51 protein-coding genes are annotated in these 54,375 nt (G+C 59.7%); 31 read left to right on the top strand and 20 right to left on the bottom strand.

The window, feature by feature from the left end; all coding sequences use genetic code 11:
* Window positions 1–154: 154 nt before the first annotated feature.
* Window positions 155–646 (top strand): cell division inhibitor SulA, encoded by a 492-nt coding sequence (locus H3Z84_RS00315; protein ID WP_094625566.1) that lies wholly within the window; start codon window positions 155–157, stop codon window positions 644–646.
* Between the two features lie 18 nt (window positions 647–664).
* On the opposite strand, the gene H3Z84_RS00310 is transcribed toward H3Z84_RS00315, so the two are convergent.
* Together H3Z84_RS00310 and H3Z84_RS00305 are read right to left on the bottom strand one after the other, a co-directional pair.
* Window positions 665–937 (bottom strand): hypothetical protein, encoded by a 273-nt coding sequence (locus tag H3Z84_RS00310; RefSeq protein WP_199455841.1) that lies wholly within the window; start codon window positions 935–937, stop codon window positions 665–667.
* Window positions 938–992: 55 nt separating this feature from the next.
* Window positions 993–1,499, bottom strand: coding sequence for a DUF6586 family protein (locus tag H3Z84_RS00305; RefSeq protein ID WP_199455840.1), 507 nt, complete (start codon window positions 1,497–1,499; stop codon window positions 993–995).
* A 258-nt stretch (window positions 1,500–1,757) separates the two neighbouring features.
* Here H3Z84_RS00305 and H3Z84_RS00300 point away from each other — a divergent pair, with 258 nt between their 5' ends.
* The 3 genes from H3Z84_RS00300 to H3Z84_RS00290 all read left to right on the top strand — a co-directional run bounded on the left by H3Z84_RS00300 (window position 1,758) and on the right by H3Z84_RS00290 (window position 5,021).
* Window positions 1,758–3,116, top strand: a complete 1,359-nt coding sequence (locus tag H3Z84_RS00300; RefSeq protein WP_199455839.1) for a DUF1329 domain-containing protein — start codon at window positions 1,758–1,760, stop codon at window positions 3,114–3,116.
* A gap of 22 nt (window positions 3,117–3,138) precedes the next feature.
* Complete coding sequence (locus tag H3Z84_RS00295; protein ID WP_199455838.1) at window positions 3,139–4,587, top strand: sigma-54 dependent transcriptional regulator; 1,449 nt, start codon at window positions 3,139–3,141, stop codon at window positions 4,585–4,587.
* A 92-nt stretch (window positions 4,588–4,679) separates the two neighbouring features.
* Window positions 4,680–5,021, top strand: coding sequence for an Hpt domain-containing protein (locus H3Z84_RS00290; protein ID WP_058340165.1), 342 nt, complete (start codon window positions 4,680–4,682; stop codon window positions 5,019–5,021).
* Here H3Z84_RS00290 and H3Z84_RS00285 read toward each other — a convergent pair.
* Together H3Z84_RS00285 and upp are read right to left on the bottom strand one after the other, a co-directional pair.
* Window positions 5,018–6,274 (bottom strand): uracil-xanthine permease family protein, encoded by a 1,257-nt coding sequence (locus H3Z84_RS00285; protein WP_199455837.1) that lies wholly within the window; start codon window positions 6,272–6,274, stop codon window positions 5,018–5,020. The genes H3Z84_RS00290 and H3Z84_RS00285 overlap by 4 nt on opposite strands.
* Before the next feature lie 2 nt (window positions 6,275–6,276).
* Window positions 6,277–6,915, bottom strand: coding sequence for a uracil phosphoribosyltransferase (gene upp, locus H3Z84_RS00280; protein ID WP_058340163.1), 639 nt, complete (start codon window positions 6,913–6,915; stop codon window positions 6,277–6,279).
* Window positions 6,916–7,061: 146 nt separating this feature from the next.
* On the opposite strand from upp, the gene H3Z84_RS00275 reads away from it, so the two are divergent.
* From H3Z84_RS00275 to ccmI, 10 genes are all read left to right on the top strand, one after another.
* The gene (locus H3Z84_RS00275; RefSeq protein ID WP_058340162.1) at window positions 7,062–7,880 is read left to right on the top strand and encodes a MinD/ParA family protein; all 819 of its coding nucleotides are present in this window, start codon (window positions 7,062–7,064) and stop codon (window positions 7,878–7,880) included.
* A gap of 226 nt (window positions 7,881–8,106) precedes the next feature.
* The gene (gene ccmA / locus H3Z84_RS00270; RefSeq protein ID WP_058340159.1) at window positions 8,107–8,745 is read left to right on the top strand and encodes a cytochrome c biogenesis heme-transporting ATPase CcmA; all 639 of its coding nucleotides are present in this window, start codon (window positions 8,107–8,109) and stop codon (window positions 8,743–8,745) included.
* Window positions 8,735–9,460 (top strand): heme exporter protein CcmB, encoded by a 726-nt coding sequence (ccmB, locus tag H3Z84_RS00265; protein ID WP_058340158.1) that lies wholly within the window; start codon window positions 8,735–8,737, stop codon window positions 9,458–9,460. The genes ccmA and ccmB overlap by 11 nt, the downstream gene beginning before the upstream one ends.
* Before the next feature lie 21 nt (window positions 9,461–9,481).
* Window positions 9,482–10,225 carry a heme ABC transporter permease CcmC gene (ccmC, locus tag H3Z84_RS00260; protein ID WP_022988752.1) on the top strand — a complete coding sequence of 248 codons (744 nt, stop codon included), beginning with the start codon at window positions 9,482–9,484 and terminating at the stop codon, window positions 10,223–10,225.
* A gap of 3 nt (window positions 10,226–10,228) precedes the next feature.
* The gene (gene ccmD / locus H3Z84_RS00255) at window positions 10,229–10,465 is read left to right on the top strand and encodes a heme exporter protein CcmD (RefSeq protein ID WP_199455836.1); all 237 of its coding nucleotides are present in this window, start codon (window positions 10,229–10,231) and stop codon (window positions 10,463–10,465) included.
* A gap of 14 nt (window positions 10,466–10,479) precedes the next feature.
* Window positions 10,480–10,956: a cytochrome c maturation protein CcmE gene (gene ccmE / locus H3Z84_RS00250; RefSeq protein ID WP_199455835.1), complete on the top strand. Its 477-nt coding sequence runs from the start codon at window positions 10,480–10,482 to the stop codon at window positions 10,954–10,956.
* 33 nt (window positions 10,957–10,989) lie between these two features.
* Window positions 10,990–12,990, top strand: a complete 2,001-nt coding sequence (locus H3Z84_RS00245; protein ID WP_199455834.1) for a heme lyase CcmF/NrfE family subunit — start codon at window positions 10,990–10,992, stop codon at window positions 12,988–12,990.
* Complete coding sequence (locus H3Z84_RS00240) at window positions 12,987–13,523, top strand: DsbE family thiol:disulfide interchange protein (RefSeq protein ID WP_199455833.1); 537 nt, start codon at window positions 12,987–12,989, stop codon at window positions 13,521–13,523. Before H3Z84_RS00245 ends, H3Z84_RS00240 begins: the two co-directional genes overlap by 4 nt.
* Window positions 13,523–14,002, top strand: a complete 480-nt coding sequence (locus tag H3Z84_RS00235) for a cytochrome c-type biogenesis protein (protein WP_199455832.1) — start codon at window positions 13,523–13,525, stop codon at window positions 14,000–14,002. The genes H3Z84_RS00240 and H3Z84_RS00235 overlap by 1 nt, the downstream gene beginning before the upstream one ends.
* 36 nt (window positions 14,003–14,038) lie before the next feature.
* Window positions 14,039–15,313, top strand: a complete 1,275-nt coding sequence (ccmI, locus tag H3Z84_RS00230; protein ID WP_199455831.1) for a c-type cytochrome biogenesis protein CcmI — start codon at window positions 14,039–14,041, stop codon at window positions 15,311–15,313.
* On the opposite strand, the gene H3Z84_RS00225 is transcribed toward ccmI, so the two are convergent.
* From H3Z84_RS00225 to H3Z84_RS00200, 6 genes are read right to left on the bottom strand one after another with little or no spacing between them, the layout of a single operon-like run.
* A complete protein-coding gene (locus H3Z84_RS00225) occupies window positions 15,303–17,033 on the bottom strand; it encodes a BatD family protein (RefSeq protein ID WP_199455830.1) in 1,731 nt (576 codons plus the stop codon). The two genes, ccmI and H3Z84_RS00225, sit on opposite strands and share 11 nt — an antisense overlap.
* Window positions 17,027–18,871: a VWA domain-containing protein gene (locus H3Z84_RS00220; RefSeq protein ID WP_199455829.1), complete on the bottom strand. Its 1,845-nt coding sequence runs from the start codon at window positions 18,869–18,871 to the stop codon at window positions 17,027–17,029. Before H3Z84_RS00220 ends, H3Z84_RS00225 begins: the two co-directional genes overlap by 7 nt.
* Window positions 18,864–19,889 carry a vWA domain-containing protein gene (locus H3Z84_RS00215; protein ID WP_199455828.1) on the bottom strand — a complete coding sequence of 342 codons (1,026 nt, stop codon included), beginning with the start codon at window positions 19,887–19,889 and terminating at the stop codon, window positions 18,864–18,866. Before H3Z84_RS00215 ends, H3Z84_RS00220 begins: the two co-directional genes overlap by 8 nt.
* Window positions 19,886–20,353, bottom strand: a complete 468-nt coding sequence (locus H3Z84_RS00210) for a DUF4381 domain-containing protein (RefSeq protein WP_199455827.1) — start codon at window positions 20,351–20,353, stop codon at window positions 19,886–19,888. Before H3Z84_RS00210 ends, H3Z84_RS00215 begins: the two co-directional genes overlap by 4 nt.
* The gene (locus H3Z84_RS00205) at window positions 20,350–21,285 is read right to left on the bottom strand and encodes a DUF58 domain-containing protein (protein ID WP_199455826.1); all 936 of its coding nucleotides are present in this window, start codon (window positions 21,283–21,285) and stop codon (window positions 20,350–20,352) included. Before H3Z84_RS00205 ends, H3Z84_RS00210 begins: the two co-directional genes overlap by 4 nt.
* A 5-nt stretch (window positions 21,286–21,290) precedes the next feature.
* Window positions 21,291–22,253 carry an AAA family ATPase gene (locus H3Z84_RS00200; RefSeq protein WP_036219357.1) on the bottom strand — a complete coding sequence of 321 codons (963 nt, stop codon included), beginning with the start codon at window positions 22,251–22,253 and terminating at the stop codon, window positions 21,291–21,293.
* A 163-nt stretch (window positions 22,254–22,416) separates the two neighbouring features.
* Between H3Z84_RS00200 and H3Z84_RS00195 the strand changes: the two genes are divergently transcribed.
* The 3 genes from H3Z84_RS00195 (at window position 22,417) to H3Z84_RS00185 (ending at window position 29,538) form a co-directional block, all read left to right on the top strand.
* Window positions 22,417–27,291, top strand: coding sequence for an NAD-glutamate dehydrogenase (locus H3Z84_RS00195; RefSeq protein WP_199455825.1), 4,875 nt, complete (start codon window positions 22,417–22,419; stop codon window positions 27,289–27,291).
* Between the two features lie 65 nt (window positions 27,292–27,356).
* Window positions 27,357–28,415, top strand: a complete 1,059-nt coding sequence (locus H3Z84_RS00190; protein ID WP_199455824.1) for a class I SAM-dependent methyltransferase — start codon at window positions 27,357–27,359, stop codon at window positions 28,413–28,415.
* Complete coding sequence (locus H3Z84_RS00185) at window positions 28,402–29,538, top strand: class I SAM-dependent methyltransferase (RefSeq protein WP_323126956.1); 1,137 nt, start codon at window positions 28,402–28,404, stop codon at window positions 29,536–29,538. Before H3Z84_RS00190 ends, H3Z84_RS00185 begins: the two co-directional genes overlap by 14 nt.
* 33 nt (window positions 29,539–29,571) lie before the next feature.
* On the opposite strand, the gene H3Z84_RS00180 is transcribed toward H3Z84_RS00185, so the two are convergent.
* Window positions 29,572–30,192, bottom strand: a complete 621-nt coding sequence (locus tag H3Z84_RS00180) for a riboflavin synthase subunit alpha (protein ID WP_199455822.1) — start codon at window positions 30,190–30,192, stop codon at window positions 29,572–29,574.
* Between the two features lie 104 nt (window positions 30,193–30,296).
* On the opposite strand from H3Z84_RS00180, the gene H3Z84_RS00175 reads away from it, so the two are divergent.
* The 4 genes from H3Z84_RS00175 to H3Z84_RS00160 all read left to right on the top strand — a co-directional run bounded on the left by H3Z84_RS00175 (window position 30,297) and on the right by H3Z84_RS00160 (window position 33,539).
* Window positions 30,297–30,974 (top strand): TetR/AcrR family transcriptional regulator, encoded by a 678-nt coding sequence (locus H3Z84_RS00175; protein ID WP_058340439.1) that lies wholly within the window; start codon window positions 30,297–30,299, stop codon window positions 30,972–30,974.
* 68 nt (window positions 30,975–31,042) lie between these two features.
* Entirely contained in the window at window positions 31,043–31,531 is a 489-nt protein-coding gene (locus H3Z84_RS00170; RefSeq protein WP_199455843.1) for a L,D-transpeptidase, read from the top strand.
* A gap of 23 nt (window positions 31,532–31,554) precedes the next feature.
* Window positions 31,555–32,766, top strand: a complete 1,212-nt coding sequence (locus H3Z84_RS00165; protein WP_199455821.1) for a mechanosensitive ion channel family protein — start codon at window positions 31,555–31,557, stop codon at window positions 32,764–32,766.
* On the top strand, window positions 32,763–33,539 hold the full coding sequence (locus H3Z84_RS00160; protein ID WP_199455820.1) for an S-methyl-5'-thioinosine phosphorylase: 777 nt from the start codon (window positions 32,763–32,765) through the stop codon (window positions 33,537–33,539). The genes H3Z84_RS00165 and H3Z84_RS00160 overlap by 4 nt, the downstream gene beginning before the upstream one ends.
* On the opposite strand, the gene H3Z84_RS00155 is transcribed toward H3Z84_RS00160, so the two are convergent.
* Together H3Z84_RS00155 and mfd are read right to left on the bottom strand one after the other, a co-directional pair.
* Complete coding sequence (locus H3Z84_RS00155; protein WP_323126955.1) at window positions 33,520–34,281, bottom strand: CsiV family protein; 762 nt, start codon at window positions 34,279–34,281, stop codon at window positions 33,520–33,522. The two genes, H3Z84_RS00160 and H3Z84_RS00155, sit on opposite strands and share 20 nt — an antisense overlap.
* A gap of 20 nt (window positions 34,282–34,301) precedes the next feature.
* Window positions 34,302–37,844 carry a transcription-repair coupling factor gene (gene mfd / locus H3Z84_RS00150; RefSeq protein WP_199455818.1) on the bottom strand — a complete coding sequence of 1,181 codons (3,543 nt, stop codon included), beginning with the start codon at window positions 37,842–37,844 and terminating at the stop codon, window positions 34,302–34,304.
* 181 nt (window positions 37,845–38,025) lie between these two features.
* Here mfd and H3Z84_RS00145 point away from each other — a divergent pair, with 181 nt between their 5' ends.
* The 10 genes from H3Z84_RS00145 (at window position 38,026) to sthA (ending at window position 48,412) form a co-directional block, all read left to right on the top strand.
* Entirely contained in the window at window positions 38,026–39,495 is a 1,470-nt protein-coding gene (locus tag H3Z84_RS00145) for a glyceraldehyde-3-phosphate dehydrogenase (RefSeq protein WP_199455817.1), read from the top strand.
* Window positions 39,496–39,737: 242 nt separating this feature from the next.
* Window positions 39,738–41,084, top strand: a complete 1,347-nt coding sequence (locus tag H3Z84_RS00140) for a Na(+)-translocating NADH-quinone reductase subunit A (protein ID WP_199455816.1) — start codon at window positions 39,738–39,740, stop codon at window positions 41,082–41,084.
* Window positions 41,085–41,088: 4 nt separating this feature from the next.
* Window positions 41,089–42,297, top strand: coding sequence for an NADH:ubiquinone reductase (Na(+)-transporting) subunit B (locus H3Z84_RS00135; RefSeq protein ID WP_199455815.1), 1,209 nt, complete (start codon window positions 41,089–41,091; stop codon window positions 42,295–42,297).
* On the top strand, window positions 42,290–43,093 hold the full coding sequence (locus tag H3Z84_RS00130) for a Na(+)-translocating NADH-quinone reductase subunit C (RefSeq protein WP_053112423.1): 804 nt from the start codon (window positions 42,290–42,292) through the stop codon (window positions 43,091–43,093). The genes H3Z84_RS00135 and H3Z84_RS00130 overlap by 8 nt, the downstream gene beginning before the upstream one ends.
* A 2-nt stretch (window positions 43,094–43,095) precedes the next feature.
* Window positions 43,096–43,761: an NADH:ubiquinone reductase (Na(+)-transporting) subunit D gene (locus H3Z84_RS00125; RefSeq protein ID WP_008175066.1), complete on the top strand. Its 666-nt coding sequence runs from the start codon at window positions 43,096–43,098 to the stop codon at window positions 43,759–43,761.
* On the top strand, window positions 43,761–44,369 hold the full coding sequence (nqrE, locus tag H3Z84_RS00120) for an NADH:ubiquinone reductase (Na(+)-transporting) subunit E (RefSeq protein WP_199455814.1): 609 nt from the start codon (window positions 43,761–43,763) through the stop codon (window positions 44,367–44,369). The genes H3Z84_RS00125 and nqrE overlap by 1 nt, the downstream gene beginning before the upstream one ends.
* 37 nt (window positions 44,370–44,406) lie before the next feature.
* Entirely contained in the window at window positions 44,407–45,633 is a 1,227-nt protein-coding gene (gene nqrF, locus H3Z84_RS00115; protein WP_199455813.1) for an NADH:ubiquinone reductase (Na(+)-transporting) subunit F, read from the top strand.
* Between the two features lie 9 nt (window positions 45,634–45,642).
* On the top strand, window positions 45,643–46,692 hold the full coding sequence (locus tag H3Z84_RS00110; RefSeq protein ID WP_199455812.1) for an FAD:protein FMN transferase: 1,050 nt from the start codon (window positions 45,643–45,645) through the stop codon (window positions 46,690–46,692).
* A 12-nt stretch (window positions 46,693–46,704) separates the two neighbouring features.
* Window positions 46,705–46,947 carry a (Na+)-NQR maturation NqrM gene (gene nqrM, locus H3Z84_RS00105; protein ID WP_199455811.1) on the top strand — a complete coding sequence of 81 codons (243 nt, stop codon included), beginning with the start codon at window positions 46,705–46,707 and terminating at the stop codon, window positions 46,945–46,947.
* Between the two features lie 73 nt (window positions 46,948–47,020).
* The gene (sthA, locus tag H3Z84_RS00100) at window positions 47,021–48,412 is read left to right on the top strand and encodes a Si-specific NAD(P)(+) transhydrogenase (RefSeq protein WP_199455810.1); all 1,392 of its coding nucleotides are present in this window, start codon (window positions 47,021–47,023) and stop codon (window positions 48,410–48,412) included.
* Window positions 48,413–48,437: 25 nt separating this feature from the next.
* Here sthA and H3Z84_RS00095 read toward each other — a convergent pair whose 3' ends face one another.
* From H3Z84_RS00095 to H3Z84_RS00065, 7 genes are all read right to left on the bottom strand, one after another.
* On the bottom strand, window positions 48,438–49,211 hold the full coding sequence (locus H3Z84_RS00095; RefSeq protein WP_199455809.1) for a glycerophosphodiester phosphodiesterase: 774 nt from the start codon (window positions 49,209–49,211) through the stop codon (window positions 48,438–48,440).
* Window positions 49,208–50,335: a 3-deoxy-7-phosphoheptulonate synthase gene (locus H3Z84_RS00090; protein ID WP_199455808.1), complete on the bottom strand. Its 1,128-nt coding sequence runs from the start codon at window positions 50,333–50,335 to the stop codon at window positions 49,208–49,210. Before H3Z84_RS00090 ends, H3Z84_RS00095 begins: the two co-directional genes overlap by 4 nt.
* 21 nt (window positions 50,336–50,356) lie before the next feature.
* A complete protein-coding gene (gene tal / locus H3Z84_RS00085; protein ID WP_199455807.1) occupies window positions 50,357–51,325 on the bottom strand; it encodes a transaldolase in 969 nt (322 codons plus the stop codon).
* Between the two features lie 119 nt (window positions 51,326–51,444).
* Window positions 51,445–52,461 carry a tRNA dihydrouridine(20/20a) synthase DusA gene (dusA, locus tag H3Z84_RS00080; RefSeq protein ID WP_416225940.1) on the bottom strand — a complete coding sequence of 339 codons (1,017 nt, stop codon included), beginning with the start codon at window positions 52,459–52,461 and terminating at the stop codon, window positions 51,445–51,447.
* Window positions 52,462–52,745: 284 nt separating this feature from the next.
* Complete coding sequence (gene nadS, locus H3Z84_RS00075; RefSeq protein ID WP_058340132.1) at window positions 52,746–53,030, bottom strand: NadS family protein; 285 nt, start codon at window positions 53,028–53,030, stop codon at window positions 52,746–52,748.
* Window positions 53,017–53,352 (bottom strand): type II toxin-antitoxin system RelE/ParE family toxin, encoded by a 336-nt coding sequence (locus H3Z84_RS00070; RefSeq protein ID WP_199455842.1) that lies wholly within the window; start codon window positions 53,350–53,352, stop codon window positions 53,017–53,019. Before H3Z84_RS00070 ends, nadS begins: the two co-directional genes overlap by 14 nt.
* A 75-nt stretch (window positions 53,353–53,427) precedes the next feature.
* Window positions 53,428–54,060: an HPP family protein gene (locus H3Z84_RS00065; RefSeq protein ID WP_199455805.1), complete on the bottom strand. Its 633-nt coding sequence runs from the start codon at window positions 54,058–54,060 to the stop codon at window positions 53,428–53,430.
* Between the last annotated feature and the right edge of the window lie 315 nt (window positions 54,061–54,375).

Raw genomic sequence — 54,375 nt, 5'->3', positions numbered from 1 at the left:
GTCACCCTTGAGGGCGGCTAGGGCAACTTTGGACTTGAACGATGGGCTGTATTGCTTGCGTTTCTTGCTCATGATTCTCCTCCTTGTGGAGATGATGAATCAGAGCTTAGGCACCTGTCCAAATTTCGGGGTCCACTTCACAGGCAGGTGAGTTATGGAACAGTTGAGCTTCAATCAGAACATGGCGTTTCATCCGGCCACAGTGGCACCGGCGCAAGCGATCTCTGCGGGTCAGCGCCCGGCAAGCATGCGTCGGCCTGCAGGTGGTTCGGCAGCGGGTCATTCAGGCCTGGGCGGCAATGTGACGGAGATTATCCTGCCGGAAGGACAGGTAGAGAACTTTCAGCTGTTACTGCCCATGCTCACCCAGCTGAACCAGGAAAAGCGCTGGCTGGCGTGGATTGATCCGCCCCAGGCGCTGGTGGCCAAGTGGCAGAAGATGCATGGCATTGTGGCGAACGAGATCCTGGTGCTGCGTTCAACCGCGGAATACCCGGCCCAGCAACTGGCAGAGCGCGCCCTGGGCGCAGGTACCTGTCATGCGGTAGTGCTCTGGACCAACAAGCTGGGGCGCGCCGCCTTTGATTCACTGCAAAAGGCTTCTGCGAAAGGCAACAGTCACGGGGTGATTTTGCGCCAGCGCTGAGGGCTGGCGCAGTATCGGTCAGTGCAGGGTATAGCTGGGCTGGGGGTCGATCGCGTCGCCGTCTTCGTCATCCCATTCCATGTCATGGCCCATGTCGTAGTCGATATTGCCGGCGGCTTCAATGCCTGCAGCAATCATGGCCTTTGCCACGTTCATATCCCGGTTCTCCATCATTTCCCGGGCTTCTTCGGAAAAAGAAATGCGCACCAGTGGGGCGGCATCATCGTCTATCCGGCGCAACGCGTAGTCGCCGTCAGAGAGTTGTACAATTTCAAAAAACGATGGTGACATTCGTTAAACCTTTGTCGTCATTCGGGTTGTTTCGGTGCAGCCGTGGTCAGGGCTGCTACCACTCGCCGTGCCGCTCTTCGAGTTCCCTTGCAAAAATGGCCATGGCTGCCCTGGTCTGTTCCAGTGCCTGCAGGGAGCGGTCCGGGCCTTCTTCTGCGGCTACCGCAATAATGTTGTCGGCAGAGACCGTCTTTTTCTGCGCCGGTGGTTGGCCCAGGGCCTTGTCCAGCTGAACCAGGTGGTTCCACCAGCTGTCCCGCTGCTGCGCGAGGCTATCGAGAGTTTCGACTTCCGCCACGTCGTAGTCGAACAGCGCCTTTAACTCGGCCAGGCTGTGCGGCGTTTCCGTCTTTTTCTGGTGCAGCCTTGCGATCATGGTCAGTAGTACGTCGCGGGCTCTCAGCAGGACTTCTGCCACTGCCTGGGACCGGGCTTCTCCGATCACGGCTGCCGGCAGTCCGGTGCTGGCAGCATTGCTGGTTGTTGGCTGGTCAAATTCCCGGATCAGTATCTGGGCCAGGTACAGTTTTTGTGAAACCAGTGAATACCACGTTGAAGCCATGCAATACCTGCCCACATGCAGTGCCGGATGATCAGTTGCCCGCCTGAAGACCACACCCTTGTATATCCATCAGGCCAAGCGGCTAATAGTATCATTTTTGTCCACCCATTTCCTCCCCTTTGATGGTTGCTGTTGATACAGGTGCCTGTTCACAAGAAACTACAAACCTTCACTTGAAACGGTCGTTTGAAACTGGCAAAAAGGGCCGCAATTCGGGCGAAGGTCGATCGCCCGACCATTCAGAATGGAGGTTGAGGGATGCGAAACCAGTTGGTTGCGGCGGTTACCGCAGCAGTAATGGGGTTGTCCGGATCCGCTGTGGCAAAGGTTTCACCTGCCGAAGCAGAGCGGTTGAACAACGAGCTCACACCGGTCGGTGCCGAACGCGCCGGTAATGCCGAAGGCACCATTCCGGCCTGGAACGGCGGCCTGGCAACACCACCGGCAAACTGGCGCGAGGGAACCAAGGAGATTGATCCGTTCCCGGAAGACAAGCCGCTTTACACCATTACCCGCGACAACATGGACCAATACCGTGATGTGCTGTCGGACGGCCATATCCGGATGCTGGAACAGTACGGGCCGGAATTCTTTATGCCGGTTTACCAGACGCGCAGGACTGCAGCCTTCCCCGAGCATGTCTACGAAAAGTCTTTCGAGAATGCCTTGAGCGCAGAGCTGCTGGATAACGGCAACGGCGTGCGCAATACCATCATGACCAGTCCGTTTCCCATTCCCCAGAGCGGGCTTGAGGCGATCTGGAACCACATTCTCCGTTATCGGGGTGAAGAGGTCTCGTTCCGCAGTGCTTCCGCCACGCCCCAGCGGGATGGCGCCTACAACGAAGTGGTTAACCAGTACGATTACTACTTTGCCTACAGCCGGATTGGCGCCGAACTGGCAGATATCGACAACAAGATCTTCTACCTGAAAACCGAGACCATCGCGCCCAGCACCCTGGCCGGCACCATCACACTGGTGCACGAAACTTTGGACCAGGTCCGTTCACCGAGGCTGGCATGGCGGTATGATTCCGGTTCACGGCGTTTGCGCCGGTCACCGAACCTGGCCTACGAGACAGATCTGCCCAACTCCTCGTCGCTGCGTTCCGTTGACCAGAAAGACATGTACAACGGTGCCCCCAACCAGTACGACTGGGAGCTGAAAGGCAAGCGGGAACTGCTGGTGCCGTACAATGCGTACAAGCTACATGACGACAACATTCGCCCCTCAGATGTGATTCGCCCGAACCACATCAACCAGGAGCTGACCCGCTACGAGTTGCACCGGGTCTGGGTAGTGGAAGCCAAGCGGCGCATTGGTATTGGCCATATCTACGATCGCCGGGTGTTCTACATTGATGAAGACAGCTGGCAGATCATGGCCTCTGAAGAGTACAACGAAGAGGGTGAGCTGTGGCGCGTGTCTGAAGCCCACAACATCAGTTACTACAGTGTGCCGGTGTTCTGGACCACCATGGAAATGACCTACGACCTCAAGGCGCAGCGTTATTACATTGATGGCCTGGATAACGGTTACCCGGCCTACGATTTCGATCCGGGCTTCCGGGGTAATGAGTTTACCGCCTCGGCGGCACGGCGGGCAGCACGACGCTGATACCTGACAGAGACACCGGTTAATGCCCAACAACAATAAAGTACTGGTAGTGAGTGAAGATCCCGGCCTGCGCCGGGATCTTGTTACTATCCTGGAGTTTCTGGGTGAAGGCCCGGTGGCTGCTGACGACCTGTCAGTGGCAGCGCAAGTGGGGGATGGGGAGGATCAGCCGGAGAGTTTCTCCGTGGCCGTGCTGGCAGGTGACGGCCAGGCCTTACAGAATAGCCTTCAGGAGCTTGCCCGCATCGCCCCGGCTTTGCCGGTGTTGCTGGCCGGCGGGCCCGAGGCTGCCGACCTGCCCAGAGATCTCGCCAGCCGCATTATCGCCCGCCTTGAATGGCCCCTGAATTACGCCAAGTTTGTCGATTCCCTGCACCGGGCCCAGGTGTACCGTTCCCAGTTCGATCAGGGCAATGGCCGCGGGCACCAGCGGGGTGTCCAGCTGTTTCGCAGCTTGGTGGGCACCAGCCGTCGCATACAACAGGTGCGGGATCTGATGGAGCAGGTCGCCGACCGGGACGTCAGCGTGCTGATCACCGGAGAATCCGGAACCGGCAAGGAGGTGGTTGCCCGCAACCTGCACTACCATTCCGATCGTCGCGACCAGCCGTTCGTGCCGGTAAACTGCAGCGCCATACCGGCGGAGCTGCTTGAAGGCGAGCTGTTTGGCTATGAACAGGGAGCCTTTCCCGGTGCCATCACCGAGCGGGCCGGGCGCTGTGAACTGGCCAACGGCGGAACCTTGTTCCTGGATGATGTCAGCGAGCTGCCCCTGAACACCCAGGTGAAGGTGCTTAGGCTGGTGCAGGATGGCAACTTCGAACGCATCGGTAGTAATCGCTCCCGGCCCACCAACGTGCGGATTATTGCGGCGGCAGACAAGAATCTCGAACAGCTGATCGAAGCCGGCCGCTTCCGTGAAGACCTGTACTACCGGTTGAATGTTTTTCCCATCGATATGCCCGCCCTGCGGGATCGGGTCGAAGATATTCCCCTGCTGATCAACGAACTGATTTCCCGTATGGAAAAGGAAAAACGCGGCTCCCTGCGGCTGAACTCGGCTGCCATCATGAGCCTGTGCCGCCATGACTGGCCGGGCAACGTGCGGGAGCTGGCCAACCTGGTGGAGCGGCTGGCCATTATGTACCCCTACGGCGTGATTGGTGTTCAGGAGCTGCCCCGGAAGTTCCGCTACCTGGATGACCACGACGAACACCGGGCGCCGGAAGATCAGGGCTTGCCGTCTGCCATTCCCGGCCTGGTGGGGCTGGACGGGCCGGTACTGCTGCCGGTTAACGGCATTGACCTCAAGGACTACCTGGCCAATCTCGAGAAGCAACTGATCGAGCAGGCCCTCAATGAAACCGGGGGCGTGGTGGCACGGGCTGCAGAGAAACTGCGTATCCGCCGTACCACATTGGTAGAGAAGGTGCGCAAGTACGGCCTGCGGGAAGAAACCCCGTCCTCCTGACGCTGAAGCGCCCCGAGTTTGCCTGCGGGGCTTTGATTCCGGCGGCCTTTCTGAGAAAGTATCGGGATATGCGCACGACAGGGAGTTGACCGATGAACGACAAACCGCATCTTGATGAAGAGGCGCTGGCTGAACTGAAGGATGTCATGGAAGAAGAGTTTGATGTCCTGATCCAGACCTATCTGGCCGACTCCAGGAGCCGCATCGAAAGCCTTGAGCAGGCGCTGTCAGAGAATAATCCGGACGTTTTTGCCAAGACCGCCCACAGTTTCAAGGGCAGCAGCATCAATATTGGTGCGCCCCGGCTGGGGCAGGTGTGCTTTGAAGCGGAGAAACTCGGTAAGGCCGGAGCACTGGAACAGGCTCCGGCCGTACTGGAGCAGATTTACACGGAGTTCCGGGAGGTACAGCAGCGCCTCGAGAACTTCGGTTAATCGTTTTTGCTTTCGTAGATCTTGCGGCCCCAGGCTTCTTTCTCGCCCGGCAGGACCAGGTTCAGGATAATCGCCACCACAGCACACAGGGCGATCCCTTCCAGCTGCCCCAGCACCATGTTGCCAATGCCGAACACCAGGGTAACACCCACGATCACCAGGTTACGGGACTGAGACAGGTCCACCTGGTGGCGGATCAGGGTGTTCAGGCCCACCACGGCGATTGACCCGAACAGCAGGCACAGAATGCCGCCCATGACCGGCACAGGAATAGTCTGCAGCGCGGCGCCGAATTTGCCCACAAAGGCCAGTACAATGGCGACAACGGCCGCCCACCACATTACCTTCGGATTGAAGTTGCGGGTCAGCATGACTGCGCCGGTGACTTCCGAGTAGGTGGTGTTGGGCGGCCCGCCCAGCATAGACGCAGCACTGGTGGCCAGGCCGTCGCCCAGCAGGGTGCGGTGCAGGCCGGGCTTTTCCAGGTAGTTCTTGCGGGTGACGTTGCCGATCGCCAGTACATCGCCAATGTGCTCAATGGCCGGGGCAATGGCCACCGGAATCATGAACAGGATGGCGCCCCAGCTGAACGCGGGTGCGACGAAATTCGGCACCGAGAACCAGGCTGCCTGCTCGATGGCGGTGGTGTCGACAATGCCGGCAAACCAGGACAGCACATAGCCCACAATTACGCCGAACATGATCGGCACCAGCCGGAAGATGCCCTTGGCCCAGACCGACATCACAATGGTCACGGTCAGGGAAATCATGGCAATCCAGATGGCTGTGTTGTAGGGCACCAGCTCTGCGGCGCCGTCACCGGTGCGGCCAGAGGCCATGTGCACGGCCAGCGGGGCCAGGCCCAGGCCGATGGTCATGATCACCGGGGCGATCACCACCGGCGGCAGCAGGCGGGTGACAAACCCGGTGCCGCGCAGGCGAACCGCGCCGGACAGGATGATGTACAGGATACCTGCCGCCATCAGGCCGCCGAGGGTTTCTTCCAGCCCGAACCGGCCCTTGGCGGCAATGATCGGGGCGATAAACGCAAAGGAAGATGCCAGGAAGATCGGGATCTGGCCTCCGGTCACCACGTGGAAGATCAGGGTGCCGATACCCGCCGTGAACAGGGCCACGTTCGGATCCAGCCCGGTAATCAGCGGCATCAGCACCAGGGCGCCGAAGGCCACCAGCAGCATCTGGGAGCCGGCCAGCGCCTGCTTCCAGACCGGGTCTTTGTTGTGGTCCTGCATATTCAGACGTCCTTCTGCTTGGTGCCGAAGATCTTGTCACCGGCATCGCCCAGGCCTGGCAGGATGTAGCCTTTCTCGTTCAGGCGTTCGTCAACCGAAGCGGTGTAGATGGAAACGTCCGGGTGTTTCTCCAGGACTTTTTCCACGCCTTCCGGGGCGGCTACCAGCACCAGGGCGCGGATTTCAGTGCTGCCGGCCTTCTTGAGCAGGTCGATGGTGGAAATCATCGAGCCACCGGTAGCCAGCATCGGGTCGATAATCAGGGCCATGCGCTGGTCCAGCTCGCCCACCAGTTTTTCCAGGTAGGTTTCCGCTTCCAGGGTGGTTTCGTTACGGATCTGGCCAACCACGCTTACCCTTGCGACCGGAATCAGGCTCAGCACGCCGTCCAGCATGCCCAGGCCTGCCCGCAGAATGGGCACGATGGTAATTTTCTTGCCGTGAATCTGCTCAACGGTGACCGGGCCTGCCCAGCCATCAATGGTCTTCTCCTGCAGGCTGAAATCCTTGGTTGCCTCGTAGGTCAACAGGGCGCCAACTTCCTGGGCCAGTTCACGAAAATTCTTGGTGCTGATGTCTGCCCGGCGCATCAGGCCAAGTTTGTGCTGGATCAGGGGGTGCTTTACTTCGTGGATTGGCATTTGTGGTCACCTGTGTGTTCGGATAATCTGGCGTGGATTTGCTTGAAATAAATGGCGCAAGGATACCGTATCTTTAGCTCCGAGTCAGGCACTCAGAGGGCCATGAACAGGCCGCGCAGCAAGTTTTTCAGAGAACCATAACAATCATGAATAAACCCCGTCCGGTTCAGGTAATTGCCGTGTCCAGCGGCAAGGGTGGAGTAGGGAAAAGCAATATAGCCGTTAACCTTGGTATCGCACTGGCCGAACGGGGCCGCCGTGTGCTGGTGCTCGACGCTGGCCTGGGGTTGGGTAACCTGGATGTGCTACTGGGCCTGACGGTCCACCATAACCTTCAGCACGTGCTGGACGGCCAGTGCTCTCTGGAAGACATTCTGGTAGACGGCCCCGGTGGTATCCGGGTGGCACCGTCTGCGTCCGGCAGCCTGGCCATGACCCGCCTGACTGCGGCCCAGCACGCGGGGCTCATCCACGCCTTCAGTGATCTGGGCGACCAGACCGACGTATTGATCATCGATACCTCGGCCGGCGTATCCGACTCGGTATTGGCGTTTTTGCGGGCCGCCCAGGAGATTCTGCTGGTATTGTGCGACGAGCCGACTTCTATTGCCGATGCCTACGCCCTGATCCGCATGATGCACCGCGATTACGGCACCAGCCGTTTCCGGGTGCTGGCCAACCAGGTGCGCAACGACAGGGAAGGCACCCAACTGTTTGAAAAACTGACCAGAGTCACCGGTCGTTTCCTGGATGCGGGGCTACACTACAGTGGAGCCATTCCCAGTGACGACGCCGTGCGCAAGGCCGTGCAACGGCAAAAGGCGTTTATGGAAGCCTACCCCAAGGCAAGGGCGTCCCTCGCCATGCGGGCACTGGCAGAAAAAGTGGAAAGCTGGCCTTTACCCTCTGCTCCCGGGGGGCATCTTGAATTCTTTGTGGAGCGTCTGGTTGGAGCCGTTGAATGAAACAACTGTATTCCCGTGCCCGTGAGGCCTTGCTGGCAGTGATTGCTCAGCGACTGACCAAGCGCATCTGCAAGCATTGTCGCAAACCGGGATTCAATAAGTTAGGCTTGCCGAGTGCATCGGTATTTGACGTCACGCATGGGTAATCCGGTGTCGCATTCGTTATAATGCGCACTCATTCACCGGATGCCTGCGTGGCGTCCTTCGCTCTGCAGACGGGGCCCCGATGTCCGAGCCGTTATTACAGGCTGTAAATCTCGAATGTGAGCGCGACGAGCGCCTGTTGTTCCAGAATCTCAGTTTCTCGGTAATGCCGGGTACCGTTACCCGTATTGAAGGCCCCAACGGCACCGGCAAAACCACCCTGCTCAGAATCCTTGCCGGTTTGAACGACGCCTGGTCAGGTGAATTGCTCTGGTGTGGCGAACCCCGGGCCTGGCACCGTGAATCCTTCCTGCGCAACATGCTGTACCTTGGGCACCGCCCCGGCATCAAACCCCTGCTCACTCCCATGGAAAACCTTCGGGCCCTGATGGCTGGCCGCCGCACCGTCAGCGACGACATATTGTCGCAGGCACTGGCGGGAACAGGACTGGCGGGCTTCGAGAATGTACCCTGTCGCAACCTGTCCGCCGGCCAGCAGCGCCGGGTGGCACTGGCGCGCCTGTTGATTGCAGACGAACCCTTGTGGCTGCTGGATGAAGTGTTCACGGCGATTGATGCGGATGGCGTCAAAGCCATTGAAGAATTATTGCAGCAGCGGGCTGCAGAAGGCGGTGCGGTGCTGGTGACGACCCACCACGACCTGCAGTTGCCCGGAATGAAGCGCATTACACTGGGGGGAGGGCAGAGTGATGAATGCTGAATCCCGGCCGGCGTTGAAACCGGTAGAGAGTGCCATCGGCCCGGTGCAGGCCATGGCGGCGGTCTTCATGCGGGATGTCCGGGTGGCCTTCCGGCAGCGCCAGGATCTGCTCAACCCGCTGCTGTTCTTTATTATGGTGGTAACCCTCTTTCCGTTAGGGGTTAGCCCTGAAGTGGCATTTCTCAAGCAGTCCGGTGCCGGTATTCTCTGGGTAGCGGCCCTGTTGTCGGTGCTGCTGTCGCTGGACCACCTGTTCCGGCACGACTTTGATGATGGCACCCTGGAGCAATTGATATTACAGCCACAGCCCCTGTTCCTGCTGATCCTGGCCAAGACACTGGCCCACTGGATACTCACCGGCCTGCCGCTGGTACTGCTTACGCCAGTGTTGGGAATAATGGTGCACCTGGACGGGAACTCTGTGGCAATTCTGTGTCTAACGCTGCTGATCGGTACCCCGGTACTGAGCCTGATTGGTGCCATCGGCGCGGCGTTGACACTGGGGTTACGGTCTGCCGGTGTGCTCTTGTCACTGCTGATCATTCCGCTGTACATTCCCGTGCTTATTTTCGGTACCGGGACCGTGGCGGCAGCAGCCGAGGGCGCGCCCGTGGCCGGTTATCTCGCATTGATGGGGGCATTCCTGGTACTGGCGCTGACTCTGGCGCCATTTGCAGCCGCCGCCGCGCTGCGAATCAGCATGTCTAACAGTTAAAAGAAAGACGGTGACCAACTGATGTGGCAATGGTTTCACAAATTGGGTTCCCCCAAGTGGTTTTACGGCATCGCTAACCGCTTGATGCCCTGGTTGCTGGCCGGCGGGCTGATCGTGCTGCTGGCCGGACTGGTGTGGGGGCTGGCGTTTGCGCCGAAAGATTACCTGCAGGGCAACAGCTACCGGATTATCTTCATCCATGTGCCGGCGGCGTTCCTGGCCCAGTCAATCTACATAATGATGGCAGTTGCTGCCGTGGTTACCCTGGTCTGGCGCATGAAACTGGCGGACGTGTTTGTCAAAGCCATCGCGCCGGTGGGGCTGGTGCTCACCTTTCTGTCGCTGTTCACCGGAGCCGTGTGGGGTAAGCCCACCTGGGGCACCTGGTGGGTGTGGGATGCCCGTCTCACCTCCATGCTCATTCTCCTGTTCCTGTACGGGGGCGCCATCGCGCTGGACCGTGCCATCAACGACGAGAAATCTGCCGCCCGCGCCGTGGCTGTGCTGGTACTGGTGGGGGTAGTAAATATCCCTATCATCAAATATTCGGTGGACTGGTGGAATACACTGCATCAGCCGGCCACCTTCAAGTTGACTGAGAAGCCCTCCATGCCGATGGAAATGTGGGTGCCGTTGCTGCTTTCAGTGCTTGGCCTGTACCTGTTGTTTGGCTGGCTGGCCTGTCTGCGAATGAAAACCGAGATCCTGTTGCGGGAGCAGCGTACCCGCTGGGTCAGAGAACTTGTTCTGGCGGGAAGGAAATAACCAATGGCATTCGATTCGTTCTCCGCATTTATTGCCATGGAAGGGCACGGCCCCTATGTGTGGGCGTGCTACGCCGTATTTGTTGTGTTGCTGGGCGGGCTGATGATCTGGTCTGCTCGCCGCAACCGTGCCGTATACGATTCCTGCAGACGCAGGCTAGAACAGCAGCAGGGAAGCAAAGACAGCGTCCGCCCGAAAGCGGCGGCCACTTTCACCCGAGTTGAAGTTTCCCAGGACTGAACAGCAGGTAACCCATGCATCCGATCCGCAAAAAAAGACTGACCATTCTTGCCTTCCTGGTTGCCGGCATTGCGCTGGCGGTGGGCCTGACGACCTATGCACTGCGCCAGAACATCAACCTGTTCTACGACCCGACAGAAATCTCTGCCGGTAATGCCCCGGTTGATGTACGCATCCGTGCCGGCGGCATGGTGGAAGCAGGCAGTGTGATACGTGATACCGAAAGCCTGAAGGTGAACTTCCGGGTGACGGATTATGCCGCGTCTGTGCCGGTGCAGTACGTAGGCATCCTGCCGGACCTGTTCGCAGAAGGGCAGGGCGTGGTGGCCATGGGCCGACTGAACGAAGAAGGCCTGTTTGTGGCAGACCAGGTTCTGGCCAAGCACGATGAAAACTATATGCCGCCGGAAGTAGCCGATGCCCTGGAGAAATCATCCAAGGGCCTGAACAAGGCGAACGCAGAGAAAGCTGCAGAAAGCGCGGCTTACTGAGCCCCGAATCATGACTGACCTTGGAGATTTCTGATGTATCCGGAACTCGGACAGCTTGCACTGATACTCGCACTGTTGCTCTCGGTGCTTCTTGCCGTCGTCCCGTTGGCCGGTGCGCTCACCGGGCGTGACAGTCTGCAGGCGTTTGCCCGGCCCCTGGCGTCGGGCATGTTTGTGTTTACCGGCCTGGCCTTTGCCATCCTGACCCACGCCTTCCTGGTAGACGATTTCTCCGTGGCCTACGTGGCCAACAACAGCAACAGCATGCTGCCCTGGTACTACAAGTTCAGTGCCGTGTGGGGTGGCCATGAAGGCTCACTGCTGTTGTGGATCCTGATGCTCACCGGCTGGACCCTGGCCGTGGCCATCTTCAGCCGCAAGCTGCCGTCGACCATGGTGTCCCAGGTACTAGCGGTTATGGGCATGGTCTGTGTCGGCTTCTTCCTGTTTATCATCGTTACCTCAAACCCCTTTGACCGTTTGCTGCCGAACGTGCCGGCGGATGGTCAGGATCTGAACCCCCTGCTGCAGGATATCGGGCTGATCATGCACCCGCCCATGCTGTACATGGGCTATGTGGGCTTCTCGGTTGCCTTTGCCTTTGCTATTGCCGCCCTGATCAACGGTCGCCTGGATGCGGCCTGGGCCCGCTGGTCCCGGCCCTGGACCAGCATTGCCTGGTCGTTCCTGACCATCGGCATCGCCCTGGGCAGCTGGTGGGCTTATTACGAGCTTGGCTGGGGCGGCTGGTGGTTCTGGGACCCGGTTGAAAACGCCTCCTTTCTGCCGTGGCTGTCCGGTACGGCCCTGATGCACTCGCTGGCAGTGACGGAAAAGCGTGGCGTGTTCAAGAGCTGGACGGTACTGCTGGCCATCGTCACCTTCGCACTGAGCCTGCTGGGCACCTTCCTGGTGCGCTCCGGTGTTCTCACCTCGGTACATGCCTTCGCTTCTGACCCCGAGCGGGGCAGCTTCCTGCTCATGCTGCTGGGTATCACTGTAGTAGGCAGCCTGCTGCTCTACGCGTTCAGGGCACCGGTGGTGCACGTGCGTTCCCGTTACGGTTCCCTGTCCCGTGAGATCTTTCTGCTGCTGAACAATGTGCTGCTGGTATCCGCCACGCTACTGGTGGCCATCGGTACCCTGTATCCGCTGGTCCTGGACTACCTGGATGCCGGCAAGCTGTCCATCGGCGCGCCGTTCTTTAATACCACCTTCAGCCCGCTGGCCGTGGCCACCGGCCTGTTGCTGGGTGCCGGTATCTTCTCCCGCTGGAAGAAAACCGACGGCGGAATGCTGGCCCGTAAACTGTTGTGGCCGCTGGCGATCAGCCTGGTGGCGACAGCTGCGGTGATGGTCAACTACGGCAGCTTTGCGCCCTGGGCCTTTGCCGGTGTGTTCACTGCCATCTGGATTGCCGTGGCTACCCTGTGGGACCTGTGGGATAAATCTGCTTCCCGCCAGGGCCGATTGCATGGCCTCAAACGCCAGTCCCGCAGTTACTGGGGCATGGTGCTGGGACATCTTGGTGTGGCCATGGTGATGGCCGGTGCCACTGTGGTGTCCAATTACGGTGTCGAGCGGGATGTCCGCATGACTCCGGGTGATTCCGCCATGGTGGGCGATTACGAAATCGTGTTCACCGAAATCGGTGAGCGGCAGGGCGCCAACTTCACCGCCCAGTACGGCAGCTTCAATGTGTTCCTGGATGGCAAGCTGGTTACCGACCTGCACCCGGAGAAGCGTAACTACCCGGTGGGTATGAGCGTGATGACCGAGGCGGATATCGATGCCGGCCTGTTCCGGGATGTATTTGTGGCCATTGGCGAGCGGATTTCAGACGACGCCTGGGCTATCCGCCTGCAGTACAAGCCGCTGGTACGCTGGTTATGGCTGGGTTCCCTGGTGATGGCCATCGGCGGCTTCCTGGCCATTGCCGACAAGCGTTACCGCATTCGTGTGAAAGCTGAGGAAAGACAGAAAGCCCAGGCAGGCAACATGGCTCCCGGCAAGCCGGCGGAGGCATCGTCATGAGGCGCCTGCTGCTGTTCATTCCGTTGCTGATCACGGTTGGTATCGGGATCTTCCTGTTTGCCGGTATCGGCAAGGATCCCACCAAGCTGGAATCGGCCCGTATCGGCAAACCGGTACCGGAATTCCAGCTGCAGGACCTGCACGATCCGGAACATATGCTGGACACTTCGGTTTTTCAGGGGCAGGTATCGCTGCTGAATGTCTGGGCCGAGTGGTGTCCCTCCTGCTGGGACGAGCATGAATACCTGATGCACCTGGCCAGCAACGAGGGCGTGCGCATTGTCGGCTTGAACTACAAGGATCAGCGGGAAACCGCGTTCAGTTTTCTGGGCCGCCTCGGCAATCCCTACGAAACCATTATCTTCGATCCCCGTGGATCCCTCGGCTTTGACCTGGGTGTGTACGGCGCACCGGAAACCTACGTGATCGACGCCGATGGCGTGGTGCTTTACCGCCACGTGGGTGTGGTGAACGAGCGGGTCTGGCAGGAAGTCCTGCTGCCCGTGTTCAATCAGGCAAAGGGAAATAGCTGATGCGTTTTTATCCGCTACTGTTGGCCATACTGTTTGTGGTTTCACCGCTCCGGGCCGAGGTGATGGAGGTCTACGACTTCGATACCCGGGCTGAAGAGCAGCGTTACCAGAACCTGATTGCCGAGCTGCGCTGCCCCAAGTGCCAGAACCAGAATATCGCTGATTCCAATGCTCCCATATCCAAGGATATGCGGGACGAGGTGTACCGGATGATGCAGGGCGGCGCTTCCAACGATGAAATCGTCGGCGCCCTGGTGGACCGTTTTGGCGAATTTGTGCAGTACAAACCGCCGGTCGACAAGCGCACGATTTTCCTCTGGGCCTTCCCGGCCATTGCCGTGATTGGCGGCTTGCTGATTGTGGCTGGCGTGGTAATGCGCTCGCGTAAACAGGGCCAGCAGGAAACGGCACTCAGCCCCGAAGAAAAAGCCAGGGTCGAACAGATGCTGGCCGATAAGGATCAGCCATCCGAGCGCTGATCCGCGTAACACATCCCCAACTGCGACGAAGACTCCATGACTGAAACATTCTGGATTGCCGCGACGGTATTCATTCTCATCGCCCTGGCATTTGTGTTGTACCCGGTGTTCTTTCACCGCCCCAAGGCGCGGATGGATGCAGACCTCAGAAACCAGAACCTGCTGGCCTACAAGTCCCGCCTGAAAGAGCTGGATCATGAACATGAAGCCGGCATCCTGGATGCGGAAGGCTACCAGCAACTGAAAGAAGAGCTGGCGGGCGCCATGCTTGACGACGTTCCCGAAAACGAACAGCCACGCCAGCGGCTGGCAGGCCGGCGCAGCGCCATGGCGGTTGCCTTGCTGGCCGTGCTCCTGCTGCCCGCCGGTGCCTACCTGGGCTACCAGGAATGGGGCGCCATGGACCGGGTAGAGCAGTTCATCACCATGCAGGAAATGGGTGCTTCCGGTAACGATGACCAGACTGCGCGCATGTCCGCACTGGCAGACCAGCTGCGGGACCGCCTCGAGCAGGATCCGGAGAACGCCGACGGCTGGGCCATGCTGGGCCAGACCTACATGCGTACCGAACGCTACGAGGATGCGGCCGAAGCCTTCCAGCGCCTGGCTGCAATTACCGAGCAGGATCGCAATGCCAGCTCAGTGGCCTGGGGCCTGTCAGCCCAGGCATTGTACTTCCAGAGTGAAGGGCAGATGACGCCGGGTGTGATGGCTGCCATCGAGTCAGCCCGCGCCCTGAATCCGAACGAAGTGAACTCGCTGGGGCTGCTGGGCATTAATGCCTTCAGCCAGCAGAACTACCGTGAAGCTATCGAGTACTGGGAAACCATTGTTGAGGTAACGCCGGACCATCCGCAGATTGCCTCTATTCGCGGTGGCATTGCCGAAGCCTACAACCGCCTGGGCGAAACACCTCCGGCTGCGCAGGCTCCGGAGCCTGCGGCACCGTCTGCCGGTGTGACCCTGAGAATTTCCCTGGATGATGCGTTCAAGGACAGCGTTCCAGGTGACACCACCCTGTTTGTCTTTGCCCGTGCAAAGGGCACATCAGGTGGGGCACCGGTGGCAGTCGCCCGCATGACCGCCGGTGTTCTGCCGGTAGATATCCGCCTGGATGACAGCTACGCCATGTCGCCGGAGGCCACCATTTCCTCCGCAGAAGAGGTCGTGATTGTCGCCCGCCTGAGCCGCAGCGGCAGCATCAACCCGCAAGCCGGTGACTGGCAGGGCCAGGTGGAAGCGGAAGTTCTGGCACCGGAGGCCGATGGCGAACCGGTTGAACTGGTCATCAGCCAGGAACTTATCGACTGATCGGGTTCAGCGGAGGCAGCCCGTAGCGGCTGTCTTCGCTTTGTGCCTTCCGCTTTCTCAACCTCTCCAATGCTTTCCCCAATCCCTGTCGTGCCTCATTCGAAACCGCCTGCTGGTGTTGCGAGAACAGCTGTGCCTGCAGTTGCTCCAGGTGGCCGGCCAGTTCCGGGTCATCACCGAACCTGACCACATCGCTGACCGTCGCAAAGCGCTGTTCCGGGAAACGTAACCTGGCCCAGTGCAGCAGTTGGCCGGTGGTGTCTGCTGAACCGTTTTTAACCGAACGGATCAACTGCTCATAGGCATGTTTTTCGGTGTCGTCTTCCAATGGCTCGGATGACAGGGCGCCCCCGGACGGTTTTCGGGACAACCACCACAGCACCAGGGTAGCCAGCCAGAGCAATCCCAGTACCAGCGAAAGCCAAAGCCAGAAAGAGCCCGGGTTGTCTGCCGGGGGCAGGTCATCTGCGGTGACCGGATGAGTGGCGGGCGGAGTCTCCGGGGCGCTGTCATCCGGCACCGGCGCAGCGGCGACCGCGCTGTTGCCGGTGATGGTGTAGCGACGCTCGGGCAAGATCGCCTGCTCCAGTTGGTCGGTCTCTGTGTTCCACCAGGGGATGCGGATGGCGGGCAACACCACATCGCCAGCCTGGACCGGCACCAGCGCCGCTTCCTGCTGCAGGGTGGAGCGAAGGCCGTCGACGGTGGTTTCGGTATTTCTCAGGGGGCTTTCCGGGTAGCTGCGTATGGCCGCCGGGGTTTCCTGCGGCAGTGGCGGCAGGGCTTCTGCCGGTAAGCCATCGGCATGTAGGGTGATTTTCCGGGTCAGGTTGGCTCCGGCGTTCAGTTCCCCTGCTGGCGGCAGGCCGTCTTCAGCCAGTGCCAGGCTGCGGGCCGGCAGCCAGGGCTGGTCTGCCGGGTAGGCATCCGGCACCGGTTTTACCGGGACATCATAAAGCTGCTGTTGATCCCGCAGGAACTTCAGCTGGCCGTTGGCGTCCCGTGCCTGGCCTTCGAAGCGGATCGGGGCCAGGCTCAGCTGGCCCGGCTGCTGGGGAAAGATGGCATAGCGTCGCTCAACCACCCGGTAACGGACGCCATCCCGGTAACGGGTGAATTCGCGCTGCTTGCCCAGGGATTCGATGATGGCATCGGGGTGCTCCGGCTCCGACAATTCACCCCGTATCAGGTTGCCCGAGAAAAACAGCTGTACGGTCAGCACCAGCTGTTCCTGCACATACACCTCGGCTTTGTCGGCCGATAGTTCGATAAAACTGTCGCGGGCGCCGGCTTCCTGGTCGGGGGCTGTGCCGGTCACCACGTCAATCTCTACCGGCTTGGAGGTGGCATCCTTGAAGGTCAGCTCCGGTATGGTCAGTTTGCCGGTTCGGGTGGGTGCCAGTTGGTAGGTCCAGGTGATTTCCCCGGTCATGTCTCCGTTGACGGTCTGCACACTGTAACGCTGGTTCCGGGCCAGGATTTCGAAATCCGGCTCTACCTTTTCAATGTCGGGGGAAGGCAGGTCGGACAGGTCAAAGTTGAACAGGTTGCTCAGGTTCAGGTCGATTTCCATGGAGCCGCGCACGGTCAGGGTTAATACCTCGCCTTCGTACAGCTGCGTGCGGTCCGGCTCAACCGACAGCTCACTGGCCTGGGCCGGCTGCAGGGCCGCAAGCTGTACCAGTAACAGAAAAACGGGGAGAAGAATGCGTTTTACCATGGTGTATCGCCCTCGTTCGGTTGCGTCTGGCGCTGCTGGTACTGCTGCAGGAACTTGCGCTGCAACAGCCCGCCGGGGTTGTCAGGAATACGACGGAGCCACTGCTCCTGGCCCTGGTTCAGCGGTTGTTCGGAAATTTCGGCCGGAGCTTCTACAGCCTGGCCGTTGTCGGCCGGCTCCTGGTCTGACGGCTGGCCTTGCCCGGATTGCTGCATGTCTTCGCCAGCCTGTGGCTCGGCGTCTTGGCCGCTCTGTCCGGAATCCTGTGTATCACCGGATTGTTCGGATTCCTGCTGGCTGTCTTGCTGGCCTTGCTGCTGGCTTTCCTGTTTACCCTGACTGCCTTGATCGCCCGGGCTGTCCTGATTGTCCTGGCCGGACTGTGAATCTTCGCCCTGCTGCTGGTTGTTCTCCGACTGCTGGTCACCGGAATCGCCTTGTTGCTGATCTTGCTCCTGCTGCTGTTGCTGGTCGAGCAACTGCTGAACCAGGTCACGGTTAAAGCGGGCGTCTTCGAAGTCGGGGTTCTGCGCCAGGGCCTGCTGGTAGGCGTCCAGGGCTTGTTCAAGCTCGCCGGCCCGGGCCAGGGCATTTCCCCGGTTGTAGTGGCCCGTAGCCGTGGGTGTTTCGGCAAAGGCCTTGGCGGCCTCTCGGTATCGGCCACTGCGGTACAGGGCCGAGCCTTTCCAGTCCGGCTGCTGCAGAACCTCTGCCGCGCGCTCCGCGTCCTGCTCGATCAGTTCCGGCCCGCGCTGGTCGTCCCGCTGCCACAGGCCACCCCAGTCCAGTGCCATGGCCGGGCGGGGTGTCAGGGTCAGAGGTACAAGGCTCAGGGCCAGTACCGCAAAGGCACCCCGGCGCCAGCCCAGCAATAACAGGGGCAGGGCCAGCCACAGCAGCCAGTAGCCGTCGTCCTGCCAGCGATTGATGGTCAGGCCGTCATCGGTTTCCGACCAATCCTCTTCCGCTCCCGGTTCCAGCGCAAGGGCACGGATATCCGCGTCGCCAAGGGTCAGTTCGTGGCTGTCACCGCCGTTGGCCCGGGCCAGCCTCTCCATGGCATCGGGGTCGGCCCTGGCGATAACAATCTCGCCGTTACTGCGCAGGAAGCCCCGCTTGGCCAGGGGAATCGGCCCACCTTCCGGCGTGCCCACAACCAGTGTGCTCAGGGCGTAGCCGGTGCCGGCCAGGTGATTACTGATGGCGCTGTGATAACTTCGGGGCACATCATCGGATATCAGCAATATCCGCCCGCGGCCCGGCGCGCCCTGCTGTAGCAGAGCCACCGCCTGGCTGATGGCCAGGTCTGCCCGGTTACCCTGTGCCGGCATGATGGCGGGGTCCAGAACTCCGAGCATGGCTTCGATAGTGCGGAAGTCTTCGGTCAATGGCGTAACCGTGTGGGCATCGCCGGAGTACACCAGCAGGGCGGTCAGGCCGCCGCGCCGTTGCGCCAGCAGGTCCCGAACCTTGCGCTTGGCCAGGGTCAGCCGGTCCGGTTCGGCATCGGTGGCCAGCATGGACAGCGACAGGTCCAGCACAATCACCAGGCTGTCTTCCGGTTGTTTGAGCGGGGTAGGGGCCTGGCGCCAGCTCGGGCCAGCCAGGCCGATGGCCAGGATCAGCAGGGCGATGTTCAGTGGCAGCAGCGGCGAACGGCTGGCACCGCCCGGGGCACCTTGCCCCGGTTTGTTTAACAGCGGTTTTAGCAGGGGCTGGGGAATATAACGGCTCCAGCCGGCATCGGCCTGGCGTAGCTTGTGCCTGGCCAGGTATAACGCCGGCAGTGCCAGCAACAGTAATAACCAAAGGGGCCTCAGGAAGTGAAAGTCAGCCATGGTGCACCTCCCCGGATTCATTGCGGCGGGCCCGGCTGGCCAGTAACCGCAGTGCTGACAACAGCAGCCACAGGGTAACCGCTGTGCCCGCCGGCCACACGTAGAGTTCGGTAACCGGGCGATAGAACTGGCCTTCCTGCTCAATGGGCTCCAGCTGGTCGATGCTGTCGTAGATCATTTCCAGCTCCGGCAGGCTGCGGGCCCGGAAATACCGGCCGCCGGTCTGTTCCGCCATGCGGGTGAGCAGGGCTTCGTCCAGGTCCCGGGACGGGTTCACCCGCCGCGAGCCCAGCAGCCCCCGCTGGATCATGGAATCGGCACCGATACCGATGGTGTACAGACGAACACCTGCGGCGGCGGCAATCTCGGTGGCTTTGTCCGGGCTCACTTCACCGGCGGTGTTGGCGCCGTCGGTCAGCAGGATGGCTACCCGCTGCTCCTGGGGGCGATCCCGCAGGCGTTTCACCGCAAGGCCCACGGCATCGCCAATTGCCGTTGCCCGGCCGGCCATGCCCAGGCCGGCTTCCAGCAGCAGGGTTCTTACGGTTTCCCGGTCAAAGGTCAGGGGTGCCTGCACGTAGGGCTGGGTGCCGAACAGGACCAGCCCCAGGCGGTCACCCTCCCGGCGGTCGATAAACTGGTCCAGCACCCGCTTGACCGCCTGCAGGCGGTTGATGCTGCGGCCCTGAATAACCATGTCGCGCTCATCCATACTGGGCGATATATCCACCAGCAGCATCAGGTCACGGCCGCTGACCGGCATCTGCACCTGCTCGCCCACATGCTGGGGCCGGGCGATGGCCAGCACCAGGCACAGCCAGGCCAGAAGCAGCAGCAACTGACGCCAGCGCGGTGTCCGGCGCCCTTGGGTGCTGACGCCGGGCATGCCCGACAACCAGTGGCCAACCGGGATGACCGGTGCATCCACCGGTTCACCCTTGCCATAACGTTTGCCGGCCAGGAACAGCAGCGGCAACAGGGCCAGTAACAGCAGCCAGGGATAGGCCAGGGAAATCATAGCTGGGCCTCCAGCCAGAACCGGGCAAAGTCGAGTGCCTGGCCCGGGTCCAGGTTGGTGTTCGGGCGCCAGGGTGCTTGCACCAGCGCTTCCGCTACCGGCCTTGAGGCAATGCGTTCGGAAGGAGAAGTTTCCAGCAGGAATTCGGCCCAGCCCTGGCCGGTGAGGGTTTCCGGATGCCGGTCCGGATAGGCCTGCCGGGCTACCCGCTTGAGCAGCTGGTTAAGTTCACTGAACCATTCGTTGCACTGGCGCGGGTTGGCAGCGAGTTGTAAAAGTTCCTCGCGGGCCTGGCGTTTCCACAGGTTCTGCTGGCGGCGCCGGCGCAGCAACCAGAACGCGACTGCGGCCAGAACCAGAACGACCACCGCCAGAATCCACCAGCCCGGCGCCGGCGGCCACCAGCCACCGGTTTCCGGCAGGTGAATATCGCGCAATTGGGCTAACGGATCTTGCGGGTTCATCCGATCCGCCCTCCCGGGCCTAAAAGCTGGCGCAGGGCGGCTGCCGGCTCTTCGCTGGTCATGATGGTGGCGGCCTGCACACCGGAGGTGCGAAAACAGTCTTCCAACAGCCGTTCATGGGTGACAACTTTTTCCTGCCAGGCCTTTTTAAACGCGGGGTTGGAGGCATCAAACCAGATCGGCCCTTCCGGCGCTGCCACCGCAAACTGGCCGCTGTCCGGCAGCTGTTTCTCCAGCGGATCCATAATGCGCAGGGCGCTGACGGTGTTATGTCGGCCCAGGGCGCCGAGCAGGCTGGTGGTGTTATCGCTGATGTTCATGAAATCGCTGATGATGAAAATCCGGCTGCCGGTATGGGCCACCCGCCGGGCTTCGGCCAGCGCTGTGTCCAGCCCGTGGTCGGGGGCTGAAGGCCGGGGTGGCACGTCCGGCTTGTGTTGGTGGCTGGCCAGGGTATCCAGTAGGCGCAGTACGGATTTCTTGCGCCGGGCCGGGCGCAGCACCTCCAGCTCCTGGTCATTAAATACCAGGCCACCCACCTGGTCGCCGGCCCACAGGGCCAGCCAGGCCAGCAGCGCGGTAACCTGGGCGCAGCGCACCTGTTTGTAGGCCCCGGTGCTGGCGAAGAACAGGGTCGGGCCCAGGTCGGCAATCAGCAGCACCGGCCGCTCCCGCTCTTCTTCGTAGAGTTTGGTGTGGGGTGACTGGCGCCGCGCCGTTACCCGCCAGTCAATGCTGCGGATATCGTCGCCGGGCTGGTATTGCCGCACTTCGGCAAAGGTCATGCCGCGACCACGCTGGCGAGACTGGCGCAAGCCGGCCTGGCGCGAACGCACCGGGCGGGCAGAAGGCAGCTTCAGGGCCCTGGCGTCGGCTTGCAGCCGAACCAGTTCCGGCAGGGTGATGTGGGTTGCTGCGTTGCTCTGCGCCATGGTGTTCAGGCGGTTACCGGTACGCGGTCGATCAGCCTTTGCAGAACCGTGTCTGCGGTCATGCCTTCGGCCTCGGCCTCGAAGGTCAGCAGGATTCGGTGGCGCAGCACGTCAAAGGCCATGGTGCGGATGTCGTCCGGGGTTACGTAGTCCCGGCCATCGAGCCAGGCCAGGGCCCGGGCGCAGCGATCCAGGGCAATGGTGCCCCGGGGGCTGGCGCCGAAAGCCGTCCAGCGGGCCAGTTCCGGATCCAGGCTGGCGGCATCCCGGGTGGCCAGGATCAGGGCCAGCAAATACTGCTCCACCGGCTCCGCCATGTAGATGTCGGATACCGCCTGCCGGGCCTCCATAACCTGTTGCTCTGTAAGACGAATGTCTACCTGTGGTATTCCCTGACGGTAGTCGCTACGGGCAAGGTGCAGAATCTGACGCTCAGCATCGGCATCCGGGTAATCGATCACCACATGCATCAGGAAACGGTCGAGCTGGGCTTCGGGCAGGGGGTAAGTGCCTTCCTGCTCGATGGGGTTCTGGGTGGCCATCACCATGAACAGCTTTGGCAGCGGGAAGGTTTGCATGCCGACACTGATCTGGCGTTCGCCCATGGCCTCAAGCAGGGCAGACTGCACCTTCGCCGGGGCCCGGTTGATTTCATCGGCCAGCACAAGGTTGTGGAATATCGGGCCGCGCTGGAATTCGAACAGGCCGGTTTCGGCCCGGTAGATCTCGCTGCCGGTAACATCGGACGGCAGAAGGTCCGGGGTGAACTGGATGCGGTGGAAATCCCCTTCCAGGTGATCGGCCAGGGCTTTTACCGCGGTGGTCTTGGCCAGGCCGGGTGCCCCTTCCACCAGAAGGTGGCCATCAGCCAGCAGGGCGATCAGCAGTCTGTCTACCAGCTTGTCCTGACCGATGATGCGTTTTGCCAACTGTGTTCTGAGATTACCGAACGTTTGCTGTAACGACATGGAATTCACTGCTCTCGGTTTTGAAGGTCCGGCGGCGCGGGTGTTTGCGCCCGTAGGTAGTTGCCGCAGTTTTGAGGTCTGGCCGGCAAAAATCAAGAGCTTGACTATGCTTATGTGACGATACCGTGATTACGTTTCTTTCACACAAAACCAGAGGTTGGATATGAATGCGCTGACAATTGCCAGCAAGGATCAGTTTTTCGAGCAACTGGCTGAAGCATTCGCAGACAAGCTTGCGAAAACCGAAGCCAAGAAGGTTGTAGAGTTCGCCAAGCAGCATTACGCCCACAGTCCCCTGGAAGAGCTTGTCAGCCGGCGCTTCTCGGACACCTATGGCGCGGTACTGGCGGCCTGGCAGTTCCTGCAGAAGCGCAGCGCCGAGGAAACCCCGGTTACCGTATTCAATCCGGACCTGGAAAGTGACGGCTGGCAGTCTACCCACTCGGTTATTTTTATCCTGCATCCGAACATTCCGTTTCTGATCGATTCCCTGCGCATGGCCATCAACCGCCGGGAAATCGGTACCCACTCCATCCAGCATTCGATTCTGCAGGTGGAGCGAGACGGTAACGGCAAGCTGAAGAAACTGCATTCGGCCAAGAAGTCGTCTGCGGCCTCCTACGAAGCATTGATCGTTCTGGAAATCGATCGCCACAGCGATCCGGCAGACCTGCGGGGCCTGGAAGAAACCCTGCAATCGGTGCTGCACGAAGTGCGCATTGCCGTGGACGACTTCCCGATTGTCAAAGACAAGGTTAGTGAAATCCTGGGCGAACTGGATGCCACCACCGCCGGTATCAGCGAAGAAGACAAGGAAGAAGCCCGGGCGTTTCTTGGCTGGCTCACCGAAGACCATTTTACCTTCCTGGGCTATGACGAATACGACTTCGTTAAAGAAAAGCAGGGCATGGCCGTGCGCCGGGTGGAAAACTCCGAGCTGGGCATCTTCCGGGTAAACAACGAACGCCCGGACAAGGTTCGCCTGAACGAACTGCCCCAGCGCACCCGCCATGAGATGACCCGCACCGACGACATCTTCATCTTCGCGAAGTCGGCCCAGCGTTCGCGGGTGCACCGCCCGGCCTACCCGGACTACATCGCGGTGAAGAAGTTCAACAGCAAGGGTGAAGTGGTGGGTGAGCGCCGCTTCCTGGGCCTTTACACCGCACGGGTATACAACGAGCGCCCGGACGAAATTCCATTGCTGCGCCGCAAATTCCAGACCGTCATGAAACGCTCCGGTTTCATGCGCACGGACTACGCCGGCAAGGAACTGGAACAGATTCTCACCCTGTACCCCCGTGACGAACTGTTCCAGATTGAAACCGAAGAACTGCTGCGGGTCGCCAAGAGCATTCTGTACATCCAGGAGCGGCGGCGCATTGAGTTGTTCATGCGGGAAGATGTCTATGGCCAGTTTGTTACCTGCCTGGCCTTCTTCCCCCGGGACATCTACAACACCGAGCTGCGCCTGAAGGTCGAGCAGGTGTTGCTGGAGTGCCTGGAAGCGGAAGACATCGAGTTTGTTACCCACTTCTCCGAATCGCCACTGGCCCGGGTGCAGTTCACTATCCGCGTGCCCCAGGTGGAGAACCGGCAGCTGCCGCTGGCGGAGATCCGCGACCGTGTGATCGAGCTGGCCCAGTCCTGGAGTGAAGGCCTGGCAGAGGCCCTGCACGAAGCCTATGGCGAAGAACGCGGCAACGAGTTCTACCGGGTATGGGCGGCTGGTTTCCCGGCCAGCTACACCGAGATGTTCTCGCCCCGTCGCGCCGCCATCGACCTGGACCACATTACCAAGGCGGCCAGCGCCGATGACCTGGCTATGAGTTTCTACCGGGCGCTGGAAGAAGACGACAGCACGCTGCACTTCAAGCTGTTCTACCCGGACGAGCCGCTGCCGCTGTCGGATGTGATGCCTATCTTCGACAACCTGGGCTTCCGGGTTATTGGTGAGCATCCGTTTGAAGTGATCGACCGCACCGGCAAAACCGTGTGGATTCACGACTTCACCCTGCAGGCCCATTCCGGTGGCGTGGATATCCACCGTATCCGGCCCATTTTTGAAGAGCTGTTCCGCCGCGTATGGCACACCGAGGCAGAAAACGACGCCTTCAACCGGTTGCTGTTGTCGTCTTACATGAGCTGGCGCCAGATTGCGCTGCTGCGTACCTACGCCCGCTACATGCGGCAGATCCGGTTCTCTAACAGTCAGACCTTTATTTCCAATACCCTGGTCAACCACGAGAACCTGACCCGGATTCTTCTGGAGTACTTTGAAATCCGCTTCAACCCGGATCGCTACAAGAGCCCGGGCAAGAGTGAAGCGGCCCAGAAAAAGCTGGAAATCGAATTTAACGCCGGCCTGGAAGAGGTGGAAAACCTCAGTGAAGACCGGGTGCTGCGGCTGTATCTGGAGCTGATGCAGGCCACCCTGCGTACCAACTACTACCAGCCGGACGCCGAAGGCCAGCCCAAGCCATACATCAGTGTGAAGTTTGACCCCACGCGCATTCCCGACATGCCGCTGCCCATGCCCATGTTCGAGATCTTCGTGTACTCGCCCCGGGTGGAAGGCGTGCACCTGCGTGGTGGCAAGGTGGCCCGTGGTGGCCTGCGCTGGTCTGACCGCTTCGAGGACTACCGCACCGAGATCCTGGGCCTGGTAAAAGCCCAGCAGGTGAAAAACGCGGTGATTGTGCCGGTGGGCGCCAAGGGCGGCTTCGTGGCCAAGCAACTGCCGGATCCGTCTGACCGGGAAGCCTTCCAGGCTGAAGGCATTGCCGCCTACAAAACCTTTATCCGTGGCCTGCTGGACATCACCGACAACCTGGTGGATGCCGGCATACAGCCGCCGGAGCGGGTAATCCGCCACGACGAAGACGACCATTACCTGGTTGTAGCCGCCGACAAGGGCACCGCGACCTTCTCCGACATTGCCAACGGCCTGGCCGCCGAATACGGCTTCTGGATGGGCGATGCCTTCGCTTCCGGTGGCAGCAACGGCTACGACCACAAGAAGATGGGTATCACCGCCCGGGGCGCTTGGGTATCGGTTGAACGCCACTTCCGTGAAATGGGCATCAACCCGGCGGAAGACGAGTTTACCGCTATCGGCATTGGCGACATGGGCGGCGACGTGTTCGGTAACGGCCTGCTGTGTTCCGAGAAAACCCGCCTGGTCGCGGCCTTCAACCACATCCATATCTTTATCGACCCGGAGCCGGATGCGGCGAAGAGCTACAAGGAGCGCAAGCGCCTGTTCGAAATGCCCCGTTCAGCCTGGACCGATTACGACACCAAGCTGATCTCCAAGGGCGGTGGTGTGTTCAGCAGGAACGCCAAGTCGATCCCGGTCAGCCCGGAAATGAAAAAACTGCTGGGCATCAATGCCGACCGCATGCCGCCGAACATGCTGATCAGCTACATCCTGAAGTCCGAGGTGGACCTGCTCTGGGTGGGCGGTATCGGCACCTATGTGAAGGGTGCTGAGGAAACCCATGCCGACGTAGGCGACAAGGCTAACGACGGCCTTCGGGTGAACGGCAAAGACCTGCGCTGCAAAGTGGTGGGCGAGGGCGGCAACCTGGGCTTCACCCAGCTGGGCCGTATTGAATACGCCCTGAAAGGCGGCCGGCTGAACACCGACTTCATCGACAACTCCGGTGGGGTGGATTGTTCAGACCACGAAGTGAACATGAAAATCCTGCTCAACCGTGCCGTGGCCATGGGTGATCTCACCGCCAAGCAGCGCAACGTGATGCTGGAAGAGATGACCGACGATGTCTCGGCCCTGGTGCTGAAGAACAACTACCGGCAAACCCAGGCCATCAGCATTGCCAGTGCCGATACCGCGCCAAGGCTGGAAGAATACCGCCGGTTGATGAACACCCTGGAAAGCGAAGGCAAGCTGAACCGGGGGCTGGAATTCCTGCCCGACGACGACGCCCTGGCCGAGCGCAAACTGGCCAAGAAAGGCCTGACCCGGCCGGAGCTGTCGGTACTGATTTCCTACGTGAAGGGCGACCTGAAGCAGACCCTGATCGCCAGCACCCTGCCGGATGATCCGCTGCTGGCCGGCGAAATGTACAAGGTATTCCCGAAGGAACTGAACAAGAAGTTCTCGAAGGAGCTGGGCGAGCACCAGCTGCGGCGGGAAATTATCGCCACCCAGATTGCCAACGACATGGTCAACCACATGGGCATTACCTTTGTGGAGCGCCTGAACCAGTCTACCGGTGCCGATGCTGCATCCATCGCCCTGGCCTGGATCATCGCCCGGGATGTGTTCCGGATCGACAACTGGTGGGACCGCATCGAGGCGCTGGACTACCATGTGCCCGCCAAGCTGCAGATGGAGCTGATGCAAGACCTGATGCGCCTGATGCGCCGTGCCGTGCGCTGGCTGCTGCGTAACCGCCGGACCGAGCTCAACATCCAGAGCCATATGGAGCGGTTTGCCGACAGCGTATGGGCGATTACCTCCAGCCTGCCGGACTACCTGGGCGACCAGGCTCGCAGCAACTGGGAGCAACGCCACGCATACCTGGAAGAATCCGGCTTGCCGAAAGACCTGGCCTCGGTACTGGCCGGCACCGGTTACCTGTACTCGTCGCTGGGCATTATCGAATCCCAGGAGGCCACCGGCCTGCCGCTGAAAACCGTGGCTAACCTGTACTACGACCTGGGCGATCGCCTCGACCTGACCTGGTTTGCCAACTCCATTGCCGCGCTTACGCCCAATTCCCATTGGCAGGCGCTGGCAAGGGAAAGCTTCCGGGAAGACCTGGACTGGCAGCAGCGCGCCCTGACCACCGGCGTACTGCGCCTGGCGGGCAAGGCCGGCAAGGTGCCCGAGAGCGTGGAAGCCTGGGAACAGAAGCACCAGCACATGATCGAGCGCTGGAGTGCCATGCTGGCGGAGCTGAAGAGCGTGCGGGAGCCGGAATACGCCATGTTCTCCGTTGCCCTGCGTGAGCTGCTGGACCTGGCCCAGAGCACCATGCACCAGAATACGGACAGCGACGGCAGTATCTGAGGCTTGCGTTATGCTGTTGATTCCCGTTCAATTCCGCGCGGGAATCAACCGCAAAGGCAGGATTTATGGCGCAGCTACAAACCAACACACACGACGTTCTGCTCCGGAATGCCGAACTGCTGACCGGCAAGGTGGCCCTGCTGGGCGTATCCGAGCCGGCGCTGCTGGCCCATTGCCCGCAACCCGGGCTGGCCATGAGCGAACACGCCGGTGTGTATGAACAGCTGTGCCAGCATGCGAACTGGCAAGCCTGTTTCGGCTATCAGTGCAACGAGCAGGACGCCGGGGGGTTCGACACCCTGGTCATCTTCCTGCCCAAGGCCCGGGCGGAACTGGAATTACGCCTGGCCATGGCCCGTTATCTGGGCCGCGAAGGCGCCAGTCTGGTGCTGGTGGGCGAAAAGAAAGAAGGTATCGCCGGAGCCGTCAAACAGTTCACCTCCGTGGTGGCCGACGCCCTGAAAGTCGACAGTGCCCGCCACTGCCAGGTGTGGACCGGCAGCAACCACCAACCCCTTTCCCGTTTTGACTTAACCGACTGGTTGCGCTGGACGCAGGTTTCCTGTGCCGGCGTAAGCCTTGACGTAGCCGGCCTGCCTGGTGTGTTCAGCGAAGGGGAGCTGGATGCCGGCACCCGGATGTTGCTGGAAACCCTGGAACAAACCCCGCTGAAAGCGGACAAGGTGCTGGACTTTGCCTGTGGCGCCGGCGTGATCGGCAGCTGGCTGCAAGGCTACCGTCGCGATCAGGGCCTGCCACTGGGTGTGGTAGACGGTGTGGATGTCCAGGCCCAGGCGGTTGCCTGCGCCCGGGAAACCTACGCCCGGGCCGGCGCGGAAGGCCAGATCTACGCCTCCGATGGCCTGGCCGGCATTCAGGGCCGGTGGCCGGCGGTGGTCACCAATCCGCCGTTTCACAGTGGCGTGAAAACCGATACCTCCATGACCGAACAGTTCCTTCGGGAAGTGGCCGCCCACCTGGCCCCCAGGGGCGAGGTGCGGCTGGTGGCCAACAGCTTCCTGCCCTATGAATCCGTTATCCAGCGCTTTATCGGGCCGGTCGAGAAGCTGGCCCAGGATCGCCGTTTTACCGTTTACAGGGCTTTCAATCGTGCCATCCGCTGAAGTACTGCCGCTGACTGCCGGTAACCTGAAGCTCAGCCGCCCCGGCGCCGAGCCTGGCCTGCGGGCCTGGGATGCGGCGGACGAGTTGCTGCTGGCAGAAGCCGGTAACCGGCTGGCGGACAGCCCCCGTGTGCTGGTGGTAGACGACCAGTTCGGTGCGCTCACGCTTGGGCTGGCCCAGGCCCACGGGCCGGTGACCAGCGTGGCCGACAGTGCAGTCCTGCCGGATGCCCTCGACCATAACGCCCGGCTTAATCCCGGCATTGCCAGGCCGGCGCTGCTGCACAGCTGGCTGAACCCGCCGGAGGGGCCGTTTGACCTGGTGGTCTTGCGCATTCCCCGCCATGGCGCCTATCTGGGCTGGCTGTTGCGCTGGGTAAACTCTGTGCTGGCAGACAACGGCTGTTTGCTGGCTGGGGGCATGATCAAGCATTTGCCGGACCGCAGCGTGGATGTGTTTGCCGAAGCCGTGGATACCGAAACGGTACTGCCGGCCCGTAAAAAGGCCCGGGTAGTGGTCTGCCGCAAAGGGCAGGCGCAACTGCAGGGCTGGGCTGAAAGCTGGAAAGGTTACCCGCAGGAGGGTCTGCCGGCGCCGGTAGAGGCATTACCGGCTGTCTTTGCCCGGGACAAGCTGGACATCGGCACCCGGGAGCTGTTGCCGCTTGTGGGCCCTGCCGTGGCCGGGCTGAAGCCTGGCGCGCGTGTGCTGGACCTGGCCTGCGGCAATGGCGTGCTGGGCTTGACGGCACTGGCTTGTGGCTCTGATATCACGGTGGATTTCAGCGATGTGTCCAGCCAGGCCATTGCCAGCGTGCAGCATAACCTGGGTACCTGTGGTTACCGGGCCGGACAGTGCCAGCACAGCGACGGAATCCGGGAAGGAACCGGGCAGTACGACGTGATTTTGCTGAACCCGCCGTTCCATGAAGGCGGTGTGGTGGGGGATCACATTGCCCTGCGACTGTTCCGGGACGCCGCAAAACACCTGGTGCCGGGCGGGCGAATGCTGATGGTGGGCAACCGCCACCTGGGCTACCACAAGTCCCTCAAGCGCTTCTTTGGCAAGGTAGAGCAGCGGGCGGCAAGCCCGCGCTTTGTGGTATTCGAGGCGGCGCCCTGAGCGCCGCTGTTAACCGCGGTTAATCGGCTGGAGTTAAAGGGCAGGGGCAGGGCGGTCGTAACCCAGCCGGGCCAGGGTATCGACGATGGTCTGGGTCTGGCTGTCGATCTCGATGTTCACTGACTGGCCCTGTTCGGCCGTACCGAAAGTCGTGGCCCGCAGGGTTTCCGGAATCAGGTGAACGTTAAAGCGGTTACCGGTGACCTCGCCAATGGTCAGGCTGGCGCCGTTGATGGCGATATAGCCTTTCGGGAACACATACTTCATCCAGCTCTCCGGCACCTCGAACCACAGGGTGACGTTGTTCTCTGTGCGGATAATCTCGGCCAGAACCGCAGTGGTATGCACGTGGCCGCTGAGCAGGTGGCCGCCAATCTCGTCACCAATGCGGGCTGCCCGTTCAAAGTTTACCGAATCCCCTTCGGCCAGGTTGCCCAGCGTGGTCAGCCTCAGGGTTTCCTGCATGGCATCAAAGTACAGCAGGTCGCCGTCTTGGCGGGTCACCGTCAGGCAGGTGCCGTTTATCGCCACCGAGGCGCCGATGGTTACACCCTGCACCTTGGCTTCCGGAAAGCGCACCACCAGTGTATTCAGCCCCGGTGCCTTGATGACTTCCGCAATGGTGGCCACCCCCTGAACGATACCTGTAAACATCACGAATCTCCTGAACGGTTGCAGTCATGCCAAGGTATGCTTGACACGGCAGGGTGTCAAACGTATGTTTCAAACAGACGTTTGTTAGAGGCATGGATAACAAAATGGCGCAGTCAGATACCGTAGACCGCATACTTGATGCTGCTGAAGAGCTTTTTGCCGAGCGTGGTTTCTCGGAAACGTCTCTTCGCATGATTACCAGTAAGGCTAAAGTAAATCTGGCCGCTGTCAATTACCACTTTGGTTCAAAGAACGCGCTGATTCACGCGGTTTTCGCGCGTTTTCTGACGCCTTTCTCTGCAACTCTGGAGACTGCGTTCGACGAACTGGAAGCAAAGTGTGACGGCAAACCGGCTACCCTGAACCAGACCCTCTGGGCGCTCACAGAAAGTGCCGTGCGTATGCCCCAGCGTAACGAAAAAGGTATTTCCATTTTCATGCGCCTGCTCGGGCTGGCCTACACCCAGAGCCAGGGCCACCTGCGCAAGTTCCTGGAGCAGGAATACAGCGAGCCGTTCAGTCGTTTCATGCGTCTTCTGAAAGAGGCCACCCCTGAGTTGTCCTCGGTAGACCGCTACTGGCGCATCCAGTTCATGCTGGGAGCCACCGCCTTTACCATGTCCAGCAGCGATGCCCTGATCGACATCCTGGAAAACAAGCTGGGTGTGCACACCACGGTGCAGGAAATTGCCGCGCGCCTGGTGCCGTTCCTGGCGGCCGGCATGACCGCACCGGACAAAATGCTGGTTTCTGCCCCGGCCCGGCCCGCGCCGGTTGCCTGAGTTCCCCCGCCTCGGTTAGGCTTCCCTCTGGTTTCCGGCCGGAGGGAGCTTCCCTTTTGAATACCCCCTTGCCCCCCGGGGCTTATCTGACCATTGATATCGCCAGCCAGGTGCTAACGGTGTGTGCTGCTGATGGCAGCGCGCTGGACCGTTACCCCATATCTACCGCCCTGAACGGACCGGGTGAGCAGGATGGCAGCGGCTGCACCCCCCGGGGCGAGCACTATATCCGCGCGCGCATCGGCGAAGGCCAGCCGCTGAATACGGTCTTTCGGGGCCGTCGGCCCACCGGTGAGATATACTCACCACAACTGGCGGCTGAACACCCTGATCGGGACTGGATACTGACCCGTATACTCTGGCTTTGTGGCCGGGAGCGGGGGCGCAACCGTGGCCCCGGGGTGGATTCCTTCCGGCGCTTTATCTACATTCACGGCACCCCGGATACCGAACCCATGGGCGAGGCCCTGTCCCACGGCTGTGTGCGGATGAGAAACACCGACATCGCCGAACTGTTTGCGCGGGTAAGGGCCGGCACCCGCGTTGTTATTGGATGAACTGACAGACTCAGAGGAACACAATGATTGGTCAAATGCTGGCTTTGATGAATGGCTGGATCGAAAAATTCGGCTTGCTGTCAGACGGGTGGCGTGCGGGCGTCCTGATATTCCTCCTGGTCCTGGGCACGGCCACCGTTGCCTTTATAGTCAGCCGGTTAATTCTGGCCGTCGAGAACAAGTTCAAGTCGACTAAAAACAAATGGGATGATGCCTTCCTGCATGCTGCCCGCCGGCCCATGGTGGCGTTTGTCTGGCTGCAGGGTGTGTACTGGGCAGCCGAGGTGGCCCATCACTTCAGCGACGCGGAAGTCTTCAAGGCTAACGGTACGGTGCTGCAGATCGGCTTTGTCTGGGTGCTGGTCTGGTTCCTGTTCGGCCTGGTGAAGGAAATCGAAAAGGTCCTGACCTCGCCCATCAAAATGCGCAAGCCGATGGATTACACCACGGTGAACGCCATCAGCAAACTGTTGCGCGCCGTTATTATCATCACCGCAGTGCTGACCGCCCTGCAGACCCTGGGCTTCAGTATTTCCGGGGTTCTGGCCTTTGGTGGTGTGGGTGGTATCGCGGTCGGCTTTGCCGCTAAGGACCTGCTGGCCAACTTCTTTGGCGGCTTCATCATTCACCTGGACCGTCCGTTCAAGGTGGGTGACTGGATCCGCTCGCCGGACCGTAACATTGAAGGCACCGTGGAGCACATTGGCTGGCGCCTGACCACCATTCGCACCTTCGACAAGCGGCCCCTGTATGTGCCCAACGCGGTATTCACCACCATCGCGGTGGAAAACCCGTCCCGCATGACCAACCGCCGCATCTCCGAAACCATCGGCATTCGCTATGCCGATGTACACTCCATGCAGAAGATCGTGGAAGAAATCCGCGAGATGCTGAAAAACCACGAAGAAATCGACAGCAACCAGACCCTGATTGTGAACTTCCTGGCGTTCAATGCCTCATCGCTGGATATCATGCTGTACACCTTCACCAAGACCACCGAATGGGTGCGCTTCCATGAGATCAAGGAAGATGTACTGCTGAAGGTCAGCGACATTATCGAATCCCATGGCGCCGAGATTGCCTTCCCGACCCGTACCTTGCATTTGCCGGACGGTGTCAGGCTCAGTGGCGAGGCGAGCGAACAAGGTGAAGCGCGCAGTGAGGGTAGCAAAGAAGCCCCGGAATCCCGTGGCGAAAGCGAGCAGGGCGGACAATCTGCAGGAGACAAGGCATGACCGCAAGCACCAACCCGGTCGGGATTATCGGCGGTACTGGCCTGACCAGTCTGAGTGACCTCGAAATTGTTGGCGAAGAAACCGTCAGCACCCGTTGGGGCGAGCCCTCAGACAAGCTGGTACATGGCCGGCTGGGTGACCAGGCCGTGGTGTTCCTGGCCCGCCATGGTAACCCGCACCGCATTCCGCCCCACCAGGTGAACTACCGCGCCAACCTGCAGGCACTCTACGACGCCGGGGTGCGAACCGTGGTGGGAGTGAATGCCGTGGGTGGTATCCACAAGGCCATGGGGCCGGCCCATGTGGTGGTGCCAGACCAGGTCATTGATTACACCTGGGGGCGGGCCAGCACCTTTTTTGAGGGCGAGCTGGAGCATGTTACCCACATTGATTTCACCTACCCGTATGATCAGGAATGCCGGCAGCTGCTGATTGATGCCGCCCGGGGGCTGCAGCTGGATTTCTCGGATTTCGGAGTCTACGCGGCCACCCAGGGGCCAAGGCTGGAAACTGCGGCCGAGATCAGGCGACTCGAGCGGGATGGCTGTGACCTGGTGGGAATGACCGGTATGCCGGAAGCCGTGCTGGCTGCCGAGTTGGGTATGCGTTACGTGTGCCTGGCCCTGGTGGTGAACTGGGCGGCCGGAAAGTCCGACCACATCATCACCATGGAAGAAATCGAACAGGCCATTGACCAGGGCATGGCAGGCGTGAAGACAGTCCTGGAGAGGTCAATGGCTGGCTTGGGCCAGCTTAGCCCTCGATCTTCCTGAAGAACACCAGCACGCCAACGGTGGGGGAATCGATAAAGTGGATTTCCTCACTGCGCATGCGGCGGGTTTCGCGAATCCAGGTAATCAGTTCCAGCGGTGCCGGTTCTGCGGCAACCGGGCGGGTAGCCAGCTCAGCAACCTGGTCACCAGCGCTGTATTCGTTTGAGCCCGCTTCATCGGCCTGGGCTTCGGCTTCCGGCACTACCATCACCGGCTCCGGCCGTTCACCTTCCTGCCAGTGGTTCAGGTGCACCTTCACGTGCAGGTAACGCTGGCGGTCGATTTCGATATGGCCTTCCACGGCGCGCTCGCCGGCCCCGCCAAGCCATTTGCCCACGGCGACCCGCATGGGGCGGCCGTTATAGTTGGGCGGAAACGTCTGATACCAGCCGGCGGTGGCCAGAACCCGGTAGTTGCCGCTGTTTTCCAGGCGGGCGGCAGCCTGGTTCAGGTACAGTTCGTTGCGGGCAGCCAGCCGGACATCAGAAACCCGGTTGCTGTTGGCGTCTTCCACCCATAGTGAGCGGATACCGCTCAGGGGTGGTTCCACCGGCATGCCGGCCATCTGCTCTTCAAGGGCAGAGGGGTCTACCAGCCGTTCGACAATTACCACTTCTGCGCGGTAAAAATCATCCGGTGTCTGGGCCAGGGCCTTGCCGGCTGGCATCAGTACGAATGCCAGGGCCAGTGCGGCAGTCAAAGCCTGCTTGAAACAGAGATCACGTGCTTGCAAGTGTGTCACTCCAGCTGATTCGGGTTGGCTCAGGCTTTCTTTGCCGGCGCCGGCTTGCTCTGCTCCGGCCCGAGTTCCATGAGCATGGCTGAGATGGCGTCGAGTTTACCACTGGTTGAATCATCATTCAGCCGGAAGCGGAAGCTGTTGGCCCCTTCCAGCCGGTAGGTGTCCGGTGCGGATTGCACTTTTTTAACCAGCGCCAGCGGGTCTACCGGCGTGCTTGCGCCGAACTCCAGGCGCACCCATTCCTTGCCGGCGTCCACTTTTACAATGCCCAGGGCGTCTGCTTTCAGGCGCAGGCGTGTCTGGTTCACCAGGTTCTTTGCCGGTTCCGGTAATAATCCGAACCGGTCAATCATCTCAACCTGAAGTTCTTTTAATTCTTCTTCGTTCTGCACACTGGCGATGCGCTTGTACAGCATCAGTCGGTTGTGCACATCCGGCAGGTAGTCGTCGGGAATCAGCGCCGGAATGCGCAGGTTCATCTCGGTGCCATGACTCAGGGGCAGCTCCGCATTGGGTGTGCGGCCCTCGCGGATGGCTTTTACCGCTTCGTCCAGCAGCTGCATGTACAGGGTGAAGCCGATGCTTTCAATCTGCCCGCTCTGTTCCTCGCCCAGCAGCTCGCCCGCGCCCCGGATTTCCAGGTCGTGGGTGGCCAGCATGAAGCCGGCGCCCAGGTCCTGGGCTTCGGAAATGGCATCCAGCCGTTTTTTCGCGTCGGTGGAAATACTCTTGGGCGGTGGCGTCAGCAGGTAGGCGTAGGCCTGGTGGTGGGAGCGGCCAACCCGGCCCCGCAGCTGGTGCAGCTGGGCCAGGCCGAATTTATCCGCCCGCTCGATAATAATGGTGTTGGCACTGGGAATGTCGATGCCGGTTTCCACAATGGTGGTACACACCAGCACGTTGAAGCGCTTGTGGTAGAAGTCCGACATGATCTGTTCCAGCTGGCGCTCGCGCATCTGGCCGTGGGCCACGCCTACCCGGGCTTCGGGAATCAGCCGGCGCAGGTCTTCAGCGGTTTTCTCGATGGTCGAGACATCGTTGTGCAGGAAGTACACCTGACCACCGCGCAGGATTTCCCGCAGAATGGCTTCTTTCACCATGGATTCGTCGCGCTGGCGCACAAAGGTTTTCACCGACAGCCGGCGGGCCGGCGGGGTGGCAATAATCGACAGGTCCCGCAGATGGCCCATGGCCATGTTCAGGGTCCGGGGGATGGGCGTGGCGGTGAGGGTAAGCATGTCCACCTCGGCCCGCAGGGACTTCAGCTTTTCTTTCTGCTGGACGCCGAACCGGTGTTCCTCGTCGATAATCACCAGCCCCAGGTTCTTGAACTTGATATCGCCCTGCAGCAGCTTGTGGGTGCCGATGACAATATCGGCCTTGCCTTCTTCAATGGCGGCAATGGCCTTGGTGGTCTGGGCGCCGCTGCGGAAACGGCTGAGCAGTTCCACGGTCACCGGGGTGTCAGAGAACCGGTCCCGGAAGGATTCATAATGTTGCTGCGCCAGCAGGGTAGTGGGTACCAGCACCGCCACCTGCTTGCCGGACCAGGTGGCCAGGAAAGCGGCACGCATGGCCACCTCGGTTTTCCCGAAGCCGACATCGCCACACACCAGGCGGTCCATGGGGCGCTCGCCGGTCATGTCTTCAAACACCGACTGAATGGCCACTTGCTGGTCCGGTGTCTCCTCGAACGGGAAGCCGGCGGCAAAGGCCCGGTAGGCTTCCTTCGGGTCTTCAAACTGGAAGCCTTTGCGGGCTTCACGGCGGGCGTAAACATCAAGCAGCTCGGCGGCGGTATCGCGGATTTTCTCCAGTGCTTTCTGCTTGGCGTTGCTCCAGCGGTCGGTGCCCAGCTTGTGCAAGGGGGCGTGTTCTTCGTCGGTGCCGGCGTAGCGGGAAATCAGGTGCAGGCTGGAGACCGGCACGTACAGTTTCGAGCCTCCGGCGTATTCGAGCATCAGGAATTCATCGGCCTGGCCGCCGGCGGTAATGGTTTCCAGGCCTTTGTAGCGGCCAACCCCGTGGTCGATATGCACCACCGGCGAGCCGATGCGCAGTTCGGACAGGTCCCGGTAACCGTGGTCGTCCACCTCGGTGGGTTTCTCGCGCCGCCGGCGCTGCAATACCCGCTCGCCAAACAGGGCGGTTTCGGTAATCAGCGCCAGGTTTTGCTCCGGCAGCACCATGCCCTGTTCCATGGGGGCAATGGTAATGGCCAGGGTGGAGTCGGATTTTTCCAGAAACTCCTGCCAGCCGGTGACGGTGGCCAGTTTCAGTTTGTGGTCACCCAGGTTTTCGATCAGTGCTTCCCGCCGGCCGGAGGATTCGGCACAGATCAGTACCCGGCCGGGAAACTCCTTGATGAACCGTTTCAGTCGTCCGGCGGGGTCCGCCGCCCGTCCGTCCATGGCCACATCCGGCAGGGCTTCGGCGTGGCAGTTGGCGCTGCCGGCACCCTCAACCGGATCCGGGGCGCAGGTTACCCGGGGGTAGGGTTTAAGCTGGCCGAACACCTCGTCTTGCTGCAGGAACAGCTCCGAGGGCGGCAGGATAGGCCGCAAACGGTCATGGCGGCGGTCTTCGTGCCGGGCCCGGGTTTCGGCATCAAACGCCGCAACGGCATCGTTCAGGCCGTCGGCCGTGAACACCAGGGTAGAAGCCGGCAGGTAATCGAACAGGGTGGCGGTTTCGTCAAAAAACAGCGGCAGGTAGTACTCGATGCCCGGCGGGGTAATGCCGTTGCTGACATCCTGGTACACCGGAGCCTCTTTATCGGCATTCGGGAAATGCTCGAACCAGCGGTTGCGGAAGCCGGAGCGGGCATCCTTATGCCATGGGAATTCATGGGCCGGCAGCAGTTCGATCTGCTCGATGCGGTCGATAGAACGCTGGGTTTCCGGATCGAAGGTGCGCAGGGTTTCGATTTCATCATCGAACAGGTCAATCCGGTAGGGCAGGTTGGAGCCCATGGGATAGATGTCCAGGATCGCTCCACGTACCGCGTATTCACCATGCTCGTACACGTTTTCGGCGTGGTGATAGCCGGCGGCTTCCAGTTGCATGCGCCAGCTGTCGATATCCAGGTTCTGGCCGACTTTCAGCAGCAGGGTGTTGCCCTGCAGGTAGCTGGGGGGTGCCAGCCGGTGCATCAGGGTGCGGGCCGGGACCACCAATATGCCGTGCCGGGTAGATGGCAGGCGGTGCAGGGTGCGGATTCGTCGGGAGGTGATGTCCTGGTGTGGCGAGAATAAATCGTAGGGCAGGGTTTCCCAGTCTGGCAGTGACAGCAGTTCCAGCCCGTCTTCGGTGATGGCGGCGCCGTCTTCTTCCGGTGGCAGGTTCAGGAAGAACCGGATGGCCTGTTCCAGCCGAATGGCGTCATCGGTGCTTCGGGTGATTACCAGTGTCAGCCCTTTGTGGTCCCTCGCGCTTTCGCAGATGGCCAGGGCGTCGCTGCAACCGGCCAGCTGCCCCCACTTTCGGTGGTCTGACGGTTTTTCCGGCGCCACGGGCGCAATAAGGGCAGTGGCAGTAAAGGAGCGGGCGGAACCTTGGGGCATGGGCTGGCAAATCTCCTGGGTTGGCGCATCGGAAGCGAAAGCGGCCGCTATTCTAGCGTTCGGGGGTGACAGTGTCATGGCCGGGCGACGAAGGTCGGGCAGAAACCTATTTGCCGTAGGCACCGTTAAGTTGGATAATACGCGCCTCAAATTATTCCCTGTGCTAAACGAGGTCCCAACCGTGAGTCACGAGCAGATCAACCAGCACCTGTCCAACTGGACGCAAAGAGAGTCCACCGCGGAAGCCATGATTCCGCTGATCGGCCGCCTGTACCGCAAGAACAACGTTGTTACGTCTGTTTACGGCCGCGCGATCATCAACCAGTCTGTGATCGACATCATCCGTGCCCACCGCTTTGTTCGCCAGGTTGAGCACAGCGAGCTGTCTGTTCACGACACCCTGCCTATCCTGCAGGAAATGGACAAGCTGGAACTGGGCCGTGCCCACGTGGATATCGGCAAGCTGGCCGTTAAATTCAAGGAAGAAGGTGGCGACCTCGCCGAATTCCTGAAGCGCGAAATCGGCCCGGTGGTTGGCCAGTACGCCAGCCAGTCCGAAGCAGACTCCAAAAACGAAACCAAAGACGTTGTCCTTTACGGCTTTGGCCGTATCGGCCGTCTGCTGGCCCGCATCCTGATCGAGAAGGCCGGTGGCGGTAACAACCTGCGCCTGCGTGCCATCGTGGTTCGTCAGGGCGGCGCCGAAAACGACCTGGAAAAGCGTGCCAGCCTGCTGCGCCGTGATTCCGTGCATGGTCCGTTCGACGGCACCATCACCGTAGATGAAGAAAACTCCGCGCTGATCGTCAACGGTAACTTCATCAAGGTGATCTACTCCGATGGCCCGGACAAGGTGGACTACACCGACTACGACATCCACAACGCCATCGTGATCGACAACACCGGTAAGTGGCGCGACGAAGAAGGCCTGGGCCTGCACTTGAAATCCAAGGGTGTCAGCCGCGTCATCCTGACCGCGCCGGGCAAGGGCGACATCAAGAACATCGTTTACGGCATCAACAACGACTGGATCACCGACGAAGACAAGATCCTGTCTGCCGCCTCCTGTACCACCAACGCCATTACCCCGGTACTGAAGGCCATCAACGACGAATACGGCATTGAAGACGGCCACGTTGAAACCGTTCACTCCTACACCAACGACCAGAACCTGATCGATAACTACCACAAGGGTAGCCGTCGTGGTCGCAGTGCGGCCCTGAACATGGTTATCACCGAAACCGGTGCTGCCAAGGCTGTTGCCAAGGCCCTGCCGGAGCTGAAAGGCAAGCTGAGCGGTAACGCTATCCGCGTTCCGACTCCGAACGTGTCTATGGCGATCCTGAACCTGAACCTGAAGTCAGACGTTGAAGTGGATAAGGTTAACGACTACCTGCGCGACATGGCCCTGCACTCCGAGTTGCAGAAGCAGATCGACTTCGTGAACTCTCCGGAAGTGGTGTCTACCGACTTCGTAGGCTCCCGCCACGCCGGTGTTGTGGATGCCCAGGCCACCATTGCCAACGGCAAGCGCCTGATCCTGTACGTATGGTACGACAACGAGTTCGGTTACAGCGCCCAGGTTATCCGCTGCGTTAACCAGATGGCCGGTGTAACCTACCCGATCTTTCCGAAGCGCACCCGCGACTAAAGTCGTAGGCCGCTTCCTCGAGAAGTGATCGGACCGGCCCCGGTAGCGTAAGTTACCGGGGCTTTCCTGCTTTAAGGGACCGCTAAAACCATTTTGGTTTCCGGTGGAAATAGGTTTCCTTAATCTCTATAATTGGCGCGATTTTGGGTATGTCTGGCACCCCGTTTCTCAACCTTCCTGGGCCGCAGGGGGCCGGGCGTTAATAATCCACAGAAACAGTTTCTGATGATTGGACGAGGCTAATGATCAAGATCAAAAAAGGCCTGGATCTTCCCATCAGCGGCGCTCCCGAACAGACCATTACAGATGGCAAGCCGATTCGCCACGTGGCATTGATCGGTTTTGACTATCACGGCATGAAGCCGACCATGGCTGTGAAAGAGGGGGACCGTGTCAAGCGCGGTACGCTGCTGTTCACGGACAAGAAGACCGAGGGCGTTCGTTATACTTCACCAGCCGCAGGCGTGGTGAAAGAAATCAATCGCGGTGAGCGTCGTGTATTCCAGTCTGTTGTTATCGAAATCGATGGCAACGATGCGGAAACCTATGCCCGTTACAACGATTCGGACCTTGCCGGCCTGGAACGCCAGCAGGTGGTCGACAACCTGGTAGAGTCCGGCCTGTGGACAGCTTTCCGCACGCGGCCCTACAGCAAGGTTCCGGAAATCGATTCCGCACCGAATTCCATTTTCGTGTCTGTGATGGACACCAACCCCCTGGCGGCAGACCCCACCGTTATCATCGGCGAGAACAGCAAGGCTTTTGAAAAAGGCCTGACCATCATCTCCCGCCTGACCAACGGCAAGGTATTTGTAACCGGCAAGCCCGGCGCGAATGTTTCTGTGCCCAAGGCCGACAATATCGAAGTACACCAGTTTGACGGTGTGCACCCGGCCGGCAACGTAGGTACCCATATCCATCACCTGGATCCGGTATCTGCCAGCAAAACTGTCTGGTCCATCAACTACCAGGACGTTATCGACATCGCCAAGCTGTTCGAAACCGGTGAAGTGCCGGTAGAGCGCATTGTGGCGATTGCTGGCCCGAAAGCCTCCAAGCCCCGCCTGGTTCGTACCCGTCTGGGTGCCAGCCTGCAGGAGTTGCTGGACGGCGAAGTGGCGACTGACTGTCAGGTTCGTGCTATTTCCGGTTCTGTGTTTGGTGGCCGTCGCGGCGAAGGCCCCTGCGCCTACCTAGGCCGCTTTGCCAACCAGGTAAGCGTGCTGGAAGAGCAGAGCAAGCGTGAGTTCATGGGTTGGTTGTCTCCGGGCCCCAACAAGTTCTCGGTGCTGAATATCTATCTGTCCAAGCTTAACCCGGGCAAGCTGTTCAACTTTACCACCACCACCAATGGCAGTGAGCGAGCCATGGTGCCGGTAGGTGCGTATGAACAGGTTATGCCGCTGGATATCCTGCCAACCCAGCTGCTGCGCGCACTGATTGTGGGCGATACCGAAATGGCACAGAAACTGGGTGCCCTGGAGCTGGATGAAGAAGATCTGGCGCTGTGCACCTTCGTGTGCCCCGGCAAATATGAATACGGTCCGATTCTCCGCGAGAACCTGACCCGAATCGAGATCGAGGGCTAATACGATGGCAATCCGACAGTTTCTCGATGGAATCGAGCATCACTTTGAAAAAGGCGGCAAGTACGAGCGCTGGTACGCCCTGTACGAAGCCGTTGATACAATTTTCTACTCGCCTGCGAGCGTAACCAAGACCACCTCCCATGTGCGTGATGGCGTAGACCTCAAGCGCATCATGATCACTGTGTGGCTGTGTACCTTCCCGGCCATGTTCTTCGGTATGTGGAACATCGGTTTCCAGGCCAACAGCTTCCTGGCGGAAAACGCCGGCGCGCAGATTGCCGACGGCGGCCTGCGTGAAGCCTTCATTACCGCCCTGGCGGCAACCGGAGCCGGAGCCGGCCTTTGGGATAACTTCGTATATGGCCTGGCGTACTTTGTGCCCATCTACGCGGTTACCTTTATTGTGGGTGGCTTCTGGGAAGTCCTGTTCGCCACCGTGCGCAAGCACGAAGTGAACGAAGGCTTCTTTGTGACCTCCGTACTGTTCGCACTGATCTGCCCGCCCACCATCCCGCTGTGGCAGGTGGCCCTGGGTATCACCTTCGGTGTGGTGATCGGTAAGGAAGTGTTCGGCGGTACCGGCAAGAACTTCCTGAACCCGGCCCTGACCGGTCGTGCCTTCCTGTACTTCGCCTATCCGGCGCAGATTTCCGGCGACACCGTCTGGACTGCGGTTGACGGCTTCAGTGGCGCCACGGCGCTGAGCTGGGCCGCCAGTGGTGGTCTGGAAGCTCTGGAAGCTCAAATTGGCTGGATGAGCGCCTTCATGGGCACCATTCAGGGCTCTATGGGTGAGACCTCGACACTGGCCATTCTGATTGGTGGCCTGATCCTGTTGGGGATGAAGATTGCCTCCTATCGCATCGTCGGAGGTGTGTTGATCGGTATGATCGGCATGTCGCTGCTGCTAAACATCATAGGTTCCGAGACCAATCCGATGTTCGCGGTTCCGGCGCATTGGCATCTGGTCATGGGCGGGTTTGCCTTTGGCATGATGTTCATGGCGACGGATCCGGTGTCCGCCGCGATGACTGACACGGGTCGCTGGTGTTTCGGTATTCTGGTAGGCGTGATGACTGTGCTGATCCGCGTGATCAATCCGGCGTTCCCGGAAGGCATCATGCTTGCCATCCTGTTCGCAAACCTGTTCGCGCCATTGATGGACCATTACGTGGTTCAGGCCAACATCAAACGGAGGCTTGCTCGTGGCTAAAGCTAAAGAAACCGTCTCCCGCACGCTGATCGTTGCGCTGGTGCTGAGTATCGTGTTCTCTGTCGTGGTATCCACCGCGGCGGTCATGCTCAGACCTGCCCAGGTCAAGAATCAGCATCTTGATATGACAACGAACATTCTCTCTGCCGCAGGTATGCTGGATCAAGGCGATACTGCAGAGCAGATTTTGCAGAAATTCGAGAGTTTCGATGTTCGCCTGGTGGATTTGGATACTGGTAAATTTGTAAAGCCTTCCGCCGTTGGTGTTGCTGAGCCCATGAAATATGATATGTACAAGGCCGCCTCGGACCCTCAGTTGTCTACGGATATTCCTTCCTCGGAAGACAAGGCTGGCATCAAGCGCCGGCCGAATGTTGCCAGGGTGTATACGCTGAGCGAGAACGGAGAGCTAGTGCGTGTGGTACTGCCAATTCATGGTTATGGCCTCTGGTCTACATTGTATGGCTTCATTTCGCTGGAAGGTGATTTGAACACCATTGAAGGGCTTGGCTTTTACTCCCACGCCGAAACTCCGGGCCTCGGTGGGGAGGTAGACAATCCACGCTGGAAGTCGCAGTGGGTGGGGAAGAAAGTTTATGATGGTGATCGCACTGAACCGCAGATCAAACTGGTTAAAGGTGGCGTAAACGTTGATGCAAAAAAAAGGCAGCATAAAGTGGATGCTCTGTCCGGGGCAACGTTGACCAGTCGCGGCGTTGAGCAACTGGTTAACTACTGGATGGGCGACCGCGGATACGCGCCGTTCCTGCAAAAACTTCGTGAAGGGGAGGTCTGATCATGGCAGATGCATCAGCCAAACAGGTTCTCTTCGAACCGATCTTCAGCAATAACCCGATTGCCCTGCAGATCCTGGGCATCTGTTCAGCGCTGGCGGTTACCACCAGCATGAACGTTACACTTGTTATGTGCGCGGCGGTTATTGCCGTTACCGCATTTTCCAACCTGGCCGTGTCCCTGGTACGCACCCAGATTCCGGGCAGTATCCGGATCATCGTGCAGATGACCATTATCGCCTCCCTGGTAATCGTGGTTGACCAGGTGCTCAAGGCCTATGCCTACGAGATTTCCAAGCAGCTCTCAGTGTTCGTTGGTCTGATTATCACCAACTGCATCGTTATGGGCCGCGCGGAAGGCTTTGCCATGAAGAACGGCCCCTGGCTGAGCTTCCTGGACGGCGTTGGTAACGGTCTGGGCTACTCGGTACTCCTGATCTTCGTTGCCTTCTTCCGTGAATTGCTGGGCGCCGGCTCACTGTTCGGTGTCTCCCTGATGCCGGTGGTGAACGAAGGTGGCTGGTACATTCCTAACGGCTTGTTGCTGCTGCCGCCGAGTGCGTTCTTTATTATCGGCCTGGCGATCTGGGGTCTGCGGACCTGGAAGCCGGAGCAGGTTGAAGAGCCGGACTATAAAATGTCTCGCCATGTCGCCAAGGAGGCCTTCTGATGGAGCATTATATCAGCTTGATTCTGAAGGCTGTTTTTGTTGAAAACATGGCGCTGGCCTTCTTCCTGGGGATGTGTACCTTCCTGGCCATCTCCAAGAAGATCGAGGCCGCAACCGGTCTTGGCATTGCCGTGGTGGTCGTGCTGACGGTCACCGTTCCGGTGAACAACCTTCTGTACAACAGCGTTCTGCGCGAAGGCGCCCTGGATTGGGCTGGCCTGCCGAACGTAGACCTGAGCTTTCTCGGATTGCTGACGTATATCGGGGTAATCGCGGCGATTGTTCAGATCATGGAAATGGTACTGGACAAGTATATCCCGGCGCTCTATGCCGCTCTGGGTGTGTTCCTGCCACTGATTACAGTGAACTGCGCCATTCTGGGTGCCTCGCTGTTCATGGTTGAGCGTGACTACACCTTTGGCGAGAGTGTGGTGTACGGCTTTGGCGCCGGTGTTGGCTGGGCCCTGGCCATCATCGCCCTGGCAGGTATCCGTGAAAAGCTCAAGTACAGCGATGTCCCGAACGGACTGCGTGGCCTTGGCATCACCTTCATTACTGTGGGTCTGATGTCTCTGGGTTTCATGTCGTTCTCCGGCATCTCCCTGTAATTCACCCGGTGATTCGGTTTAACGAAAAGGCGAGACCATGAATACAGAAATTATTCTCGGCGTGGTCATGTTCACCGTTATCGTTCTGGCCCTGGTCGCAGTGATTCTTGCGGCCCGGTCCAGGCTGGTAAGCACCGGTGATGTGACCATTGAGATCAACGACGATCCCGAACACACGCTGAAGACCGAAGCCGGCGGCAAGCTGCTCGGTACTCTGGCTAACAGTGGTATTTTTCTGTCCTCTGCTTGTGGTGGCGGCGGTACCTGCGCCCAGTGCAAGTGCAAGGTTCTGGAGGGCGGCGGTGCCATGCTGCCGACGGAAAAGACCCACTTCACCAATCGTGAAGAGAAAGAGGGCTGGCGCCTGTCCTGCCAGGTTCCTGTAAAACAGGACATGAAGGTGGAAGTGCCGGAAGAGTTCTTTGGCGTCAAGAAGTGGGAATGCGAGGTTGTCTCCAACCACAACGTCGCCACCTTCATCAAAGAGCTGGTGCTCAAGCTGCCGGAAGGCGAGGAAGTTGACTTCCGCGCAGGCGGTTATGTACAGCTGGAGTGCCCTCCGTACGAAATCAACTTCAAGGATTTCAACATCGAGGAAGAGTTCCACGAAGACTGGGACAAGCACGACATCTGGCGCTACAAGGGCGTGAACAAGGAAGAGACCATCCGGGCCTATTCCATGGCGAACTACCCGGAAGAGAAAGGTCTTCTCAAGTTCAACATCCGTATCGCTACGCCGCCTCCTGGCACTGATCATCCGCCGGGCATCATGTCTACCTTCGTGTTCAACCTGAAGCCGGGTGACAAGGTAACCGTAATGGGACCGTTTGGTGAGTTCTTCGCCAAGGATACCGATGCGGAGATGGTGTTCATCGGTGGTGGTGCGGGTATGGCGCCGATGCGCTCCCACATCTTCGACCAACTGAAGCGCCTGAACTCCAAGCGCAAGATCAGCTTCTGGTACGGTGCCCGTAGTGTGCGCGAAATGTTCTACGTAGAAGATTTCGACATGCTGGCCCGCGAGAACGAGAACTTCGAGTGGCACGTGGCGTTGTCTGACGCGCTGCCGAGCGATAACTGGGAAGGCCCGACCGGCTTTATCCATAACGTGTTGTACGAAAACTATCTGAAGGACCACCCGGCTCCGGAAGACTGTGAGTTCTACATGTGCGGGCCCCCAATCATGAACGCGTCTGTCATCAAGATGTTGAAAGACCTTGGTGTAGAAGACGAAAACATCATGCTGGATGATTTCGGGGGTTAATTCACTCAAATGACATCCGGCAAGATGAAGCCCGCCAGGGTGGTTATAATCAGCGTTTTCTGGGCGCTGGTTATGGCTGCCCTGGCGGGTTGCTCGTTTCAGGACGAGGAAAAAATCTGGGAGATCTCCGGCGGCATTTTTGGCACCACCTATCATATCAACGTGGTATTGCCCGAAGACGAAGCCCGGTTGCAGACCCTGGCTGATGGCATTGAAACCGCACTGAACGATGTAGACGCCAGTATGTCTACCTGGAAGACGGACTCTGAACTGTCTGTCCTGAACCGGAAACAGGACCAGTCCGGGTGGACGCCCTTGTCTCCGGCACTGTTCGAGGTGATCCAGCGGGCGCAGGAAATCTCTGCCCTGACCGATGGCGCGTTCGACATCACCATCGGCCCCGTTGTGAACCTGTGGGGCTTCGGGCCGGAAGCACGGCTGGAAAAGGCGCCTTCAGAGCAAGAACTGGCAGTACGGATGGCGGCCACCGGCTGGGAAAAGCTGGAGCTGGATGAGCAGCGCCAGGCAATCCGCAGCCAGCAGCCCCAGTACATTGACCTGTCCGGCATTGCCAAGGGCTATGGTGTGGATGTGGTGGGCCGTTACCTCGACAGCGAAGGGGTACAGGCTTACCTGGTGGAGATCGGTGGCGAGGTCCGTACCCTTGGCCGCAAGCCTGGTGGCGACGCCTGGCGGTTAGCCGTAGAAGAGCCCACAGAGGATGCCCGGCAGGTAAACAAGGTTGTCGCGCTCAGCGGGCAGGCCATGGCAACCTCCGGCGACTATCGTAACTATTACGAATCACAAGGGCTGCGCTATTCCCATACAATTGACCCTGATACCGGTAAACCGATAAGTCACAAACTGGCATCGGTAACCGTACTGGCGGATGATTGCATGACAGCCGACGCACTGGCGACTGCATTCAACGTGATGGGTTATGAGCGCGCTGCGAGCCTGGCAACCCGGGAAAACATTCCCGCATACTTTATCGTAAGGGGAGACAACGGTTTTGAAACCCATCAGACACCGGCATTCTCGTCTTACGTTGTCCAGTAAAAGGGGGCAGTAATGGGTACCTTTCTTTTAGTTCTGTTTATTGTGGTACTGCTGGTTGCCGGCATGTCGATCGGCGTTATTTTCGGTCGCAAGCCGATCAGCGGAACCTGTGGTGGTATTGGTGCCCTGGGTATCAGTGCTTCCTGCGATATTTGCGGTGGTAACACCCAGAAGTGTGAAGAGAGCCGGAATGGCTCCGACGAGCCGGCAAAGATGGAAGACCTGGCCTACGACGCCACCAAAGCCGACAAGTAACCGCAACGGGTCACCTACAATCACTATAACGACAGCTACGCACTCAAGACGTAGATAAGGAGTCACTGCGCACATGGCAGAGCATCATTACGACGTAGTCGTGATCGGCGCCGGCCCTTCCGGAGAAGGGGCGGCAATGAACGCGGCCAAGCACAACAAGCGCGTCGCCATCATTGAAGACAAGCCCACCGTTGGCGGTAACTGCACCCACTGGGGCACCATCCCGTCGAAGGCGCTGCGGCACTCGGTCAAGCAGATCATCACCTTCAACACCAACCAGATGTTCCGGGACATCGGCGAGCCGCGCTGGTTCTCCTTCCCCCGTGTGCTGCAGAACGCCCAGAAGGTCATTGGCAAGCAGGTTAAGCTGCGCACCCAGTTCTACTCCCGTAACCGGGTAGACCTGATCAACGGCCGTGCGTCGTTTGTTGACACGCACCGGCTGGAAATCCGTGGCAACAAATCGGTGGAAACCATCCACTTCAAACAGGCGATCATTGCCACTGGCTCCCGCCCGTACCTGCCGCCCGATGTGGACTTCCGCCATCACCGGATCTACAACTCGGATTCCATCCTGAACCTGTCCCACACCCCGCGTACCCTGATTATCTACGGTGCCGGCGTTATCGGTTCAGAATACGCGTCCATCTTTGCCGGGCTGGGTGTGAAGGTAGACCTGATCAACCCGGGTGACCGCCTGCTGTCGTTCCTGGATGACGAAATCTCTGATGCGCTGAGCTACCATCTGCGTAACAACGGCGTGCTGGTTCGTCATAACGAGCAGTATGAATCCGTGAAGGGCGACGACCACGGCGTGGTACTGTCGCTGCAATCCGGCAAGAAAATCCGTGCCGATGCCTTCCTGTGGTGTAACGGCCGTAGTGGTAACACCGAGAACCTGGGCCTGGAAAATGTCGGCCTGGTGCCGAATGGCCGCGGCCAGCTGGCAGTGGATGACCACTACCGCACCGAGGTAGAGCATATCTACGCCGCCGGTGATGTAATCGGTTGGCCAAGCCTGGCCAGTGCTGCCTATGACCAAGGCCGTGCGGCCTCTTCCGATATTACCCAGGACGAGTATTTCCGCTTTGTGAACGATGTGCCCACCGGCATCTACACCATTCCGGAAATCAGTTCAGTGGGTAAAACCGAGCGGGAGCTGACCGAAGCCAGAGTGCCTTACGACGTGGGCCAGGCCTTCTTCAAAGACCTCGCCCGGGCGCAGATTACCGGTGAAGCGGTCGGTATGCTGAAGATTCTGTTCCACCGTGAAACCCGTGAAATCCTGGGCATTCACTGCTTTGGTGACCAGGCCGCCGAGATCGTACACATCGGCCAGGCCATCATGAACCAGGAAGGGGAAGCCAATTCCCTGAACTACTTCATCAATACCACGTTCAACTACCCGACCATGGCGGAAGCCTACCGGGTAGCTGCACTGAACGGCCTGAACAGAATCTTCTGAGCAGGCCGTGGTGCCCGGGCCTGCCTCAGGCAGGTTCCGGGCTGCTTTCCCTGGCCGGAAGGCTCAGTACCGCCTTGGTCCGGTTATCGAAGAACATTTTGGTACTGGTGGGATAGTCAGAAATAATGCTGTCCACGCCCATTTCTTCCAGCTTCAGCATGTCGTGAATACGGTTTACCGTCCAGGTAGACACGTGCATGTTGCGCTTGTGGGCGGTGTCGACCATCTCCTTGTTCAGGATTTTCCAGTTAACGCAGAAATACTCGCAACCCAGCCGGGTGGCCAGGTTCAGGGGCTTGGGAAACTTGCGCTCCGCCACCAGGCCGATGCGGATATTGCGGTTTCTCCGGCGGATTTCCCGCAAGAACCACGGGTCTGTAGAGGTGACCGCGCAGGTCTGGTACAGGTTACGGCGCTGGATAACCTCGGTTAGCCGGTTGCACAGAATATTCAGGCGCGAACGGCTGTCTTTCTTTACCTCCAGCTGCACGTGTTCCAGGTCGTCAAACTGGTCCAGCAGGGTTTCCAGTGCCGGAATCCCGGTTTTGCGGGGCCAGGCGCTGGTGTTGCGCCTGGCGTCCATGTTTTCCAGCTCGGCTGCCGTGTAGTTACCCACGTTGCCTTTCTGGCCGGTGGTGCGGTCTACCGTCAGGTCGTGCACCAACACGGGAATGCCGTCTTTCGACAGCACAAGGTCCAGCTCGAAATGCCGGATGCCCTGCCGGTATGCATGCACAAAGCCGGGCAGGGTATTTTCGGGGGCCTCACCCTTGGCCCCCCGGTGACCATAAACGATCATTCTGCAGTGTTGTCCTTAAGACGTTGATAAATAGCCTGGCGCTTCTTCCAGGTGTCGTGGCACAGGCGGATATCTTCCAGGTACGCCGGCAGCTCGTTCATCAGCAGAGCCTGGGGGCCGTCGACCAGGGCTTTTTCCGGTTTCGGGTGGAAGTCCACCAGGACCATGTTGGCACCGGCAATCACCCCCTGAGCGGTGGCGTGCATCACATCCAGGATGCCGTCCGGTGCTTTTTCACGACTGCCCACAGAGTGGGACGGGTCGACACACACCGGCATACGGGTCAGGCGTTTTACTGCCGGCACGTGGGCGAAGTCCACCATGTTGCGGTGCGGCTGGCCGGCCTCGGTTTTCATGCCGCGCAGGCAGAAAATCACATTGGCGTTGCCTTCGCTGGCCAGGTATTCCGCCGCGTTCAGGGATTCGTTCAGGGTAATACCGAAGCCGCGCTTCAGCAGCACCGGGTAGGTGGTCTGGCGACCAATGGCTTTCAGCAGCTCGAAGTTCTGGGTATTGCGGGTGCCCACCTGCAGCATCACGCCGGTAGGACGGCCCAGCTTCTCCAGGCAGGTATCGATTTCTTCGATGTGGCTCTCGTGGGTGATCTCCATGGCGACCACCTTGATGCCATGCTTGCCCGCCTTCTCGAACACCCAGGGCAGGCAGCCCTTACCGTGGCCCTGGAACGAATAGGGGTTGGTGCGGGGCTTGTAGGCGCCCATGCGGGTGCAAACTTCGCCGGCGTCTTCCAGCGCCTGCATCATCTGCTCAACGTGCTCGGGTACATCCACCGCGCACAGGCCGGCAAAGATATTCAGGTTGTTCTGGCTGAACTCCACGCCGTTGTAGGTGAAACCGCTCTGGCGATTGTCGTCTTTGTGGCGGCCCAGAATCCGGTAGTCATCGGAAATGCGAATGGCCCGCTCAACCGCCGGCAGGGCTTCTATTTCTTCCTTGTCCAGGGTCTTGGTATCGCCCAACAGGTAAACCTCGGTCAGCCGCTGGCTGGCGCCCTGGATTTCGTGAACGCGAATGCTCACGCCGGGCAGGTTTTCCAGGTAATGCATGGTCTGGCGATAGGCATCGCTGTCCAGCGCCGTATTGGGGTGAAGAATGGCTAGCATGGAACGTCCTCGTCCTTAAAATTACGCGGCCCGGGAGGCCAGCTGGCGCACCCGGTTCTCAAGCTCAATCTGGTCGGCCGCAAAGCGGCGGATGCCGTCGGCCAGTTTCTCGGTGGCCATGGCGTCTTCATTGGATTCCCAGCGGAACAGCTTTTCGTCTACCCAGCCCATTTTCTCGGAGACTGATGCGGAATCCGGGCTCAGCTTGCGGCTGAGTTCGCCCTGGTCTTCTTTCAGTTCCTGCAGCAGGGCAGGGCTGATGGTCAGCCGGTCGCAGCCGGCCAGCATTTCAATCTCGCCGGTATTGCGGAAGCTGGCGCCCATCACCACGGTGTTGAAACCATGGGCCTTGTAGTAATTATAGATGCGGGTGACCGACTGCACGCCGGGGTCTTCCGCCGCCGGGTAGCTGTCGCGGCCGGAACTGGCCAGGTGCCAGTCCAGGATGCGGCCCACAAATGGTGAAATCAGGTGCGCGCCGGCCTGGGCACAGGCAACCGCCTGCACAAACGAGAACAGCAAAGTCAGGTTGCAGCGAATGCCTTCCTTTTCCAGCTGCTCGGCCGCGCGGATGCCTTCCCAGGTGGAGGCAATCTTGATCAGCACCCGGCTGGTGTCTACGCCTTGCTGGTCGTACAGCTCAATCAGGCCACGGGCCTTCTGCAGAGTAGCGGCAGTGTCGAATGACAGGCGGGCGTCTACCTCGGTGGATACCACGCCGGGAATCAGGTTCAGGATTTCCTTGCCGGCCAGCACTGCGAGCATATCGGTAGCCACCGAGAGCTGGTCTGCCGAAGAGCCGCCGTGTTTCGCGGCAATGGCCACGGCTTTATCCAGCATGGGGCGATAGGCGTCAGACGCTGCGGCCTTCAGCAGCAGGGAAGGGTTGGTGGTGGCATCTTCCGGCCGCCATTGGGCAATGGCGTCGATATCGCCGGTGTCGGCTACCACGGTGGTCATGTTTTTCAGTTGGTCTAGCTTGCTGGTCATTCGTCCTGTCGTCCCGGTTGTTCGGTTTTGGTGCAGCATCCAGCTCCCGAATGCTTTGCTAACCCTTACAATAACGGCAGGTTACAACAGGAACAAGACAACAAATGGTATGCCTGTTATCAGCTTTCCGCTATCGGTTGCGGCTCGCGTACCTTGGCCAGGGCCTGTTCGATCACTTCCAGCCCGGAACCAGGCTTGTTGGCGTTCTCGCTCAGGTGCCGGCGAAACTGCCGCCCGCCCGGCTGGCCCAGGAACAGGCCCATAATGTGGCGGGTAATGTGGGTAAGGTACACGCCCCGGTCCAGCTCCTTCTGAATAAACGGAAACATCGCCCGCAGCGCCTCGTGGCGGCTGGTAACGGCCGGTGGCTCGCCAAATAGTTCAGAATCCACCCCGGCCAGCAACCAGGGATTGTGGTAGGCCTCTCGCCCCAGCATCACGCCGTCGGTATGGGCCAGGTGCTCGTGGCATTCCTCGAAGGTCTTGATGCCGCCATTGATGATGATTTCCAGGTGCGGGTAGGCCTGCTTCAGGCGGTACACCCAGTCGTACTTCAGTGGCGGAATATCGCGGTTTTCCTTCGGGCTCAGGCCCTCAAGAATGGCAATGCGGGCATGCACAATGAAGGTCTTGCAGCCGGCGGCGGCCACCGTCTCGATAAACTCGCACAGCTCGTCCCAGGACTCCCGGCCATTGATGCCAATGCGGTGCTTCACCGTAACCGGCAAATCCGTGGCCTCGATCATCGCCGCCACGCCTTCCGCCACTTTATCCGGGTGGCCCATCAGGCAGGCGCCAATCATGTTGTTCTGCACCCGGTCGCTCGGGCAGCCCACGTTCAGGTTCACCTCATCAAACCCGAATTCCTGCGCCAGCTTCGCACACTGCGCCAGCTCCCCGGCATCACTCCCGCCCAGCTGCAACGCCAGCGGAAACTCCGATGGATCATGCCGCAAAAACCGCGCCGTATCGCCATGAATCAACGCCCCGGTCGTCACCATCTCGGTATACAACAAAGCCCTGCGGCTAAGAATACGCGCCAGGTACCGAAAATGCGGCGTAGTCCAATCCATCATCGGCGCAACCGAAAACCGGCGAGACAAAACGGGGGCGGGCTGTTGAGAGGTCATGAACATCCGGAGAACAAAGCAAATGAAGGCGCCAATTCTACCACGTTCCCCCCATTCGGAGTCGATTAGGGGACTAGGGGTCTGTCCCTACGTTTGCCTGACCAGGGGTCTGTCCCTACGTGGACTGACCCCTCTAGGCACCAGGTTTAAGTACTGGGGGCTGCCCCCGAGGATTGACTAGGGGTCTGTCCCTACGTGGACTGACCCCTCCAGGCTCCAAGTTCAGCCAGGCACCGTGCCTTGGGAAGCTGACCCCGTCGCCGTTCTGTTGGCGACGGTCGCCTGATAGCTTAGTGAGATGCAAGCTCGCTGTAGAACGCAGGGTTTTCCTGAATCGTTGCGAGCACTTTCGCTGCCAGGCCGGTTGGGTTCCTGCGTTTGCTTTCCCAGCTTTTAATCGTATCTACGCTTGTCCCCATCGCCGTGGCAAATTCTGCTTGCGAGACATTTAATTGGGCGCGGATAGCTTTGACATCCGATACTTCATGGCGAGTGATCCGGCCGGCTTTAATCTTACCTTTCTTGATGTCGACAGCCTCTTCCATTGAGGCCTGGAGTTCATCAAATACGCTCATTGGGCTCATCTCCCTTAAGCTGCTGGGCCAATATTTTCAACTTGGTTTTCTCTGCTGAAGTCAGGCTATCTTTTTCGCTTTTCGGATACGCCAGAATCAAATAAATGACCTCTCGCGTCGCCAGAAAATAGATCACCCGTGCTCCACCGCTTTTACCTCGATTCTGAAGAGGCATTCTTACTTTTCTGAGCCCTCCTGTACCTTGAATAAGGGCGCCTCTTTCAGGGGCCGCTATCAAGAGGCGCTGAAGTTCTCTTAATTCGTCGTCCGTTGCTATCTCTTTGATCTGGCGCGTAAATATAGGAGTTTCAATAAACTCGATGGCCTTGTGCACGGTTAGCAAATCCTTTTGCTGAACTAGTTTTGTGTACATAGTACACCATCCGAATGAATGGAGTCAAACCCCAGCAACCTTAGACCCCTCCGTAGCCGGCGCCACCCCACCACCAGCCCAAACCGGATAAGGAATCCCCGCCAGGCGGTTCATCACAAAGGCATGGGCCAGCAGCAGGGCTACGCCGGCCATCAGAATAGGCAACTGGGCCGGGTTCGGCATCAGGCCCAGGGAGACGATCAGGGCGGTGGCGCCGGCGGGAGGATGGGCTACGCGGAATACCACCATCAGGCAGCTGGTGAGGCCCAGAGACAGCGCTGCAGCGCCTACCCTGGCCAGGTCAACGCCGGTTGCAAAGGCGGAAGGCTGGCCCTGCAGGCCGAAAATGTACAGGCACAGCAACCCCATCAACGCGCCAATCAGGTGCCCGCACAGGGTATTCCGGGGCGACGCCGGCTGGGCCATCGGTACGTAGAACAGGATAAACGCCGTAGCGCCCAGCGATGGAAAGATAAACGCCTCCTGCGTAACCAGCGCCACAAACGACACCAACGCAATGCTGAAGCTACCATTCACCAGGTTGAACACCGCCATCACCGTGGTGCGGCTGTAACGGCTGGCTAACCGCTCCAGGTGCAGTGCATGAATCAGCCCTTTGGCCAGCTGCCAGCGAAGTTGTTCGTTGCGACGTCCCATAACGCGGTAAAGTGCCTCCACACGGTGCCATAAAAAGGGCGCGATACTAGGCACTGACGGATATCAAGGCAAACAAGGATTTTCGATAATGGTTAAGGGCCCGCTCAATAACCGCTCAAGCCTGGACTTGGTGCCTGGAGGGGTCAGTCCACGTAGGGACAGACCCCTAGTCAGTGAAGTGACCCCCGAAAGTTGGACACCGACTTTTGGGGAGTCACATGACAAGAACACATAGTGAAGCATTCAAATTAAAGATGGTGAAGCTTTACCTCGACGGCGGGGCCAGCTTCAACCGCATCTCCAGAGAATTCAATG

It is taken from the genome of Marinobacter sp. bablab_jr003, assembly GCF_016464245.1.
In the GTDB taxonomy this organism is placed as follows: Bacteria; Pseudomonadota; Gammaproteobacteria; order Pseudomonadales; family Oleiphilaceae; genus Marinobacter; species Marinobacter vinifirmus.
Note: the sequence above shows the minus strand (reverse complement) of the source record. Positions and strands in the feature narration are given on the sequence as shown.

What these genes read in the sequence shown, in the direction of transcription:
- H3Z84_RS00315 (WP_094625566.1), top strand. Translation starts at nt 155, where the DNA reads ATGGAACAGTTGAGCTTCAATCAGAACATGGCGTTTCATCCGGCCACA.
- H3Z84_RS00310 (WP_199455841.1), bottom strand. Translation starts at nt 937, where the DNA reads ATGTCACCATCGTTTTTTGAAATTGTACAACTCTCTGACGGCGACTAC.
- H3Z84_RS00305 (WP_199455840.1), bottom strand. Translation starts at nt 1,499, where the DNA reads ATGGCTTCAACGTGGTATTCACTGGTTTCACAAAAACTGTACCTGGCC.
- H3Z84_RS00300 (WP_199455839.1), top strand. Translation starts at nt 1,758, where the DNA reads ATGCGAAACCAGTTGGTTGCGGCGGTTACCGCAGCAGTAATGGGGTTG.
- H3Z84_RS00295 (WP_199455838.1), top strand. Translation starts at nt 3,139, where the DNA reads ATGCCCAACAACAATAAAGTACTGGTAGTGAGTGAAGATCCCGGCCTG.
- H3Z84_RS00290 (WP_058340165.1), top strand. Translation starts at nt 4,680, where the DNA reads ATGAACGACAAACCGCATCTTGATGAAGAGGCGCTGGCTGAACTGAAG.
- H3Z84_RS00285 (WP_199455837.1), bottom strand. Translation starts at nt 6,274, where the DNA reads ATGCAGGACCACAACAAAGACCCGGTCTGGAAGCAGGCGCTGGCCGGC.
- upp (WP_058340163.1), bottom strand. Translation starts at nt 6,915, where the DNA reads ATGCCAATCCACGAAGTAAAGCACCCCCTGATCCAGCACAAACTTGGC.
- H3Z84_RS00275 (WP_058340162.1), top strand. Translation starts at nt 7,062, where the DNA reads ATGAATAAACCCCGTCCGGTTCAGGTAATTGCCGTGTCCAGCGGCAAG.
- ccmA (WP_058340159.1), top strand. Translation starts at nt 8,107, where the DNA reads ATGTCCGAGCCGTTATTACAGGCTGTAAATCTCGAATGTGAGCGCGAC.
- ccmB (WP_058340158.1), top strand. Translation starts at nt 8,735, where the DNA reads ATGAATGCTGAATCCCGGCCGGCGTTGAAACCGGTAGAGAGTGCCATC.
- ccmC (WP_022988752.1), top strand. Translation starts at nt 9,482, where the DNA reads ATGTGGCAATGGTTTCACAAATTGGGTTCCCCCAAGTGGTTTTACGGC.
- ccmD (WP_199455836.1), top strand. Translation starts at nt 10,229, where the DNA reads ATGGCATTCGATTCGTTCTCCGCATTTATTGCCATGGAAGGGCACGGC.
- ccmE (WP_199455835.1), top strand. Translation starts at nt 10,480, where the DNA reads ATGCATCCGATCCGCAAAAAAAGACTGACCATTCTTGCCTTCCTGGTT.
- H3Z84_RS00245 (WP_199455834.1), top strand. Translation starts at nt 10,990, where the DNA reads ATGTATCCGGAACTCGGACAGCTTGCACTGATACTCGCACTGTTGCTC.
- H3Z84_RS00240 (WP_199455833.1), top strand. Translation starts at nt 12,987, where the DNA reads ATGAGGCGCCTGCTGCTGTTCATTCCGTTGCTGATCACGGTTGGTATC.
- H3Z84_RS00235 (WP_199455832.1), top strand. Translation starts at nt 13,523, where the DNA reads ATGCGTTTTTATCCGCTACTGTTGGCCATACTGTTTGTGGTTTCACCG.
- ccmI (WP_199455831.1), top strand. Translation starts at nt 14,039, where the DNA reads ATGACTGAAACATTCTGGATTGCCGCGACGGTATTCATTCTCATCGCC.
- H3Z84_RS00225 (WP_199455830.1), bottom strand. Translation starts at nt 17,033, where the DNA reads ATGGTAAAACGCATTCTTCTCCCCGTTTTTCTGTTACTGGTACAGCTT.
- H3Z84_RS00220 (WP_199455829.1), bottom strand. Translation starts at nt 18,871, where the DNA reads ATGGCTGACTTTCACTTCCTGAGGCCCCTTTGGTTATTACTGTTGCTG.
- H3Z84_RS00215 (WP_199455828.1), bottom strand. Translation starts at nt 19,889, where the DNA reads ATGATTTCCCTGGCCTATCCCTGGCTGCTGTTACTGGCCCTGTTGCCG.
- H3Z84_RS00210 (WP_199455827.1), bottom strand. Translation starts at nt 20,353, where the DNA reads ATGAACCCGCAAGATCCGTTAGCCCAATTGCGCGATATTCACCTGCCG.
- H3Z84_RS00205 (WP_199455826.1), bottom strand. Translation starts at nt 21,285, where the DNA reads ATGGCGCAGAGCAACGCAGCAACCCACATCACCCTGCCGGAACTGGTT.
- H3Z84_RS00200 (WP_036219357.1), bottom strand. Translation starts at nt 22,253, where the DNA reads ATGTCGTTACAGCAAACGTTCGGTAATCTCAGAACACAGTTGGCAAAA.
- H3Z84_RS00195 (WP_199455825.1), top strand. Translation starts at nt 22,417, where the DNA reads ATGAATGCGCTGACAATTGCCAGCAAGGATCAGTTTTTCGAGCAACTG.
- H3Z84_RS00190 (WP_199455824.1), top strand. Translation starts at nt 27,357, where the DNA reads ATGGCGCAGCTACAAACCAACACACACGACGTTCTGCTCCGGAATGCC.
- H3Z84_RS00180 (WP_199455822.1), bottom strand. Translation starts at nt 30,192, where the DNA reads ATGTTTACAGGTATCGTTCAGGGGGTGGCCACCATTGCGGAAGTCATC.
- H3Z84_RS00175 (WP_058340439.1), top strand. Translation starts at nt 30,297, where the DNA reads ATGGCGCAGTCAGATACCGTAGACCGCATACTTGATGCTGCTGAAGAG.
- H3Z84_RS00165 (WP_199455821.1), top strand. Translation starts at nt 31,555, where the DNA reads ATGATTGGTCAAATGCTGGCTTTGATGAATGGCTGGATCGAAAAATTC.
- H3Z84_RS00160 (WP_199455820.1), top strand. Translation starts at nt 32,763, where the DNA reads ATGACCGCAAGCACCAACCCGGTCGGGATTATCGGCGGTACTGGCCTG.
- mfd (WP_199455818.1), bottom strand. Translation starts at nt 37,844, where the DNA reads ATGCCCCAAGGTTCCGCCCGCTCCTTTACTGCCACTGCCCTTATTGCG.
- H3Z84_RS00140 (WP_199455816.1), top strand. Translation starts at nt 39,738, where the DNA reads ATGATCAAGATCAAAAAAGGCCTGGATCTTCCCATCAGCGGCGCTCCC.
- H3Z84_RS00135 (WP_199455815.1), top strand. Translation starts at nt 41,089, where the DNA reads ATGGCAATCCGACAGTTTCTCGATGGAATCGAGCATCACTTTGAAAAA.
- H3Z84_RS00125 (WP_008175066.1), top strand. Translation starts at nt 43,096, where the DNA reads ATGGCAGATGCATCAGCCAAACAGGTTCTCTTCGAACCGATCTTCAGC.
- nqrE (WP_199455814.1), top strand. Translation starts at nt 43,761, where the DNA reads ATGGAGCATTATATCAGCTTGATTCTGAAGGCTGTTTTTGTTGAAAAC.
- nqrF (WP_199455813.1), top strand. Translation starts at nt 44,407, where the DNA reads ATGAATACAGAAATTATTCTCGGCGTGGTCATGTTCACCGTTATCGTT.
- H3Z84_RS00110 (WP_199455812.1), top strand. Translation starts at nt 45,643, where the DNA reads ATGACATCCGGCAAGATGAAGCCCGCCAGGGTGGTTATAATCAGCGTT.
- nqrM (WP_199455811.1), top strand. Translation starts at nt 46,705, where the DNA reads ATGGGTACCTTTCTTTTAGTTCTGTTTATTGTGGTACTGCTGGTTGCC.
- sthA (WP_199455810.1), top strand. Translation starts at nt 47,021, where the DNA reads ATGGCAGAGCATCATTACGACGTAGTCGTGATCGGCGCCGGCCCTTCC.
- H3Z84_RS00095 (WP_199455809.1), bottom strand. Translation starts at nt 49,211, where the DNA reads ATGATCGTTTATGGTCACCGGGGGGCCAAGGGTGAGGCCCCCGAAAAT.
- H3Z84_RS00090 (WP_199455808.1), bottom strand. Translation starts at nt 50,335, where the DNA reads ATGCTAGCCATTCTTCACCCCAATACGGCGCTGGACAGCGATGCCTAT.
- tal (WP_199455807.1), bottom strand. Translation starts at nt 51,325, where the DNA reads ATGACCAGCAAGCTAGACCAACTGAAAAACATGACCACCGTGGTAGCC.
- dusA (WP_416225940.1), bottom strand. Translation starts at nt 52,461, where the DNA reads ATGTTCATGACCTCTCAACAGCCCGCCCCCGTTTTGTCTCGCCGGTTT.
- nadS (WP_058340132.1), bottom strand. Translation starts at nt 53,030, where the DNA reads ATGAGCGTATTTGATGAACTCCAGGCCTCAATGGAAGAGGCTGTCGAC.
- H3Z84_RS00065 (WP_199455805.1), bottom strand. Translation starts at nt 54,060, where the DNA reads ATGGGACGTCGCAACGAACAACTTCGCTGGCAGCTGGCCAAAGGGCTG.